A 51,583-nucleotide genomic window follows, 5' to 3' on the forward strand; every position below is an offset into this window, starting at 1 on the left:
ACCAGTCCGTGATGCGGCCACGCTGCTTCGAGTGCAGCACCTTCGTGGTGAACGAGTGCGCCGAAACGCAAATTATCCAGACCGCGTCTTTACGGAGTCCATAGGAGATATGCAAATAATTGTCAGGACTACCTGCGACGCATAAAAACATTCATCCCCTGCGCTAACGTCACGAATATCGACAAATATTCGTGTCCATTGCGAAGAGTGCGGTCTCTATCACGCTCTTACTACCTTGGAAATACCTATGAATGGCGGCGAGCCAACACCAACGCCAACGCCATCACAGCGCACGCGCAACCCCCGCGCACGCGCAACCCCATGCACACACGACCCGCACGCGCTCTCACCCCGCAGCCCGTCGCGGCCAAAAAATATTGATCAGATTCCCTTCCGGATCGCGCAGCATCGTCGAACTGCACCGCCGCGTTCAGCGGCAGATCGGCTCACAGCAATTCGACTTCGTGTGTCGTTTCAGCGCGTCAAGGGCGGCCGCCAGACCGCCGGTTTGGAACACCAGCGGCTTGTAGCCGAACACCTCCAGATGACCAACTCCCCTTTGCCGTACCATCCTTACGTCGAACTCGTTCGAAGGAATGGAACATGTTGTCGGAAGACGAACTGGCTTTGCTCGACGCGATTCGCGAGACTGGCAGCCTGTCGCGAGCGGCGGCGCGTCTGGGCAAGGCGCCGTCCACTGTTTCGCATGCGGCGCGCCAACTCGAAACGCGCTTCGACGCGCTGCTGTTCGACCGGCGCCGCTACCGTCTGCAACTGACGCCCGCCGGCCAGCTTCTCGCCGACGAGGCCGCGCGTCTGATGCTCGACATGGCGCGCATGACGCAGCGCGTGCGGCAGATCGCGAGCGGCTGGGAAGACCGGCTGTGGGTGGTCACGGACTAGATCCTCGAATTCGAATTGCTGATGCCCGTGGTGCGCGCATTCGATGCGCTGAACTCCGGCGTCAAGCTGCGCTTCACGCACGAAGTGTTGAGCGGCACGTGGGAGGCGCTGCGCGACGGCCGCGCGGATCTGATCGTCGGCGCGACCAATGAGCCGCCCGCGATTCCCGGCCTGCGCTGGTTCGAACTCGGCGTGATGGACTGGGTGTTCGCGGTGTCGCCGCGTCATCCGTTGGCGGCCGCCGAGGGGCCGCTCGGCCGCGAGCGGATACTCGAGCATCGCGCGGTGGTGGTGGCCGATTCGTCGCGTGCGACGGCGGGGCGCGCGTACGGATTGATAGGCGGACAGGCGTCGCTGGCGGTGCCGAGTATGCGGGCGAAGATTCTCGCGCAGCGCGACGGCCTGGGTGTCGGATGGCTGCCGCGCCAGCGGGTGGCGTCGCTGCTGAAGAAGGGCGAACTGGTCGAGAAAGCGAGCGCCGACCCGCGCGAACCGAACGTGTTGTATGTCGCGTGGCGCGGCGATCATGAGGGACGCGCGCTGCAATGGTGGCTCGAACAGTTGCGGCAGCCGCGCCTTGCGAAACGCCTCGTGCGCGGCGTGGATCTGGTAGCCGGCGGTTGATCGGCGCGTAACTGACGGATCACCAGCCCTCGGCTCACAACGGGCAATTGGCAAGCCAGCGCCGTTCGCCAATCCAGCGCGCGACAGCTTGTTTTCCCAGACAGCGTGCCTTCTCATGGGGTCATACGCACCGTGCCGGGCGACAGCGCTTTTTGCACAGCACGCCCGATGGACATCTCCATGGGCACGCAATCACAGGAGCAACACGATGATCGAAGGACTGGTGGGCGGACGTTTATATGGCGAGGCGCAGATCCGCACGGGACAGAACGGCAGGCGCTTCGTGACCTGCAAGGTGCGGGCGGCCACCAACGACGGCGACACGATCTTCGTCAACGTGATCGCGTTCGACGACGACGTGCAAACCGCGCTGCTCGCATTGAGCGACGCCGACAGCGTCGCGCTGAGCGGCACCCTGACGCCCAAGGTCTGGACGGACAAGAATGGCCTCGTCAAGCCGGCCGTGGACATGATCGCCCACAAGCTGCTAACGGCCTACGACGGCCGCCGCGACGAAGCTGAGCGAGGCGCATGAGCCGGCAGAGAAGTTTTCGCGGACTTGCCGCCAGCCTCGTTCAGATACTCGACGAAGCGGTCGGCGACCGGCTCCGCGTCGCCGCTCCTGCGCAACAGCAGCACTTGCGATAGCAGCGTCTCGCCGCGCAACGGCAGAAAGCAGACCCGCGGGTCCTGCACCTGCCGCAACGTATACGGCACCAGCGCGACCCCCATCCCGAAGCCGACCATCGTGACGACGGTCTGCCACAAGCGCGCCTCATGCCGGATCAACGGACTGAAGCCCGCGCTCACGCACTGCGCGATGATCAGATCGTGATAATGCGGCGACACGGTGCGCGGAAACAGAATGAACGGCTCCTGCGCGAGCGCGCGCAGATCGACGCGGCCCTTGCGCGCGAGCGGATGATCGGCCGGCAGACAGCATAGGAAAGGTTCGGAAAACACCGGCGTGGAGATCGCGCCGGACGGGAAATTGCCCCAATGCGCGCAGCCCATGTCGATCTGCATCCGCTGGATCGCATGCACCTGCTCGCTGGTGTTCATCTCCTTCAGCACGACTTCGACGCCCGGATAGTCGGCCTCGAAGCGGCTCACCGCCTGCGGCATGCCACGGTACAGCATCGAATTCACGAAGCCGATCCGTAAGCGGCCGGCGAGGCCATGCGCAGAGCGAACCGTGATGCGCTCGGCTTCGGCCGCCTGCAACAGCAAACGCCGCGCTTCGCCGAGCAGCACCTGGCCGGCGTTGGTCAGCGCGACCGACTTGTTGGTGCGTGCGAGTAGCTGCACGCCGAGCTGTTCCTCGAACTTGCGGATGTCGAAGCTCAAGGCCGGCTGCGAAATGAACAGCCGCTTGGCCGCGCGGCCGAAATGCAGCTCCTCGGCGACCGCCGTGAAATAGCGCAATTGCTTCAGGTCCACACCAGTCTCCGTTTTTGACGATAAGCCATGTCTATCGTACCGGATATAAGTTGTATTAGACGATTATCGAAGCCGCTTCTATGCTCTTCCCACAACGCAACCGGAGTAAGCGCTAAAGCGGCAACTCTGGTCGACCGCAATCAATTGCATGGGACCGGAGTAAGCGCTAAAGCGGCAACTCTGGTCGACCGCAATAAATTGCATGGGACCAGAGTAAGGCGCTAAAGCGCCAACTCTGGTCGACAGGAGACAAGCATGAGCGACATCACCGCGCAGGCGGCACACGGCTCGTCCAATATTCCCGATAGCCGGGGCATCAACTTCTACACCAGCGATCCGGACTTCGCGCGCCTCATCAGGCTGCATCTCGGCGAGGCGCTGTATCGCGGGCTGGAAAGCCAGCTCGTTGCGCTGGGCCAGCGCGCGTCCGACGCACTCGACATGTGGGCGCTGTCCGCCGACAAGAACCCGCCGCAGCTGCGCTATCGAACGCGGCGCGGCGAAGCGCTGCAAAGCATCGACAAGCATCCCGACTACGTCGCGCTGGAACGCGTCGCGTACGCCGAGCTGGGTCTCGCGTCGATGAGCCACGACACCCGCAACGGCAAGACACCGCCGCCGCCGCTCGTCAAATATGCGCTGACCTTCCTGTTCGTGCAGGCGGAATTCGGCCTGTGCTGCCCCGTCAGCATGACCGATTCGCTCACACGCACGCTGCGCAAGTTCGGCGCGCCGGAACTGGTCGCGCGTTTCCTGCCGATGCTCGCCTCGCGCGATTTCGACACGCTGTTCCAGGGCGCGATGTTCATGACCGAACAGGCGGCCGGCTCCGACGTCGCGCGCATCGCCACGCGCGCGGCGCTCGAAACCGACGCGAACGGCGACGCGGCGTGGCGTCTGTACGGCGACAAATGGTTCTGCTCGAACCCCGACGCCGATCTCGCGATGGTGCTCGCGCGTCCTGACGACGCGCCGCCCGGCATCAACGGCCTCGGCCTGTTCCTGCTGCCGAAGACGCTGCCCGACGGCTCGCGCAACCGCTACCGGATCGTGCGTCTGAAGGACAAGCTCGGCAGCCGTTCGATGGCGAGCGGCGAGATCGTGCTGGAAGGCGCGCAGGCCTATCTGATCGGCGAAGTGGGGCGCGGCTTTCACCAGATGGCCGACATGATCAACATGTCGCGGCTGTCGAACGGCGTGCGCGCGGCCGGCCTGATGCGCCGCGCGCTGACTGAGGCGCTCCACATCGCGCGCAATCGCGAGGCGTTCGGCCGCAAGCTGATCGACATGCCGCTGATGCAGCGGCAATTGCTGAAGATGATGCTGCCCGCCGAACAGGCGCGCTCGATGTTCATGCGGATCGCGCTGCTGCTCCCGCAGGCCGACGCCGGCGACCGCCAGGCGGCGAAGTGCGTGCGCATCCTCACGCCGTTGATCAAGTTCCGCGCGTGCCGCGACGCGCGCCGCGTGACCGGCGACGCCATGGAAGTGCGCGGCGGCACCGGCTACATCGAGGAATGGAGTGACGCGCGGCTCGTGCGCGACGCGCATCTCGGTTCGATCTGGGAAGGCACCAGCAACATCGTCGCGCTCGACATCGCGCGGGCAGCCAAACGCGACGGCGCGCTCGAACCGTTGCGCCACTATCTGCAGGATCTGCTCGGCGCGGCCGGCCTGCCCGCGGCCAGCCTCGCGTTGCTGCGCTCGACCTTGACGCGTGCTTGCGACGCGCTCGCGCACGTCGCCGATTCGGGTCGCGACGAATGGGTCCGGCAGGCCGGCTCGGCGCTCTATCACGCGAGCACGGCCGTGCTGATGGCCTGCGAAGGCGTGCAACTCGCCCCGGATTACCGGCGGCTCGCGCTGGCGCATCTGGTGGTGCGTCACAAGCTGCTGCCATCCGATCCGCTCGATTTGCATACGGCGACTGACGACATCGCGGTGATCGACGCGCTGATCGAGGGCCGCGAGATCACACTCGGCGAAGCGCTGCAACTGCTGCCGGCAGGGGGCGAACAATGATCCCATCCGTGAACCAGACCGCTGGCAACAGCCGGGGCGCGCTGCATGGCATCAAGGTGATCGACCTGAGCCGCGTGCTCGGCGGTCCGTACTGCACGCAGGCGCTCGCCGATCACGGCGCCCAGGTGATCAAGCTGGAACCGCCCGATGGCGACGAAACGCGCGGCTGGGGCCCGCCGTTTTACGGCGACACCGCGTGGTACTTCGCGGGCGTGAACCGCAACAAGCAGGGGATCGCGGTCGATCTGTCGCGCGACGAAGGCCGCGCGATCCTGTGGAAGCTGCTCGAAGACGCCGACGTGCTGGTCGAAAACTTCAAGCCCGGCACGCTGGCCCGCTGGGGCATGGACTACGAGCGCGACTTGCGCGAACGCTTTCCGAAGCTGATTCACTGCGCGGTGTGGGGCTTCGGCCCCGACGGTCCGCTCGGCGGCTTGCCAGGCTACGACGCCGCGATCCAGGCGATGACCGGCCTGATGAGCGTGAACGGCGAGCGCGACGGCCCCGCCACGCGCGTCGGCCTGCCGGTCGTCGACATGGTGACGGGGCTGAATGCGCTCGCCGGCATTCTGCTCGCGCTCGCCGAGCGCGCGCAAAGCGGGCGCGGCCAGTCGATCGACATCGCGCTCTACGACTGCGGCGTGTCGCTGCTGCATCCGCATCTGCCGAACTATTTCGGTTCGGGCCGCACGCCGCAGCGCAGCGGCAACGCGCATCCGAACATCACGCCTTACGACAGCTACCGCACCGCGACCGCGCCGATCTTTCTCGCGGTCGGCAACGACCGCCAGTTCGCGAAGCTATGCGCGCATCTCGGCGCGCCCGAACTCGCCGGCGATCCGCGCTACGCCGACAACCGCAGCCGCTGCGCGCATCGCGAGCCGCTGAAGGCGGCGCTCGAAAGCCTGCTCGCGCCGCACGAGTGCGAACCGCTCGCGCACGCGCTGATCAACGCGGGCGTGCCGTGCGGTCCGGTGCAAAGCGTCGATGTCGTCGCGCAGCATCCGCACACCTTGCATCGCGCGATGGTGATCGAGTTGGGCGAGTATCGCGGCACCGCGTCGCCGATCAAGCTGTCGCGCACGCCGGCCACCTATCGCAGCGCGCCGCCGGCGCTCGGCGCGAATACCCGCGAGGTGCTCGACGCATTGGGTATCGACGCAGCCACCCAGCAGCGTCTGTTCGAAGCGGGCGTGCTCAAGGCCGACATGATCGAGAGCTAGCGCCCGCGGTATTGCGGCGACGGCACGCAGAAGCCGCGCCTTCCGAAAAAAGGATCTTGGAGACACCGACATGAATCGCGAGCCTGACCAACACGCCGTCACCCGGCAACCCAAGCGCGCGGCGGCTGCCGCGTTTGTCGGCACCACCATCGAGTGGTACGACTTTTACATCTACGCCACGGCGTCCGCGCTAATCTTCGGCAAGCTGTTCTTCCCCGGCAGCGATCCGTTCTTCGCGACGCTCGCTTCGTTCGGCACCTTCGCGGTCGGCTTTTTCGCGCGGCCCTTCGGCGGCCTCGTGTTCGGCCACCTGGGCGACCGCATCGGCCGCAAGAAAGCGCTGGTCGCGACGCTCGCGATCATGGGCGCCGGCACGGTCGGCATCGGTTTCCTGCCGACCTACGCGAGCGCCGGCACCTGGGCGCCGGTGCTGCTGGTGCTGCTGCGCGTCGCGCAGGGCATCGCGATCGGCGGCGAGTGGGGCGGCGCGGTGCTGATGGCGAGCGAACATGCGCCCAAAGGCCAGCGCACGTTCTTCGCGTCGTTCGCGCAGCTCGGCAGTCCGGCGGGGTTGATCCTGTCGCTGCTGGCGTTTCGCGCGGTGGCGTCGATGGACAAGGAGGCGTTTCTCGCCTGGGGTTGGCGCCTGCCGTTTCTCGCCAGCGCGGTGCTGCTGGTGGTCGGCCTGCTGATCCGCTCGGGGGTCGACGAATCGCCGGAATTCAACGCGCTGAAGGCGCAACGCCGGGTGGCCGCGCTGCCGGTCGCCGAAGTGCTGCGCGACGCGTGGCGCACCGTGTTGCTGTGCCTCGGCGCGAACGTGATCGGCGTGGCGGGCGCGTGGTTCGTCAACACCTTCATGCTCAATTACACGACGCAGACGCTCGGGCTGGATCGTTCGCTGATTCTCGATTGCCTGTTCGTGGTCGCGTTCATCCAGTTGTTCACGCAGCTCGGCTCGGGCTGGTTCGCGCAGCGTATCGGCACGGGACGCTTCCTGAAGGGCGCGGCCGCGCTGGCGATGCTGTCGCCGTATCCGATGTTCGCGCTGGTCTCCACGGGGCGGCCGGTGGCGATCGTGACCGGCATAGCGCTGGCGGTGATGTGCATGTCGAGTTCGTATGCGGTGATGGCCGGCTTCATGTCGACCGCGTTCGCGGTGCGGGTCCGGTATTCAGCGATTTCGTTGTCCTACCAGGTGTGCGCCGCGCTGGCCGGCGGCTTGACGCCGCTGATCGGCACCGTGCTCGCCCATCGGTATCCGGGCGCGTGGTGGCCCCTCGCGGTGTTCTATAGCTGTCTGGCTGGCGTTTCGCTGGTGTGCATCGGTACGCTGGAGCGCCGCAAGCGGGGCGCGGCGCAGGGCGCCGTAGAGGCGGCTTAGTCCGCCGTTTTCCCGCGCGGCGAGCGGTGGCGCGGGAAAAAATGCGAAAGAACCGGGCAGGAGATCGTTTTTCGTGGTTAACCCCACGTCATGCGCAGCCGACATGATGTCATCCTCAAGCGCAAACGCCGCCGGGCCTTCAGGCGTGCGGACAAGACGACGGGGGAAGTCAACATGAATCGGTTTCGTTCGCTGGGTGTGGCGGCTGGCGCAGCGCAATTCGCCAGCGCCGACATCCTGAGCAGGATGAGCGCTGCGTCGCGTGGCGCAGGCGCGGCGCGGTCGTTCGACCCGGTGCTGGAGCCGCGCAGCTGGCAAGGCCTGGCTGCGCCGCACGCGGCGAATGCGCAGTTCAAGATCCACATGTTCGACACGATGCGCGCGTTCGAAAAACGCGGTGTCGATGCGATCGTGCTGCCGTGCTTTCTCAGTCATACCTTCATCGACGAACTCACCGCGAATCTTGCCGTGCCGGTCGCCAACATCATGACGGCGCTGCTCGCACATGTGCGGCGCACGTTTCCGTCGGCGCGGCGGATCGGTGTGCTGACTGCCGGGGCCATCCGCGAAGACGGCCTCTTTGAGCGTTATTTCGACGCCCCGCGCTTTAGCGTGCTGCATCCGCGTGACGGCAGCGGCGTGGACTGCGTGACGAGCGCCGTGTATGGCGACGAGGGCATCCGCAACGGGCGCGTGCACGGCCGGCCCGTCGAGCTGCTGCGCGCGGCTTGCGCGGATCTGGTCGCGCAGGGCGCCGAGATCATCGTGCCGGGACTGGCCGAAATCGGCCTCGTGTCGCGCGCGCTCGGCCCGTTCGAGGTGCCGCTCGTCGATACCAATCAGGTCTACGCGCGCTATGTCGCGGCGGGCCGCTACACGCAGCAGGAGCGGCGTTTCAAGCTGGGTGTGGTGGGTGGCGTCGGGCCGGCGGCGACGGTCGATTTCATGGCCAAGCTGGTCCGCAATACGCCGGCCACGCGCGACCAGGACCACATCAAGGTGATCGTCGAACAGAATCCGCAGATTCCCGACCGCACCGACGCGCTCGTCGGCGACGGCGACGACCCGACGCTCGCGCTGTATGCCGCGTGCAAGACCCTGGAAGAAGGCGGCGCGGATCTGATCGCGATTCCGTGCAATACCGCGCATGCATTCGTCGAGCGGATCCAGCCGGGGCTGGCCATTCCGATCGTCAACATGCTCACCTGTACCGCCGATTACCTGCGCGAGACGTTCCCCGGCTTGCGCGAAGTCGGCGTGCTGGCCACCTCCGGCACGCTGGCGAGCCGGGTCTACGAACAGGCGCTCGACGCGCGCGGCTTCGCGCAGATCGCGCCGGGCGCGCCTGCGCAGGCGCGGCTGATGAGCGCCGTCTACGGCCCGCGCGGCGCGAAGGCGGGCTACACCTCGGGCGAATGCGGCGACGACCTCGCGGCCGCCGTCGACGATCTGGTTGCTCAAGGCGTGCAGGTGATCGTGCTGGCCTGCACCGAGTTGCCGCTGTTGCTGCGTGATGCCGTGCTGGCCTGCCCGGGCGGGCGGGTGGTGCGGCTCGTCGATCCGACCGAGGTGCTGGCGCGGCGCTGCGTCGCGTATGCGCTGGGCGGCAGCGGTGCGCAACGCGCGGTGACCGGCTCGGCGGAGTTAGCCGGGGGCGGCGGGGGCGGCGTGGAAAGCGCATACGGCTGATGGCGAGTGGCCGTCGCTCGCTTGCCTGTGTGCCGGATGCGTGCGGTACGTGGCGGGTGGGAGGGGAGATGTTCCGCAATGCCTCGCCGTCTGGCACCCCGTGGCCCTTCTGGCTCCTCCGGGCACCCCCTGGCGGCCCCTGGCACCTCCAGGCACCCCTGGCACCCCTGGGCCCTTGCTCTCCTTGCGCCCGCCGCCGCTGCGCGCGGCTCAAACCGTCCCTTCCAGACCGGTACGACGCTTGCTGCCGCGTTGAACGGCGCGGGTTTCTATCGCCGCTCGCGGCCCACAGCGCTGCGCCAACACAGCCATTCCGCGTCATGGAAAACTGTATAGATATACAGTATAGTATCCCGTTTCAAGCCGGGGCTCCTGTGCGCGTCACGCGTTCACCGCGTGGGCGCGCCGCCGCCGGCTGCACCGAACTTGCGCGGTCGCGAGGCGTCCGTGAGAGGTGGCCCACTCATTTAGACGGTCGGAAAAATTGTCATCTAACGGCACTATCAAGATTCGCGGCGCCCGCCAGCACAACCTCAAGAACATCGATCTCGACGTGCGAACCGGCGAAATGACGGTCGTCACCGGGCCGTCCGGCTCGGGCAAATCGAGCCTCGTGTTCGACACACTGTACGCGGAAGGACAGCGGCGCTACGTCGAAACCTTCAGCGCCTACGCCCGGCAGTTTCTGGACCGCATGGACCGGCCGCAAGTCGACCGGGTGGACGGCGTGCCGCCCGCCATCGCGATCGACCAGACCAACCCGGTGCGCAGTTCGCGCTCAACCGTCGGCACCATGACGGAACTCAACGATCACCTGAAGCTGCTCTATGCGCGCGCGGCCGAACTGTTCGACCGCAAGACCGCGCAGCAGGTGCGCCACGACACGCCGGAAACCATCTACGCCGAATTGCTCGAACGCACCGCGCAAGACGAGCCGCGGCTGGTCGTCACGTTCCCCGTCGAGTTGCCGGAGTCCGCGTCCGAGCAGGAAGTCGAGCAGTGGCTGTCGGCGAGCGGCTACACGCGCGTGCAGGCGCAGCGCGAGGTCGATTCGCCCACCGGCAGGCGCAAGTTGCTCGACGTGGTGGCCGACCGCTTCCGCCTGCGTTCGGTCGACAAGCAGCGGGTGATCGAGGCGATCGAGGCGTCGCTCAAGCGCGGCGGCGGGCGCGTCAACATTTACGTGCTGCCGGCCACGCCGGACGGGCCGCAGAGTCAGGCCGCCGAGCCGCGAATCTGGCGTTTCTCCACCGGCCTGCACAGTCCGGAAAGCGATCTGCGCTATGCCGATCCACAACCGGCGCTGTTCTCGTTCAACTCGGCCTACGGCGCGTGCGACGTCTGCCGCGGGTTCGGCCGCGTGATCGGCGTCGATCTGGGCCTCGTGATTCCCGACGCACGCAAGACGCTGCGCGACGGCGCGATCAAGCCGATGCAAACGCCCGCCTGGAAAGAATGCCAGGACGACCTGATGCGCTACGCGGCGAAGGCCGATATCCGCCGCGGCACGCCGTGGGGCGAGCTGACGGACGCCGAGCGCGACTGGGTCATCAACGGTTCGCCGGATTGGAACGGCAAGTGGCAAAGCCATTGGTACGGGGTCAAGCGCTTCTTCGAATATCTCGAATCCAAAGCGTACAAGATGCATATTCGCGTGCTGCTGTCGAAGTACCGCAGCTACACGCCGTGCGAAACCTGCGGCGGCGCGCGTCTGAAAACGGAGTCGCTGCTGTGGCGCCTCGGCAGCAAAGCGAACGCGGACGACGTATTGCCGTCCGCCCAGCGCTTCATGCCGCGCGGCGTTCAGTGGTCGCGCGCGCAGCTCGAAGCGTTGCCGGGCCTGACCGTGCACGACCTGATGCTGATGCCGATCGAGCGCATCCGCCGCTTCTTCGACGGGATCAGCCTGCCGAGCGCGTTGCTCGACGATGCGCTGAAGCTGCTGCTCACCGAAGTGCGCACACGCCTCAAATACCTGTGCGACGTCGGCCTCGGTTATCTGACGCTCGACCGGCAAAGCCGCACGCTGTCGGGCGGCGAGGTGCAGCGGATCAACCTGACCACGGCGCTCGGCACGTCGCTCACCAAAACGCTGTTCGTGCTCGACGAACCGAGCATCGGCCTGCATCCGCGCGATCTGAACCGGATCGTCGAAGCAATGCACCGGCTGCGCGACGCGGGCAATACGCTGGTGGTGGTCGAGCACGATCCGTCGGTGATGCTCGCGGCGGACCGGCTGATCGACATGGGCCCGGGGCCGGGTGAGCGCGGCGGCTCGATCATTTTCGACGGCGCGCCGGAGGCGATCCGCGCGTCCGGCACGCTCACCGGCGAGTATCTGGGTGGCCGTCGGCATGTGGCGGACGCGGCGCACTGGTCGCAACGTCCGGTGGACACCAACACGCCGCGCATCGTGCTCGAAGGCGCGACGGAACACAATTTGCGCGATGTCACGGTCGAAATTCCGTTGCAGCGGCTCGTCTGCGTGACGGGCGTGTCGGGCTCCGGCAAATCGACCTTGCTGCAGGACGTGCTGCATCCGGCCATGGCCCGGCACTTCGGACTCGCCACCGAAGCGCCGGGGGCGTTCAGAAGCCTGACCGGCGCGGATCAGGTCACCGACGTGGTGTTCGTCGACCAGTCGCCGATCGGCAAGACCGCGCGCTCGAATCCGGCGAGCTATGTCGGCGCATTCGACGAAATCCGCAAGCTGTTCGCGAAGGCGCCGCTCGCGCAGCAACGCGGCTACGGCCCCGGCATGTTCAGCTTCAACTCGGGCGACGGCCGCTGTCCGACCTGCGGCGGCTCGGGTTTCGAACACATCGAAATGCAGTTCCTGAGCGACGTGTATCTGCGCTGTCCGGATTGCGACGGGCGCCGCTATCGCGCGGAACTGCTCGAAGTGAAGATCGAGCGCGGCGAGCCGGCGCGCGCGCTGAGTATCGCCGACGTGCTGGAATTGACCGTCAGCGAGGCCGCCGCCTACTTTGCAAAGGATGCCGAAGTATTGCGCGTGCTGCAGCCGATCATCGATGTCGGCCTCGAATACGTGAAACTGGGCCAGCCGGTGCCCACGCTCTCCGGCGGCGAGGCACAGCGGCTCAAGCTCGCGGGCTTCCTCGCCGAATCGGCGCAGGCGCGCAGTGCGCGCAGCGCGAAGCAGCCGGTCGCGAGGCGTCTGTTCATGTTCGACGAACCGACCACCGGCCTGCATTTCGACGACATCGCCAAGCTGATGCAGGCGTTCGGCAAACTGCTTGCCAGCGGTCATTCGCTGATCGTGATCGAGCACAATCTCGACGTGATTCGCGCGGCCGACTGGCTGATCGACCTCGGTCCCGAAGGCGGCGACGGTGGCGGCCGCGTGCTGTGCGCGGGCACGCCGGAAGAGGTCAAGCAGTGCCCGCAATCGCATACGGGCGAAGCGCTGCTGCAATACGACCGCGCAATGGACGCGGCGGCCGCGCCCGAGTCGCCGGGCATGCCGTTGCAAAAGGCGCTGAGCGCGGCGCGCGCGCGGCGGGCGATCGAAGGCGAGGACGTGGTGCGCATCGTCAATGCGCGTGAGCACAACCTGAAAGCGCTGGACGTGGACATCCCGCACGGCAAGTTCAACGTGATTACCGGCGTGTCCGGTTCGGGCAAGTCCACGCTCGCTTTCGACATCCTGTTCCACGAAGGGCAGCGCCGTTATCTCGAATCACTGAATGCGTATGCGCGTTCCATCGTGCAGCCGGCCGGGCGGCCCGAAGTCGACGCGGTGTACGGCATTCCGCCGACCGTCGCGATCGAACAGCGGCTCTCGCGCGGCGGCCGCAAGAGCACCGTGGCGACCACCTCCGAGGTATGGCACTTCCTGCGGCTGCTCTACGTGAAGCTCGGCTTGCAGCATTGCATTCACGACGGCGCGCCGGTCACGTCGCAAAGCGTGGAATCCATCGCGGCGCAGCTATTGCGCGATCACAAAGGCCAGCACGTCGGTTTTCTGGCGCCGCTCGTGGTGAACCGCAAGGGCGTCTATACCGATCTCGCGAAATGGGCCAAAGCGCGCGGCAATACGCACCTGCGCGTGGATGGCGAGTTCGTGCCGGTGGACCCGTGGCCGAAGCTCGACCGCTTCCGTGAACACACGATCGAATTGCCGGTGACCGACCTCGTCGTGTCGGCGGACCATGAGGCCGAATTGCGCGAGGCGCTCGACCGCACGCTGGAAGCGGGCAAGGGCGTGATGCACCTGCTCGCGCCGCTCGATGGTCTGCATGACGCGATCAACGGCGGCCGTCCCACGGCGCAACTCGGCGCGGTGAAGGTGCTGTCCACCAAACGCGCGTGTCCGGTGTGCGGCACGAGCTATCCCGAACTCGACCCGCGCATGTTCTCGTACAACAGCAAGCACGGCTGGTGCACGACCTGCGTCGGCACGGGGCTGTCGCTCACACGCGAACAACGCGCCGCCTATGACGACACGATCGTCGTCGACGACAATCGCGGCCGCGAGCAGAGCTTGCCGTCGGAGGAGCAGGAACCCGAAGGCCTCGTCGACGAACCATGTCCGGATTGCTCGGGCACGCGCCTGAACCCGACTGCCCGCGCGGTCACGTTCAACTCGCAGGCAATCGTCGACGTCGCGCAATGGACCGTGTCGGACACGCGCGCGTGGATCGACACCTTGGAAATGACCGGCCGTGACGCGGAAATCGCGCGCGACGTGATCAGCGAGATCGGTAGCCGCCTGCAGTTTCTCGAAGAGGTCGGGCTCGGCTACCTGAGTCTCGATCGCGCGGCGCCGAGCCTGTCGGGCGGCGAAGCACAGCGCATCCGGCTCGCGGCGCAACTCGGCAGCAACCTGCAAGGCGTGTGCTACGTGCTCGACGAGCCGACCATCGGCCTGCATCCGCGCGACAACCAGATTCTGCTGAACGCGCTGCGCAAGCTGGGCGAGAAGGGCAATACGCTGGTCGTCGTCGAGCATGACGAAGACACGATCCGCCGTGCCGATCATATCATCGACATCGGGCCGGGCGCGGGCAAACGCGGCGGCACGCTGATCGCGCAGGGCAGCGTGGCGGACCTGTCGGCGCAGCCCGATTCACTCACCGGGCAGTTTCTCGCGCAGCCCATCGTGCATCCGTTGCAGCCGCGCCGTGAAGTGGTCGCGCCGGGCAAACGCGCGGCCGCGGTGCCGGAGAACTGGCTGACCGTGCATGGCGGCAAGCTGCATAACTTGCGCAATGTGACGGTCGGCATTCCGCTGTCGCGGCTGGTGGCGGTGACCGGCGTCAGCGGGTCCGGCAAGTCGACGCTTGCGCGCGATGTGCTGATGACCAATCTGCTGGATGCGGTCGGGCGCTCGGTGCTGTCGTCGCCGGCCACGCGGCGTGCGCGCGCGGCGGCCGAAGACAAACCTGCCGCGAACCGGCGCTCCAGTGTGCTGGCGCGCTCGGCGCCGCGGGCGCCGCTGACCGTCACGCATGCATGGCAAGGCTGCGACTCGATCAGCGGCTGGGAGAGCATCGACCGTGTGCTCGAAGTCGATCAGACGCCGATCGGCAAAACGCCGCGCTCGTGTCCCGCCACGTATATCGGCGTGTGGGACGCGATCCGCAAGCTGTTCGCGGGCACGCTGGAAGCGCGCGCGCGCGGCTACACGGCCTCGCGGTTCTCGTTCAACACCGGCGAAGGGCGTTGTCCGGCTTGTGAGGGGCAGGGTGTGCGCACGATCGGCATGAGCTTCCTGCCCGATGTGAAAGTGCCGTGCGACGTTTGCCATGGGCAGCGCTTCAATCCCGAGACGCTCGCGGTCACGTGGCGCGGCAAGAATATCGGCGACGTGCTGACGATGGAAATCGACGAAGCCGTCGAGTTCTTCGCGCCCATTTCGAACATCGCCCATCCGTTGCGGTTGATGAAAGATGTCGGGCTCGGCTATCTGACGCTCGGCCAGCCGTCGCCCACCTTGTCGGGCGGCGAAGCGCAGCGGATCAAACTCGTCACCGAGTTGAGCAAAGTGCGTGACGACATCACGCGGCGCGGTCAGAAGCCGCCACACACGCTGTATGTGCTCGATGAGCCGACCGTCGGCTTGCATATGGCTGACGTCGCGAAACTGATTCGCGTGCTGCATCGTCTCGCGGATGGCGGCCATAGCGTGGTGGTCATCGAGCACGATCTCGATGTGATTGCCGAGGCGGACTGGATCATCGATCTCGGTCCGGAAGGCGGCGTGGGCGGCGGGGCGATCGTCGCTGCGACAGATCCGGAAGGACTGTCCCGGGTCGCGGCCAGTCACACCGGCGCGGCGTTGCGGCCTGTGCTTGCGCGAACGCAGAACGGCGCGGCTGTCGTCGCGGGCGAGGGCACGAACGGGTGATGCAGCGAAGCGGCATAAACGCCTTTGTGCCGCTTTGCGTGGCCGTGGCGCGCGTGGGTTTGCACGAGTCGATAGAGCCCCGCCTCGTGGCGCACGGAAAGTATTCCGGCAGGGGCGATTCACCCCTAGTCCGGCATCTCGACGATCGCGCCGCGACCGTCGCGCTGCGGGCTTTTGGTGGGCCACGTGAACTAAACCTAGTTCCTTACCCGGTCCGATTGCTGCGCCGCGCTAATCATCCGACTTATAGATTTGCTCTGTAAAAGGTCATTTAATTCATACATAAAAAAACCGGGATGTTTCAAAAGTGAATCAATTTTTAACGCCCCGGAAATTGTCGCGAAATCCAGTAAATGGGTACACGTCGGCATATCGAGGTTCATCACCGGAATGAGGCCGATAAATTCCCGATTTGCGAATAAAAGCCGATTGAATGGGCATTATCTGCGGATATTGTTTTTCAGATTTGAAACACTTTAGAACGGCCGCGAAAACTTGTCGGCGCCGTGAAGTCTTGCTTTGCGTGATCTGGGAGTTTCTGACTGTATCGTGTGAAAGCGAGACTGCACGCGGTTCTCCGGGCAACGGACCCGCGCTGGCCCCCCTGCGTTTGCAGCACGGTCCGCGAACGCGAGGCGCTATCATATCGAACACGCGAGAATTGTTTTCTTCATACATTCGTCTGCGTAACGACATTTTGTTTTTCAAATTTACTGTAGCGATCTATTCCGCTAATATCACGCATAATCCATTAAACGGCGCTGCCGGCGGTTTAAACCGTAATCATTCCATTCGCTCGTCGTAACTGGCTAGCGGGGCATCGGGGTCCACAACGTATGACCGTTTGGGGAAAGATCATGCCGCACATGCACCTTGATACTGCGAGAATTACCTGGCTGCATACGCCCACCGTGAACGTGCGTACTGCAGCGCGGCGAATCGGCATTTTGCTGTTCGACGGCTTCTGGCTGCTGGGGCCCGGGACCGTGGTCGAGATGTTCCAGAGCGCCAATGAACTCGCGGGCTCGCGCGCCGGCGAGGAGCCGCCTTACGAAGTGCAGTTTCTGTCGCTGGACGGCGGCAGCGTCGCCAGTTCGTCCTCGGCGCGAATCTGGACCGAACGGATCGACACACGCTATAGCAGCGGCTTCGACGTGCTGTTCATCGCGGGCGGCTACGGTGCGCGCGAGGCCGCACGCGACGAACGGCTGCTCAACTGGCTGCGCACGGTGCAGGCGCGCACCCGGGCGATCGAAACGATCGGCGACGGCCGGCTCGTGCTGGAAGCGGCGGGCCCCACCGACCATGACGGGCTGCAACTGAACCGCTACCCCGGCGGCGCGTCGAGCGAGTCCGCGCTCAACGCCATCAACGACCGGCACGATTGCGCGCGCAGTGCGTTGATGTTCATCAAGCGCGACCTCGGCGCCGAACTCGCGCGCAGCGTCGCCGACCGCGTGATGCCAGGCATGGCCGCGACATGGGTGCCGTTGCCGGCCGAAGGCGGCACGCTCAGCGTGGCCGAGAAAATCCGCGCCGCAGCGCGCTGGATGGAAGCGAACTGCGACCGTCCGGTGTCGGTGGCCGACGCCGCGCAGGTGGCGGCGATGAGCGAGCGCAATTTCCTGCGGCGCTTCAAGCACGAAATGCAGGTCACGCCTTCGGACTATCTGCTCCAGGTGCGGCTGCGCATCGCGTGCAACTTCCTCACCGAGACCGAATTGCCGGTCGACAAGATCGCGCGCCGCAGCGGCACCGGCAACGGCGATCGCCTCGCGAAAATCTTCCGCAAGCGCATGGCGCTCTCACCCACGGAATATCGGGCGCGCAGCAGGGTATCAAATGAGGCGTAGCATGTAAGCAAGGCGCCCGTGCCGACGGGTGCGCCTCATCGTCGTTCGATGCGGCCGCAGCGGCGGCCGTCATTTCGCCGGCCAGCCTTCTTACGAGCATAGCGGCAATGGGCAACAAGGTAATGGCGACGGCGTTGCCGGAGGTCCAGCTCATCGAGCCCGAGGTGTTCTGCGACGAATTCGGCTTTTGCTTCGAGAGCTTCAGTGCGGACGAGTTTGCCGACGACGTCTCGCAAGGTTTCAATTTTGTGCAGGACCGGCATTTGCGCGCGGTGCGCCGCGTGTTGCGCGGGCTGCACTATCAGGTGCAACGTCCGCAGGGACGCCTGATACGGGTGGTGGCGGGCGAAGTGTTCGACGTCGTCGTGGATGTGCGTCTCAATTCGCCGAACTTCGGCAAATGGTGCGGCGCGCATCTGAGCGCGGCCAATCAGCGGCAAATGTGGGTGCCACCGGGCTTTGCGCACGGATTCGTGGTGCTGTCCGATGTCGCCGAGTGCGTGTGGAAGACCACCGAGTACTGGTTCCCTGAACTGGAGCGCTGCATCTGGTGGTCCGATCCGGACATCGGCATCGAGTGGCCGATCGATTTCGAACCGATCCTGGGCGCAAAGGATGCCGCCGGCCGCCGTCTTTACGAAGCGGAAAACATCGCCTGAATTGCATGTGAGTTTTTACGACATTGCGAGGAGGGCGCTCGCATGCTCAAGCTCGAAAGCGACACTGCGCCGACGGCGATCCGCACAGATGATGACCCGCTGATAGCGTCACAGAAGCCGTGACAGCCTGGCACCGCTTCGAGTGAGCGCGCGCGATTCGCGTCTGACGTGGCATGTGCGGTGAGCAGAGATTGAAACCCCGATGCGGGCAGCAACTATTGCAATACCGTGCGGCAAGTATTGCATTGGAGCTTGCCGTTGCATCGGGGCGTCCATGACAACTGTTGGCGCGTTGATACCGGACGCGCTGGTCAGCGTCGCATCACGCCCATCAGCAGGGTGACGAGGAAGATCACCACGAAGATGAAGAACAGGACCTTGGCGATTTCCGTTGCGCCGGCAGCGATGCCGCCAAAGCCGAATACCGCGGCGATGATGGCGATGATGAAGAATATTGCAGCGTATCGAAGCATGGGGCCTCCCACCGATGGATTGCTGGATGAACGTCGAAACGGCGATTCGTCGTGTGCACCGCGTGCTTTGACGAGTTATTGCCGCTGAGCGGAATGCAGCAATAGGTGTGCCCAGCGGTCCAGCGGTGACGAGCATGCGTGCGTTCTTCGATCGTATTGACCTGTTGCGATGCACTCGCCGTCGCCATGCTCGCTTCGTTGCCATCCCCTACCGCGCAACGGTGATTTCGACCCGGCGGTTCTTCGCGCGGCCTTCAGCCGTGCCGTTATCGGCAACCGGGTCCGCGTCCGCGTGGCCGACCGCTTCAATGCGGCTCGCGGACACGCCCGCTGCCTTGAGTAGCCGCATGATCTGCTCCGCGCGCTGTTCGGACAATATCCGGTTCGACGCGAAGTCGCGGCCGCGGATCGGGACGTTGTCCGTATAGCCGCTTACCGTCACCTTGCCCGGCATCTTCGCGAGTTCCGCAGCGACTCTCGCGACAAGAGGCGCCAGCGACGGGTTCAAACTTGCGCCGCCCGGCGCAAACATACTGTCGTTGCGGAACGTGATCGACGTGCGAGAGGCGTCCTCCTTGAGGCTGACGACGCCAGATGCGATTTCGTCGTCAAGAAGACTGTGCAGATCGCGACTGGGCGCTGCGGCGGACGGCGTCCCGGCGCTCCTGTTCTGTCCATCGTGAGTGACGAAGGCGAGTGCCCCTGCCACCATCGCTGTCAGCACGATCAGAGATAACCAGAGCACGGACCACCGGCGCGGCGCTTTGCGCAGCGCCTGCCCTTCGAATTGTGCGCGCGACACCAATGCGTCCGCCTTGGGACTGCGCAATGCCACGATCGCATCCCGCAGTTGTCGGCGGACGGCTTCGAGTTTGCGCGTGCCGTCTGCTGCGATGCGGTAGCGTCCCTTGAAGCCGAGGTTGAGGATCACGTAAGCGACTTCGAGCACATCGAGATGTTCTCGCGGCGCGGACATCCACTGCTCGATCAAACGATAGACACGGTCGCCGCCCTGACGGTCATCCCCCATCGCGGCGGCGAGACTCGCGTCGCTCCATTCGACGCCGGTGTGGCCGCCTTTGCCCCAGGTGGTCCGCATGACGGCTTCGTCGAGCGCGGTGCACAGGCAATAGCGAGCGTCACGCACATGGTCGCGCCGGATGTCGGTCTGTTCGCAGAGCTTCTGGAACACGCGCAGATCGCGCAGCAAGCGGTTGCGAAACGGGTCGACTTCGCCGGTGTCGAGCCATGGCGGGACGTTGGCCAGCGAACGCAGCACGGGGCGCGCCGCGGCGAGTAACGGATTCGTGACCGGGCCGGTCATCGCGTGCGTCGTCCGTTCACCGCGAAAGCACCGATCGGGTCCGACGACGCCGTTTGCGGCGCATGAGCCGCGCGCGCAATAGTCTTCGGCGCTGCTGGCCTGGTCGTGCCGCGCGCATTCCGATTCCGTTTGCCGGCCGCGAGCCGTGCGCGCGCTGCCGTCGCGCGGAGTGGGTCCGGTTCGCGAGCGCCTGGCCATTCTTCCCTGTAGGCCGCGAGCGTAGCGGCGCCGGGTGCCAACGTGGCGATCGCCCAGCAAATGACCATAACGGTGTGTCGTATCTGCATGTTGCTTCGCCGATGATTGATCTGGATGAGTGTTGTTACGACGCGCCTTGGTCAGCGCTTCGCAGGCATGCCTGGAAGCGACAGCGAATGGGCCGCTGGCAAACCCGGCGGCGGTCCGCTGTCGGCGAGGCTGAACACCGCCATCGAAGTCGGGCATCTGAATGTGCGCAGCACGTCGCTTGTCAGCGGATTGGCGACGCTGCCGGTGCTGGCGATATCGAGCACCGCCTTGCGCCCGTCGAAGTCGAATGCGACGCGCGTGCGGCCAGGCGTGGCCGTTTCGACGACGCTTCCCTTTTGCAGCAGCCGCATCAGCGCCCACGGGCCATCCGCCGCGAGCGTCGACGTGTCGGGCCGGATGCGCGGATGCGCGGTGATGTCCGCGTGCACGCCGCCACGCGGCCCAGGCCAGCTCACCGTGAACGGCGCAACCGGTCCGTGCTGGTAGAGCAGGCTCTGGCCGTCGATGTCGATCGTCAGGCCGCTGATGCTCGGATCGAGTTCGGCCACGCGAATGTCCGCCTTCCATGACAACTGCTTCTGGCCCGTATCGGCGAAGAACATCGCGCGGATCGCCCGCGCGTGCTGGAACGGTTCCAGGTCGGGTCCCTGGACGGGCTCCGTCGCGCCCGCGAGGGTCCTGTAGCGCCATGGATTCGCCGACGTATCGACGAACGGAGCGAGCGTTTTCACGAAGAAGTCGTCGATCACGCCGCCTTGCGCGAACATGCGCGTGAAGTCGTCGACACCGATGTCGCGCTTGCTGTCGGCGGCGAACGGAAAGTTGCCTTCCGCGTTCAGGCGGCAGACGTCGCCGACCACCGCCTGCATCTGCCGCGACAGCAACTGACCGATTTCCTGATTGACTTCGCGCGAGCCTTGCGCCGCGAGATCGAGCAGCACCTCGCGCAGCGGTGCGGGCATCGTGTTCGCGGTCATCTTGAGCTTGGCCGTCGTGTCGCTCGCGGGCGGCATGCTGTTGTTGACGAGCGCGTTGTCGGCCACGGTGAGCGTCGTGTAGTAGTCGTTCAACAGACTCGTCACGCCGTCCAGGCCCGTTTGGCGCGCGGGCGTCGCCGCGCTTTGCGCGGGGCTCTGCACCTCGGCGTTGCCGGTCACCACTTCGCGCAACGCGGCAAAACGATTGTCGACCAGCTCTCGCTCGACGCGCTCCGCGGCGCGGATGACGAGCGCCTTGCCGGCTGCCTGGCCGAGCTGCGCCGAGGCTCTCTGCAGGAAAGAACCGTCGCCGGCCGCGACCGCTTGCGTCAGACTGGTCTCGTGAACGGCGGCGCGCGCGAGGCGCGCGAGCGGCGAATCGGGCGCCGCGAAACTGCGCAGCACCTGCAGATCGAACGCGAGACTCGTGCCGGTGACCGTGCGGATGTCGCCGAGAAACGCGTCCCACTGCTGCGCGTATTCGCTCAGATAGAGACGCCGGATCGCCTCGGTCAACGGATCGTCGGCGCCGGTCGCGGCACTCGCCAACTCAGCCGTTTTTTTTTTGAGCCTCGCCCAGATAGGCGCGGCCCATCACCCACGCATCGTCGCCTTGCGCGACCTGCACGAACTCTTGCAGACGCTTGTCGAACAGGTTGCGATAGCCGTCGAACGTGAAGAGGCCCGGCACGCCGCGCGACACCGGCGCGCCGCTCGCCCGGGTGAAAACCGTGCCGGCTTGCGGGCCGACCGCGCGCAGCAACGTGAACTCGTCCGGCGCTTCCTTCTGCAGGGCCGCTTTCGCGCGCTTGTAAAGCCGCCCGGTTGCGTTGCTGCTGTCGAGGAACGAACGGGCCTGCTGGATCAGCGCGTCGTTGCGGATCGACGGCGGCTGCACGGCGCGATCGCCTGAGAACAACTGCTGCACGTGTTCGATCATCGATGCGCGGCCGCCGAAGATGGCCGCGCTGTCGGTTTTCGCCCAGTCGTCGAGCACCCATGCCTTGACATCGTCGGCGTTGAACTTCGCCTTGTCGTAAAGCATCAGGTACACGCGCAGCGCGTCGTAGGCGGCCTTCGGGTCCCGCTTCGCAATGGACTCGGAAAGCACCGACTCGATGCGCTTGACGAGTTGCGGCAACAGCAGATTGTCTTCGAGCGCGTTGTAGGTTTGACGGCTTTCGGCGACGACGCCGGGCGCCGTGTACAGACCAAAGCGATACGCACCGTCCGGTTCAGCGAGGTCGAGGCCCGCATGCGTGGCGAGATAGCGCGCGTCGGTCAGCGTATCGGGCAGGGCTCCGAAGTTGGGCTCCGTGTAGAGGTGCTCGACCCTGGCCGCGAGTGCCGGGGCTTTCTTCGCCACGGCGTCGAGATAGGCGGTGTTGTTACCGAAGCTGACCCACACGCCGGCGGCGAGCCAGATGAACAGCAACAGCGCGAGCGCGTGACCGGTCAGGCGCAGCAGGCGGAAGCGAAACTCCCAGCGGAGGTTGGGACGCACGAGCTGCGCTTCCGGGAACACAACCTTCGTCAGCAGATCGCGCAGAAAGTAGCTGTCGTTGCCGGCTTGCCGCGACGCGGTCGAGCGCAACGGATGCCCGAGGATGACAGCCAGTCTCTGCACGACGGTTCGGCGTTGCGCGGCGAGTTCGGCCGTGCCCTGCGCAGCGCTGGTGAAATAGACGCCGCGCAGCGTCGCATAGCGCTGCGTGTCGTCGTAGCGCGAATCCAGAAACACCCGTTCGACCAGCTCGCCCACCGGCCCGATGAGCGCCGTGAACTCCTCGGCGAGCGCCGCGAGTTTGCGGCGCCGGTCCACGTCGTATTCATCCTGAAGGCGCGTGTTGACACCGTTCGCGAGGCGCGCGGCGAGCAGGTCGAGTTCTTCGTCGCAGCGCGCGCGGATGCCTTCCTTCGCAATCGTTTCATTGCCGTATGGCAGCGTAAAGCCCCAGGTCTGCGCGCGTCCTTCGTCAGTCAGTGATTCGAAGTATTCGGTGAAGCCGGTCAGCTGGTCCAGCTTCGTCACCAGCAGATAGACGGGGAAGCGGATTCCGAGTTCGCTGCGAAGGTCGGCAAGACGCGCGCGCAGCGCCGCCGCTTCTGCGATGCGTGTCGTTTCGTCCTGACTCGTCAGTTGCGCCAGATCGACGGTGAGCAACGCGCCGTTGATCGGCGCACGCGGGCGCTGCTGGCGCAGGATCGCGAGGAAGCCGAGCCATTCGGCCCGGTCGTGAGTCTGCCGGATCGTTTCGGACTCGGCGCGAAGAGTGGAGGTGTCAGACTGATTGGCCGGCGCTGATTGGGCACCGTTGCTCTTGTCCTGGTCCGCTTTCTTTGCTTCCCTTTTAGCGTTGTCGTCCGATGGCGCATTGACGGCGGGCAGCTTGGACGTGGACGTGCCATGACGCGTGTAGTGCCCGGCTGTATCGATCAGCACCGCGTGATCCGTCAGCCACCAGTCGACATGAGCGGTGCTCTCTCTCAGCGCGCGGGCTGAGCGATGCATTTGATCCGCGACCGGAAGCGACAAGCCGCCCTGCAGGATTGCGCTCGTCTTGCCTGACGCTTTCGATCCGAGCGTGATGTACCACGGCAGTTCGTACAAGTAACGCTTGCCCTGAAAGAGACGGCCCAGTCCACGCGCGCCGGTACGCATCGCCTTCAGACGCGCCATCGCGCCGGAGACGATCTGGCTGACTTCATCGAGCGCTTTCGCAGCCGGCGATGCTTCCTTCCTGGCGCCGAACGTCAGCACGCGGTCGACGAAGTGTCTATCGGCGCGCATCTTCTGCCACAAGCGGAACGCCCAGTACGCAGCGAAGACGCCTAGCACGACGGCGATGGCGATCACGCGGGCCGCTGGCGATACAAAGGGCGCCGCGTCGCCGAAGCTCAGCAGCGGCGCGGCGTACCAGATCAACAGGCACAGCAGCGCGACGAACGCCGGCGACGCGGAGCAGCCGGCGAGCCACAGCAGCGCGCCGCCGAGCAGCAGTGCGATCACCAGCATGCGCATGCCGATGCCGGCGAGCGGCTTCAGTCCGCCGAATGCCAGCAGCGGGCCGACGAACCAGATCAGCAGCGCGACGATCAGGAGGGCGACGAAGGCTGGCAACTGACGCGACGCCAGAAAGGAGAAGAACTTCTTCATGCTTGAGTCCCGAGATAGCTGGAAGTCGTGCTCATTCGGCCACGCTGATTTCCACGCGACGGTTTTGCGCGCGGCCCCGCGCGGTTCTGTTGTCGCCAAGCGGATCGGCTTCGCCCTTGCCGAGCGCTTCGAGACGGCTCGCCGGTACGCCGGATGCTTGCAGCATCTGCATGACCTGAGTGGCGCGCTCTTCGGAGAGCGCGTCATTAGAAGCGAACTGACGGCTTTTGACCGGCACGTTGTCGGCGTAGCCCAACACGGTGACCTTGCCCGGCACCTTGACGATTTCGGCGGCGATCTTCGCGATCAGCGGCCCCATGGAGTGGTCGACCGACACGCCACCGGGCGCGAACATCGCGTCGCCGCGGAACGTCACCGCGCTGTGATGCGCGTCTTGGTGGACGCTGACCGTGCCGGCTGCGATCTCGTCCTTGAGCAACTGCTTCAGATGCAACGACGGCCTGGCCGCGGGCGGCGTCAGGCGCGCGATATCGGCGATCTGTTTTTGTACTTCGGCGCCGTGATTGAGCAGCTCGTTATTTGTAGTAGCCGAATAGCCCGAGCAGGATCAGCGACAACACGGCGAAGGTGATCCACACGGGGAAGTCGTAGAACGATTGGCGTTTGCCTTTGACGTCCGTTTGCCAATGCGCAGACAGCGCGACGGGCACTGCGCCGCGCTGCGCCGAGAGTTCGTTGTAGAGACGCTGGCGGACGGTTTCGTGCTTGCGCCGGCCGTCGGTCTGATAGCGATAGCGTCCTTCGAAGCCAAGGCTCAGCACGCGGTAGATCACTTCCAGCAGGTCGAGGTGTTGCTGCGGTTCGGTCATCAGGCGGCCGATCAGCAGATAGACCTTGTCGCCGCCCTGACGGTCCTCGTGCATCGCGGATGCAAGGCCGGTCGTGATCCATTCGAGACCGCTGTTGCCGATTTTTCCCCAGGCGGTCTGCGTGGCCGCTTCGTCGAGCGCGGTGCATAGGCAATAGCTCGCGCCGAGCATGTGGTCGTGGCGGATGTTGGCCTGTTCGCAGAGTTTCTGGAACAGATGGACTTCCTGTTCGAGCAGGAAGCGCAGTTCGACGATGGCCTCGCTTTCGAGGTACATGGGCATGTCGGCCTGCGCGCGAAGCAGGGGGGCAGCGGCTTCGAGAAGGGGGTTTTTTGCGCGCTTCACGGCGCTCAGGCGCGAGGTGAAGTCCACAGTGGGCACGGGACCGGGCGCCGGCGCCGTCGTGGAGATTGCCTCGGTGTGGGCGCCGGCGCCGGCATCGCTGGTTAAATCGTTCATTGAGCGTTGAGCCTTGTGGTGATGCGGCGTTCGGGGTTGGGGTGTTGGTTTTTAAAGGCGCTTTTCCGTGGAGGTGTGCGTGCTCGGGTGATGGGGCGAGCGCTACCCGCTTCGCGTGAGGTTCGTGATAAATCGCTTCAGTCCATCGCCGCACCCCACGACCCGCACCTACCCTCGCACACCCCACAACTCGAGCTTCAACGCAGGAAACTCCCCCGCGACGTGCAGCGCCAGTCCGCCATGCCGCGCGACTTCTTCCCATAGCGGCCCCATCCTCGCCAGCTCGTAATAGATGTACCCGGCGTTGAACGGAATCTGCCGTGGCGGCACCGGCAGCGCCTGCAACGCGATGCCGGGCAGATGTCCGCGCACGAGGTCCGGCAACCGCTCGGAAGGGCCCGCCTTGGCTTGCGCGGCGAACTGCTGCTGCAGCACGTCCGGCGGCATCTGCGCGGACACCGCGAGCACCACGGCGGTGAAGCCCTGCATTTCGACCGGATCGACCACCGCGTTGCGCATGCCGTGGCCCTGGTCCTTGAGCGGAATACTCTGCGCGCTGCGCACCAGCACGGCGTTCAGGAGCCGATGCGTGTCGTCGACGACAGGCTTCAGGCACACATGCGGCGCCGTATGCTGATAAGCGGGATGCGTGTCGAGCGGCCTGCGCGTATCGGTGCGCACATAGGTCGACAGCTCGCCCGCCATGCCGAGCAGCAACGCGTAGAGATCGGCGGGCGGGGCCGTCGGCACGCGGCGCAGATGCTGAAGCAGCGGTTCGTAGCGGTTCAGCGTTTGCAGCAGCAGGTAGTCCGATACCTCCGCAGTCGTGCCGGCCTTGCCGTCGCCGCCCGTCAGCCGCGCCGCCAGCGCATTCGCGCGCAGGCGCGTGAGGTCGTGGATCTTCGCGAGCCAGCTCGTGAGCAGCGCGCTCGCGCCGTAGCCCGCGACCGGCGGCACCAGCGTGTCGTCGAGTTCGATGCTGCCGTCGGCGCGGATGGTCTTCACGCGCGTGAGCGCAAGCCCGATCCACGCATCGGTCAGTTCTTTTTCGGGGACGAGCCGCAGCCGCAGATGGGCCAACTGCACGGTCTTCGGACCCTGGGCGATCGAGTTCGTGTCGCGCAGTTCGGTGTCGAACGCGGCATGGCGCGCGAGCGAATCGGCGGCGGGCTCGAAGCTGATCTCCTCGCCGTTGGGCACGCGGATTGGCAACGCGACGCAGATCAACTGGTCGAGATGTTCCGGGCGGATCGTGAGCGGCGCGGGCGGCGGCGTGTTGCCCGGCGCGTCGAACGGCGTGCCGTCCGCGAAGATGCCGCTCGCGGAGCGCACGATCACCTTGCCGAGCGCGAGCGCCTCGGTGTCGATGCTGTAGTGGTCGAAGCCAAAGAAGAACGGCGAGAGCGATGCCGCGCGTTTGTGCGCGTAGTGCTCGAGGTAACGCTCCTGCTGCTGGAATAGCTGGGGGCGCAAGAACAGCCCTTCGCTCCAGACGACCTTGTTATGCCAGCTCATGCATTCGTTCCACGTGGTATAGCGCTATTTGCTTTCGGTGATCCGGATCGCGTTCGAATCGAGATCGACGGTCAGTTTCAGTTTCGGTGAACGGTAATACCAGGCCGCATTGGGCGTGGTGGGCAGCGTGTAGACCTCGCGCCACACCGAATTCGGCAGATCGCGATAGGCGGCGAGGATGCCGAGCCGCGTCGTCGCCGGGTCGGTGGTTCGCTGGAAGACTCTCCTGTCGCCCGGACGCAGCTGAAACTCGTCACGCCGCACGAGGTCGCTGGCGAGCACGGTCTTGTCCTGGTCCTGCAACGAGAAGTAGTCCGCGGTGGCGAACGCGGAGTCGGTTTTGAGTTCGTAGATCCGCACGACGATCGGCGCGGCCCGCTTCTGGTCGTCGGGATTGACACGGGCGGAGGCCACCACCGAGAGGTCGAGCCGGATCGGCACCTTCGACGGTGTCGGATCGCTGCTCGCGCACGCTGTCAGCATGAGCGCGGACGCGAGAACAATGACAGGGGAAATCAGGCGCATTCGGGGCCGCAATAAGAGCCGTCGCAACCAGCGTCACGACGGCAGGTCAACCTGGAAAATGGAAAACCCCGCGCACGACCTGTGCCGGGTCGAACGACACCGGCGCTTACGCTTCCTTGTTGCCCTTGATGTCGAAGCTCGCCGTCACGGCGCCGCCGCTGCCGCCCTGGGCGTTCTGCACGACGTATTCCTGCTTGACCTTCGAAAACGACAGCGACACGCTTTCAAGGCTGCGCTCGACGTCGTTGCGGCTGCCCGACGGCTTCACGCGCGTGACCAGCACGTCGCTCATCGTGACCTTCAGGTATTCGAGCGGATTGCCGCCGGCCTTGCGCATCACGAGCACGGCCTGATCGATGTGCTTGCCGGTCAGCGCGTACTTCATCAGATTTGGACTCGCACGGTCGATCCAGTGTTCGAACGTGAGGTCCTTGACGGTGGCCTTGCCGGCGCCGCCGCCGCTGCCGGCGTGCATCGTCGAGTCCTGCAGGATTTCCCAGTCCCACGTCAGGACCTCGATCTCGTCCTTGTGCCTGTCGTCCAGCGACTCGCCGTTGATGCCGTCGATCTTCAGAAAAATGTCTTGTGCCATCTTGCTCACTCCTTGGTTGAAAATGCATACGCATGTTCCGATTGCCCGGCCGGTGATGCCCCGAATGCCGTGCGCTCTTCAGGCGGCCTCAGGCGGCTTCCTTGACCGACGGCAGCCTGGCGACGAGCCGCAGCGACACCGTCAGACCTTCGAGCTGAAAGTGCGGCCGCAGGAAGAACTTCGCCTGGTAGTAGCCTGGATTGCCTTCCACGTCTTCGACGACCACTTCGGCCGCGGCGAGCGGCCGGCTCGCCTTGGTTTCCTGCGAGGAGTTCGCCGGGTCGGCATCGACGTAGTTCATGATCCATTCGTTCAACCAGCGCTGCATGTCCTCGCGCTCCTTGAACGCGCCGATCTTGTCGCGCACGATGCACTTCAGGTAGTGCGCGAAGCGCGAGCACGCGAACAGATACGGCAGACGCGACGACAGGTTCGCGTTCGCGGTCGCGTCGGCGTCGTGATACTCGGCCGGTTTCTGCAGCGATTGCGCGCCGATGAAGGTTGCGTGGCCGGTGTTCTTGCGGTGGATCAGCGCAATGAAGCCGTTCTTCGACAGCTCCGCTTCGCGGCGGTCCGAAATTGCGATTTCGGTCGGGCACTTCATGTCGACGCCGCCGTCGTCGGTGGGGAACGTGTGGCAGGGCAGGTTCTCGACCGTGCCGCCCGATTCGACGCCGCGGATCAGCGAGCACCAGCCATACAGCTTGAACGAACGGTTGATGTTCACGCCCATCGCGTAGGCGGCGTTCGCCCACGCGTAGCGGCGGTGATCGGAACCGTTGGTGTCTTCCTCGAAGTCGAATTCGTCGACCGGATTGGTTTGCGCGCCATAGGGCAGACGCGACAGGAAGCGCGGCATCGCGAGGCCGACGTAGCGCGCGTCGTCGGTGCTGCGCAGCGAATTCCACGGCGCGTATTCGAGGTTCTGCGCGAAAATCCTCGTCAGGTCGCGCGGATTCGCCAGTTCCTGCCAGGATTCCATTTGCAGTACTGACGGCGACGCGCCCTATAAACGGCGTGTGCGCAGCGGCCGACACCTTCGCGAGCGAGCCAAGCAGGTCGACGTCGGGCGGCGTGTGGTCGAAATAGTAGTCGGCCACGAGGCAGCCATACGGCTCGCCGCCGAGCTGGCCGTATTCCTCTTCGTAGATCTGCCTGAAGAGCGGGCTCTGGTCCCATGCGAGACCCTTGTAGCGTTTCATCGAGCGGCGCAGTTCGTCTTTCGACACATCCATGAAGCGGATCTTCAGGCGCTCGTCGGTCTCGGTGTTCGACACCAGATGATGCAGGCCGCGCCACGCCGATTCCAGCTTCTGGAATTCGTCGTGGTGCAGGATCAGGTTGATCTGCTCGGAGAGCTTGTGGTCGATCTGCGCGATGATCGCTTCGATGCTCTTGTACGCGTCGTCGGTGATCGTGACCGACTGCTGCAGCGCCTGTTCAGCGAGCGTCTGCACCGCGAATGCGACGGCTTCGCGAGCCTGTTCGGTCTTCGTTCTGAATTCGCGCGTGAGCAGTTGCGTGAAGTCGGAGTGTGTGTGCGCTTCGGTGGCGCTCACCTGGGTTGGCTGCTTTGTCATGGTCTGTCGTTCCAATGTCCTCGAAGGGGCCGTTCAGCGTTCAGTCCGGGCTGCTTTCCAATGTCGGTTCGTCCGTTGCGGCGGGGGCCTGCGGCTTCGGCGCCGCAGCGAGCGACCTGAGCAGCGGCGGGTTCTGCAGCAGCGAATTGACGAGCGACTCCGCGCCCGACTTGCCGTCCATATACGTTTGCAGATTGGCGAGCTGCGTGCGTGCCGCGAGCAACTGGCGCAGCGAATCCACCTTGCGGGCGACGGCCGCGGGCGAGAAGTCCTCGATGCTCTCGAAGCTGATGTCGACCATCAGCTGACCTTGGCCCGTCAGCGTATTCGGCACCGCGAACGCGACGCGCGGCCTGACGGCTTTCATGCGTTCGTCGAGATTGTCGATGTCGATGTCGAGGAAGCGCCGCTCCGACACCGCGGGCAACGGCTCGGCGGGCTTGCCGGACAGATCGGCCAGCACGCCCATCACGAACGGCAACTCCACCTTCTTCTCCGAGCCGTAGACTTCGACGTCGTATTCGATCTGCACACGCGGCGCACGATTGCGCGCGATGAGTTTCTGCGAACTGTTGGAAACGGACATGCGTGACTCCGTAGGTGCGGGTGAATGACCGGCAGGACTAGACCGCCTGCTCGGCCGGAACTCGTTCGGCGGTGACGGCGACATCTCCGGCGTGGCCGGCGTGCGCCGCATGCACGGGGCTGAAGACGAGCGCCGAAGCCGGCGCGGCGGTGTCGTCGCCGATGTCGAGGCCGATCCGTGCGAGCGGCCGCTGCGAAGCAAACGCGTCGAGCCATAGCGCGGAAAGGCGGGGCAGCACTTGCTGCTCGATGAAGCCGATCAGCACGCGCGCACCGGTCTCCCGCACGAGACAGCGTCCGACGATGTAGTCGACGACGCGCGGCGCGTAGGTGAGGGCGATGCCGTGGCGGCCGTCCATGCGCCGCACGACCTGGTCCAGATGCAGGCGCACGATGCTCGCGAGCGATTCATGCGCGAGCGGCCGGTACGGCACCACCGTCACGCGTCCGAGGAACGCGGCGGGAAACGCCTGCAGCAGCCCGGCAGTGAGCGCGTCGCGCAGCGCTTCGTGGTCCGGTGCGGGCGATGGCCCGGCGCACAGGCCGGCAAGCAGCTCCGAGCCCACGTTGCTGGTCAGCAGGATGGTAGTGTTGCGGAAATCGATGTAGCGGCCGTCGCCGTCTTCCATGTAGCCCTTGTCGAACACCTGGAAGAACATCTCGTGCACGTCGCGATGGGCTTTCTCGATCTCGTCGAGCAGCACCACCGAATACGGGCGGCGGCGCACGGCTTCGGTCAGCGCGCCGCCCTCGCCATAGCCGACATAGCCGGGCGGCGCGCCCTTTAGGCCGGACACCGTGTGGGCCTCCTGATACTCGCTCATGTTGAGCGTGATCAGATTCTGCTCGCCGCCATACAGCGCCTCGGCGAGCGCGAGCGCGGTCTGCGTCTTGCCCACGCCCGACGGGCCCGCCAGCAGGAACACGCCGAGCGGCTTGTTGGGATCGGTCAGCCCGGCGCGCGCTGTCTGCATGCGCTCGCCGATCTGCTCCAGCGCGCCGGACTGGCCGATCACGCGCTCTGCGAGCGTGGCCGGCAAGGTCTGCACGGCGGCCACTTCGTCGGTCACCATCTGGCCGACCGGGATGCCGGTCCAGTCGGCGACGACCTCGGCGACGAGCGCCTCGCTGACTTCGGGAAACACCATCGGCGTGTCGCCTTGCAAGCGCTTGAGTGTGTGTTCGAGTTCGCGCAGCGTGTGCTGCGTGGTGTCGTCAGGGTGGCCGGTGACGGCCGCCGCGCGCGCGGCGAGCAGTGCCTGCGCGGCTTCGAGTTGCGCCTTCCAGCGTGCGTGCGTCACGTGCTCCAGCGAGGCGAGCGCATCGATGCGCGCACTGACCGCGGCCAGCGCCTTGCCGGCGTCGAGCCCGATGCGCGCTTCCTGTTCGAGCAGGTCCCGTTCGACGCGCGCCGCCAGCAGCCGTTGCCGCACGTTCTGCAATTCGCGCGGATCGCTGTGCTGCGATAGCGCGACTCGCGCGCAGGCGGTGTCGAGCAGACTGATCGCCTTATCCGGCAACTGGCGCGAAGGAATATAGCGATGCGAAAGCGTCACGGCTGCGCGAATCGCTTCGTCGCGAACCATCACGCCGTGATGCTTCGAGAAGGTCGGGGCAAGCCCGCGAACCATATCGATCGCGGCAAGCTCTTGCGGCTCCCCGACCTGCAGCACCTGAAAGCGCCGCGTGAGCGCCGGGTCTTTCTCGATGTGGCGCTTGTACTCCGCCCACGTCGTCGCGCCGATGGTACGCACGGTGCCGCGCGCAAGCGCCGGCTTTAGCAGATTGGCCGCGTCGCCGGTGCCCGCCTGGCCGCCGGCGCCGATCAGCGTGTGGATTTCGTCGACGAACAGGATCACGGGCCCCGGCGATTTGCTGGCGGCCTCCAGCACGCCTTTCAGACGCGCTTCAACTCACCCTTCATGCTCGCGCCGGCTAGCAGCGCGCCGACATCGAGACTCAGCAGGCGCACGCCAGTCAGCCTGGGTGGTACGGTGCCGGCGGCGATCGCGAGCGCGAGACCTTCGACGACCGCGGTCTTGCCCACCCCGGCCTCGCCGGTCAGCAGCGGATTGTTCTGGCTGCGCCGCAGCAGCACGTCGATCATCGTGCGAATTTCGAAGTCGCGGCCGACGACGGGGTCGATTGCGCCGTCGCGCGCGCGCGCCGTCAGGTCACTGCAGAACTTTTCCAGCGGCGACGCATTGACGGGCGCCGGCGAGCCGAGCGCGTTCGACGCTTCGCCGGGTGTGGCGGTGGAGAAGTCGCTGTTGTCGTACGGCTTGTCGGCCGTCTCAGGGGAGCCGTCGATCCACGCGGGCAATTGCTCGGCGAGGCCGTCGAGCGGAATCTTGTAGAACAACGCGGAGATGGAGAGCAGCACGCGCCGCAACTCAGGTGTCCTGACGAGTGCGGCGACGAGCCATGCGCCGCGCACGCGCGCCTCGTTGAAGTTCAGCGTGGCGAGCACCCATGCGCGCTCGATCGCCGCGTCCACGTGATGAGAAAAATCGCTGATCGAACTCGCGCCCGCCGGCAACGCGGCGAGCGCGTGCGCCATGTCGCGTTCGAGCAGGTCGCGCTCGATACCGCAATGCCTGACGATGCGGTGCAGGTCGCTATCGGGCAACCGCAACAGCTGATGCAGCCAGTGCACGAGTTCCACGTAGGGATTGCCGCGCAGCTTGCAAAAGGCTGTGGCCGACTCGACGCTGCGAAACAGCGTTGCCCCGAGTTTGCCGAATAGGGCCTGTCGTGAAGTCGTCAATGGGGCGCTCCGCAATGGTTGTTCGTTTGATAAGCCGCGCGTGCATGGTCCTGCACTGGTGAAATCGTTATTTCGTCGGTGCGCGAAATTAAACGACGAGTCGGCAGGTTTAGTCAATTGCATTTCAAATAAGAGATATCGAATAATTGTCAATTGAAATGTTTCGTATGGATGGTTGGGAAGTTTCAGGATGGCCACAAGTAGCGCGGGAGGCCGTAGGGGCGCGTGGTCGAGCTAAATGGGAGCATTTTTAGGGAAAATGCATTTTGCTTATCTTGTATTTAAGGGTGTGATTTCTGTCGACTTTCTGTGAACGGGTTAATCTATAAGTGTAAAAATTGGATCACAAAAATAAGATCGGTTATTTGATGTCTCGGCGGGAAAATCTGGCAAATAAACGTCAAATTGCATCTCCACTCGACTCGCCATGATTAATCGTGTTTAAAATCCGCCATTATTGCTGATTAAGCGCCCACCAGGCGCCTATCAAGCGCTTATCCAACCACCCAGGCAAATCGCATGTTGATCACCCCACGGCGCAATGACGGCCCCATGCTTTCGGACGCACCATATCGCCGGCCGGAAGAGAGCGCCGGCATCGAAGATGCTCAGGCTCGCGGCTTCTCCGCAGCGCACGACGTGCGTGGCGCCCGAGCCGTGTTCGGCCTGATCGGCGCGTCCACCGCCAGCGTCGCCAAGTCGGGCGACGCGGCGGCCCTCGACCTGATCGACCTGCTGCATGACCAGTACCGCCGCGCGCTCGACGACCCTCAGGCGTCGTTCGCTGACGGCTGGACCACGCCGGTGGTGGTCGCGAGCGACACATCGGGAGAACCGGTGGACGGTCAGTCATCCGAAGAAACGGTCGAGGCGCTGCTCGCCGGCGCCAGATCGCTCGAACAGGCGTTCGGGCCGCTCGCGAAAGCCGATGCGCCGGACCTCGCGGAAGCCGGGCCGGTGCCTGAGATCCTGCGGCTGTTCGCGACCGCCGAATATCACGCCGCGGCGGCGCGGCGTTCGCCCGCATTGCCGCCGATGCTCGTGCGCCGCGAGCATCAGGCGCTCGGTATCGACAGTCCGCTGATCGCGCCGCTTACGAGCAGCAGCCCGGAAGAGACCGTATGAACGGCTCGTCATCCAGTCGACTTGAATTCAACGCGAGCACGCCGCGCGGCATGTCGCTCGACCCACCGAGCGCGCCCGATGACCGGGCGTAACGGCGCTGCCGACCGCTTGCGCGGCCAGCCACGCGAAGTATCCGATGGGCGCGACGCACATGAACAGCGCGCAGTACGCGCTGCCCGCGACGGCCTCTCCAGCCCGCGCCGCCCCAACGCCCGCCTGCTGCCGACCCTGCTCGACCGTCTGCGCGACGACGCGCCGCCGCGGCAGGCCGAAGCCCCCGGCGAGTACACCGTCACGCGCGCGCAGATGCGCGCGACATCCTGCAACGCGATCTGGCGTTTCTGCTCAACACGACCAGCATCGATGACCTCATCGATCGCGAACGCTATCCCGAGGCGGCGTCCTCGACCCTCAACTTCGGCGTGCCGCCGCTCGCGGGTGCGTTTATCGCGTCGCGCAGGTGGGCCGAGATCGAGCAGGTGATCCGGCGCGCGATCCTCGACTTCGAGCCGCGCCTGATTCCGCAAACGCTCGCGCTCGCGCCGCTGAAGGCAGCGGATCCCGCCGGCCAGTACAACAGCCTGGCGTTCGAGGTGCGCGGCATGATCCAGATGGACCCGTATCCGCTCGAATTCATGGTGCAAAGCTCGCTCGATCTGGAAACGAGTCAGGTAAGCGTGACCGGCACGCGGAAGCGCTGAAGCAGCTTCCTGCAAGAAAAAAGCGAACGCGGAGAACACGATATGGACCCACGGCTGCTCGACTACTACAACCAGGAGCTGATCTACCTGCGCGAACTCGCCGGGGAGTTCGCGCAGAGCCATCCTAAGATCGCGCGACGCCTGGGCATGCAGGCGGGCGAGGTGGCCGATCCGTACGTCGAGCGCCTGATCGAATCGTTCTGCTTCATGTCCGCGCGCATGCAGCTGAAGCTCGACGCGGAGTTTCCGCGCTTCACCGGGCGCCTGCTCGAAGTGCTGTACCCGAATTATGTGGCGCCGACGCCGTCGATGGCGGTCGCGCGACTCTACCCGAGCAGCACGGAAGGCCATCTGGTCGAGGGGTTTCGCATCGCGCGCGATACGGCCTTCACCGCACGCGTGCCGCACGGCGAGGAAACCGCCTGCCAGTTTCGCAGCAGCCAGGATGTCATGCTCTATCCGCTGGAAATCGTCGCCGCGCGCCTGACCGGCATTCCGCCGGACATTCCCGCGCTCGAGCGCTACGTGCCCGCGCATACCCACGTGCGCGGCGCGCTGCGGCTGCGGCTGCGCATGACGGGCAACGCGCGCATCGCCGATCTCAAGGGACTCGACCGCCTGCCGATCTACCTCGCCGGCGACGAGCAGGTGGCCTCGCACCTGTTCGAGCTGCTGCATACGGCGGGCGTCGCGAGTCTGACCGGCGCGCCCGGCCAGTTCGGCGCGGCCGGCCAACTGCATGCGGTCACCGCCAACGCGGTCGCTCATGAGGGGCTCGGGCTCGATCAGGGTTTGCTGCCGCTCACGTGGTCGAAGTTTCATGGACACAACCTGCTGCACGAATACTTCGCGTGCCCGAGCCGCTTCTACTTCTTCGCGTTGAACGGCCTCGAGGGCGGCTTGCGGCGCATCGGCGGACGCGAAGCGGAGATCGTCGTGCTGCTCGACCAGTCGCCCGAGCGGCTCGCGAACCTGGTCGACGCGACACGCTTCGCGCTGTTCTGCACGCCGGTGATCAACCTGTTTCCGAAGCGCACGGACCGGGTCGAATTGTCGGCCGCGGCGACGGAGTTCCGGCTGGTGCCCGCGCGCCTTGCGCCGCTCGACTACGAGGTGTTCTCCGTCGACGCGATGTACGGCCAGGTCGCGGCCACGTCGGCTGAACTGGAGTTCCGTCCGCTCTATCAGACGCTGAACAACGACGAGGGCAATCACGGACGGTATTTCTCCGCGCGCCGCGAACGGCGGCTCGCGTCGGATTCGGCGCGGCGCTATGGCACGCGCACGCCGTACGCAAGCACCGAGGTGTTCGTGTCGCTGGTGGACCAGAACGAGGCTCCGTACGCGGAGGACATCCGCTATCTGAGCGTCGATGCGCACTTGACCAATCGCGATCTGCCGAGCCTCGTGCCGCGCGACGGCGTGCACGATCTGACGGCGGCGGAATCCGCGCCGCTCGAAAGCGTCGGACTGATCCGCGCGCCGAGCGCACCGCGCCCGCCGTATGCCGAGCGCGAGATGGCGTGGCGTCTGATTCGCCAGTTGAACTTCAACTACCTGCCGCTGGAGGATCTCGATCATCGCGCGGGCGGTCAGGGTCTGCGCGATCTGTTGCGCCTCTTTCTGAGCGTCGACGATGACGCGCAGCGGCGCCAGGTCGAAAGTCTGATCGGCGTGAAGACGACGCCGGTCACGCGCAAACTGCCGGGTAGCGGCCCGCTGGTTTTCGGGCGCGGCATCGACTGTTCGCTGACGGTCGACGAGGCCGGTTTCTCCGGGGTGAGCCCGTATCTGTTCGGCCTGATTCTCGAACACTATCTGGCGCGGCACGTGTCGACCAACGTGTTCACGCAGACCGAACTGCATTCGATGCAACGCGGGCGCGTCGCGCGCTGGCCGGTGCGCATGGGCGCGCGCGGAGTCGCGTGATGGAGCGCGCCACGCTCAAGGCGGTCGTGCGCGACACCGCGCTGTCCCCCGAACTGCTCGAACACCTGCAGGCCGAGCCCTGGCGTCATGGGTTCTTCCCGTTGCTGCGACGCATCGGTGCCGATGCGCGCATCGATCCGGTGGGTACCGCGCAGCGTCCGCAGGCCGAGCCGTTTCGCCTCGGGCAGCAACCGAGCCTCGCATTCGCGCCGCGCGAGATCGCGAGCATCGGCGCAGCGAACGGGCGGCTCAAAGTGCGCGTGTTCGGCCTCGGCATGCTCGGCCCCAATGGACCGCTGCCGATTCACGTCACGGAGATCGCGCGCGAGCGGCAGGAGAGCCGGCATGACGCGACGCTCGTCAATTTTCTCGATATCTTTCACCATCGCTATCTGACGCTGCTGTATCGCGCGTGGGCTTGCGGGCAGGCCGCCGCGGGTCTCGACCGGCCGCACGACGAGCGCTTCTCGTTCTATGTCGCGAGCCTGACCGGGCTCGACGTGAAAGAAATGGACGGGCGTCTGTTGCCCGCGCATGCGCGGCTCTCGGCGTCGGCGCACCTGGTGCGCGAAGCCCGCAATCCGGATGGCTTGCGCGCGACGCTCGAACGCTATTTCGGCGTGCCTGCCGCGATCGAGGAATACGTGTTCCACTGGATCGGTCTGGACCCCGCCGATCACAGCTACCTGGGGCGGCCGGGCGCGCCGTCGACACTCGCCGAAGGCGCGATGCTCGGCGAGCAGGTGCCCGACCGGCAGCATCGCTTTCGGATCGTCATCGGGCCGCTCGACATCGACGCATACCTGCGCTTCACGCCGCAGGGTGCGGACCTGCCGCAACTGGTCGAATGGGTGAGGGCGTTCGTCGGCTACGAATTCGTGTGGGAGCTTGAGCTGCGGATTCGCGCGAGCAGTGCGCCGCCCGCGGTGGTCGGCGGCGCGCAGCGGCTCGGCTGGTCGGGGTGGCTGGGCCATACGCCGTCCGGCGAGCCCATTACGGGGATGCGGTTCGAGCCCGAGCAGTACGTCCATCAATTTGCGCGCAAACGGCTTGACCCGCACGATCAGGCATGCGAGCCGCGCGACACGGAATTCAGAGCATGAACAGCAAGATACAGAAGCCGCACCAGCCGGCGACCGTCAGGAACCCCGCGCAGCACGACTGGATGGCGCTGATCGACACCGATGCGCCATGCGGTCCCGACCTCGAATACGACCCCGAGTTCGTCGTGCTCGGCGCGAAGGTGGTGCTCCAGCCCGAAGCGCAGTACGGCGACTTCGTCGGCTCGCCGGAGCCGGTGAACTGGAGCGATGTCGAGCGCGATTGCCGAGGTCTGATGATGCGCAGCAAGGACATGCGGCTCGCGGTGCTGTTCAGCCGCTGCCGCGCGCGAGTGGCGGGCGCGGCAGGACTTGCCGAGGGCCTCGGTTTGCTCGCCGCGTGGCTCGCCGCGTTTCCCGAGGCTATCCACCCGCAGCTTGCCGTCGACAACGACCGCGACGCCGCGCAGGAAATCCGCATGAACGCGCTGCAGGCGTTGACCGATGCGGATGGACTGCTCGCCGACGTGCGCGAGATCGCGCTAACCCGTTCGACGGCCACGCGCTTGCAGGTGCGCGATGTCGAGCGGGCCTTCGCGCATCCGCGGCCGAGCGATGCCCTTGCGCCCGAGTCGGTCACGCGTCAACTGGAGGAGCTGCGTGCGCAGCAGCCGGCGGCGTTGGGCGGTTTCGACGACGCGCTCGCGAGTCTCGTCGCGATCGAGGCGTGGGCTCGCGAGCATCTGTCCGTGTATGCGCCGGATTTGTCGGTGTTGTCGCGCTTGGTGGGGCGGCTGGCGTGTGGGGACGCGCGAGCGGTGCGGCCGGCGAGGGTGACGAACGCGGCTAATGCGGCTAATGCGGCCAACGACGACGCGCCGCGCAAAGCTCAAACCGATGCCGATGCGATCGGCCAACGAGATACTGAGTCGAACGGACGCGAGCCGGAGCTGGCCTGTCGCGGCACATCGAGCGCCCGCTCGACCCCGGCAGACCGCCACGCGGCGCTCGAACTGATCCGCGACGCGCGTCACTGGTTCGATCTTCACGAGCCGAGCAGTCCGGTGCCGGTGCTGCTCAGGCGCGCCGAGCAAATGGTCGGCAAGCGCTATGCCGAGGTGGTGCAGGCCATTCCGGCCGAGTTGCTGGTGCAGTGGGATAGCGCCGAAGTCGAATAACGGCTGCGCGACGAAGGCAGCGAAGGCAGCGGAACGCAACCGCGCCTTCCCCGGCGACGCGTCGCGATCACCGCAACTGCGTGACCGCGAGCAGCAACACCATGCTGCCGGTCGCGCCATCTAGCACACGCCACGCGCTCGCGCGGCGAAACAGCGGCGCCAGCATGCGCGCCCCGTAACCCAGCCCGACAAACCAGATCCCGCTCACCGCCATCGCGCCGAGCGCGAACGCGACCCGTGCGCCTTGCGGCTCGCGCGCGCCGGCCGTGCCGATCAGCAGGAACGTGTCGAGATACACGTGCGGGTTGAGCCACGTGAAGCCGAGCGTCATCAGGATGATCGGCAGCGCGCGCTGGGAGGGCGCCGCGCCGCTTGCGGTGGCGTCCAGCACCGCATGTCCCGGTCGCACCGCGCGGCGCAACGCATTGATGCCGAACCATGCGAGATAGGCGAGCCCGACGTACAGCATGGCATGGACGAACACTGGGTAGCGTTCCACGAGCACCGACGCGCCGCCGACGCCCGCGCCGATCAGAATGAAGTCCGACAGCGCGCAGAGCGCGACGATCTTGCCGACATGCGAGCGCATGATGCCCTGGCGCAGCACGAAGGCGTTTTGCGCGCCGATGGTCACGATCAGCGAGGCGCACAGGGCAGCGCCGTGGGAAAAAGACAGCCAGTTCATAAACGGTCCAGTAGACGGAGGAAGCGATCAGGGCTAGTCTGCGGTTTCGTGATTCATAAGAAAAGCTAATTTAGTTAATGCCGATTAAGGAGCGCTAATGCTCGACTACGCCTTGCTCGACGCGCTGGCCGCCGTGGTGCGCCACGGCTCGTTCGACCGCGCGGCCAGCGAACTGAATGTCACGCCGTCGGCGGTGTCGCAACGGGTCAAACTGCTGGAGGAGCGGGTCGGCAGCGTGCTCGTGAAACGCGGCCAGCCGTGTGTCGCGACGACTTCGGGCGCGCTGCTGTGCCGCCACACCGAGCGCGTGCAACTGCTCGAAGCGGAGCTGAACGGCCGCTTGCCGGCGCTGCCGGGTGCACTCGTCGAGCCGTGGCCGGCGCTGCGCGTGGCGGTCAACGACGACAGCGTCGGCACCTGGTTCATCGACGCGGTGGCGCCGTTTTGCGTCGAGCGCGAAATGCTGCTCGATCTGGTGATCGACGATCAGGACCATACCGCGGAGCGGATTCGCGACGGCAGCGTGCAAGGCGCGCTCACCACCCAGGCCGAACCGGTGCAGGGTTGCCGCTCCACGCGGCTCGGCAGGATGCGCTATCTGGCGGTGTGCTCGCCGGCGTTTCGCGAGCGTTACTTCGCCGACGGCGTCACGCGCGAAAATTTGCGGCACGCGCCATGCGTCGATTTCAATCCGAAGGACCAGTTGCAAAAGCGCTTCATGCGCCGCATCACGCGAGCCGAGGTCGATCCGCCGCTGCACTGGATTCCGCATGTCGCCGGTTTCTTGCGGGCCTGCGTGACGGGGCTCGGCTGGGGCATGTGTCCGGAACGGATGATCGCCGCGCATCTGGGCAGCGGTGAACTGGTGGAGATGGCGCCGGGCAAGCCTATCGATGTCGATCTGTATTGGCAGAGCTGGCGTCTGTCGATTGGCTGGCTCGACGACTTCGGCGCGGTGCTGCGCAAGCGGGCGGCGGAGTTTCTCGACTGAGGCCGCGCGGGCGCTCGCGATCGCTTTGCCGGTCCGCGCGCGCCGCAATCAAAGCAGCAACTCGATTGAATGAAACAGCCGGCGCTGCTCCGGCTCCTGCGAGCGCGCCCCTTCGTCGATCACTTCCCGCAGACAGTCGAGAAAGCACGCGGCCGCCGGACTGGTCGGCGCGCCACGCCGGGACGTGATGCTGACGATGGTTTCATCGACCGTCTCGCGCAGCGGCAGCGCCCACAGGTTCTCCTTCGCGAGCGTCACTTCGACGAGCGGCCAGGGAAAGATGCTCAGCATGTCCGTATGCGCGAGCAGCCCGAGCACGACCGCCAGCGAATGCGCGAGATGAATCGTGTGCGGCACGCGCATGCCGCGCCGGCGGAACAGGTTGTCAGAGATCGTCTCGCGGCTCGCCGGGTCCCAGTTCAGCACCCATTCCGCGTCTTCCAGTTCGAGCAGCGTGCGGCAACCGGCCTTCGGATGATCGCGCCGCGCGACCACCGCCGAATGCGTCGAAAAGAGCGGCACGTTGTGAAACTCCGATTGCGGCGACGCGGGCGGCGGCCGGCCGATCGAAAAATCGAGGCTGCCGTCGCGCAGGCGCGGCTGCACGACGCCCAGCAGACCTTCGAAGAATTCCAGTTGCACTTCCGGCATCTGCTGCCGGAACCGCTGCACGGTGGGCGGCAGAAAGGTCAGCGCGACCCACGGCGTGACGCCGATCGACAGCTTGCCGGCGGCGGCGCCGCGCAGCGCTTCGATCTCGGCTTGCGCGCGCTGCAGTTGCCCCAGCACCAGCCGCGCATGCACGACCAGCGCGCGGCCGAACTCGGTGAACGCGACGCCGCTCGCGCTGCGCACCACCAGCGGCGCGCGCAGATCGGCTTCCAGTTCGCGCATCGCCTTGGTCACGGCGGCCGGCGAGAGTCCTAGCGTGCGGGCCGCGGCCCGGATACTTCCGGTATCCGCGATGGCCGCCAAGGTGCTGAGTTGATGTAGTTTCATCGGGCGAGGCGGGAGTGGGGTGGCAACCAGGAGTTGCTGCCGCAACGATTCTACGCCTGCCGCTGGAAAATCGGCGTCGCTATGCTGGGTTCACGCTTTCACAAAGACGGAGACGATACGTGAACACCATGGCCATTCCGGCGGGCATCGCCGAACTCGAAGACGAAATGATCGCGCTGCGACATCGCATCCACGCGCAGCCGGAGCTGGCTTACGAGGAATTCGCCACCGGCGAGCTGGTCGCCGAACGCCTGCAGGAGTGGGGCTACACGGTGCATCGCGGGCTCGGGCGAACCGGCGTGGTGGGCCAGTTGAAGGTCGGCAACGGTGCGCGCAGGCTCGGTCTGCGCGCCGACATGGACGCGCTGCCGATTCACGAAACCACCGGCTTGCCTTACGCGAGCAAGGTGCCCGGCAAGATGCACGCATGCGGCCACGACGGCCATACGGCAATGCTGCTGGCCGCCGCCAAGCTTCTCGCGCAGGAAAAGGGTTTTGACGGCACGCTGAATCTGATTTTTCAGCCCGCCGAAGAAGGCCAGGCCGGCGCGAAACAAATGCTCGAAGATGGTCTGTTCGACCAGTTCCCCTGCGACGCCGTGTTCGCGATGCACAACATGCCAGGCTTCCCGACGGGCCAGTTCGGCTTCCTGCCGGGCTCGTTCATGGCCTCGTCGGATACGGTGATCATCACGGTGACGGGGCGTGGCGGCCACGGCGCGGTGCCGCACAAGGCGGTCGATCCGGTGGTGGTGTGCGCGCAGATCGTGCTGGCCTTGCAGTCGATCGTGTCGCGCAACATCGCGCCGCTCGACATGGCGATCATCACTGTCGGCGCAATTCATGCCGGCGAAGCGCCCAACGTGATTCCGGAGACCGCCGAGATGCGGCTGTCGGTGCGGGCGCTCAAAGCTGGGGTGCGCGACTACCTGCAGGAGCGCATTACGGCGGTGGCAACCGGCCAGGCGGCGGTGTACGGCGCGCGGGCCGAGGTGGATTATCAGCGCCGCTACCCGGTACTCGTCAACGATGCGCAGATGACCGGCTTGGCGCGCCAGGTCGCGCTCGACTGGCTCGGCGAAGAGGGGCTGATCGCCGACATGCAGCCGCTCACCGGCAGCGAGGACTTCGCGTTCCTGCTCGAACGTTGCCCCGGCAGCTATCTGATCATCGGCAATGGCGACGGCGAGGGCGGCTGCATGGTCCACAACCCCGGCTACGACTTCAACGACGCTTGCCTCGCCACCGGCGCGGCCTATTGGGTGAGACTCGCGCAGACGTTTCTGGTCTGACGCGCGGCAGAGCAGGCGATAGCGAGCGGCACCGCGCGAGCGCGGCGCGCCGCGTCAGCAGGAAGCACATCACGGAGCGAGACGAATGGACTATTCCGCGACACCGCAAGCCCCAGGCGCCGATGCGCTCGGCAGGCAGAGCGTAGCGACCGCACACCCGGCCGCCCGGCCCGTCGAGCGCATGCATCAAGCGAAAGCGATTGCCGCCATCACGCTCGGCAACGGGCTGGAGTTTTTCGACTTCACGATCTACAGCTTCTTCGCGACGATCATCGGCAAGCTGTATTTCCCGGTGGAAGGTCAGCTCGCGCAATTGATGCTGGCGGTCGGCACGTTCGGCGTCGGTTTCATCATGCGTCCGGTGGGCGGCGTGGTGCTCGGCGGTTATGCCGATCGCGCGGGCCGCAAGGCCGCGATGAGTCTGACGCTGTGGCTGATGACGCTCGGCTCGGCGCTGATCGCGTTCGCGCCGACCTATGCGGCGATCGGCCTCGCCGCGCCGCTGCTGGTGATTCTGGCGCGGCTGATCCAGGGGTTCGCGCTGGGCGGCGAGATCGGCGCGTCGACCTCGCTGCTGATGGAGTACGGCAGCGACAAAACGCGCGGGTTCTATGGCAGCTGGCAGTTCGTGAGCCAGGGCATGAATACGGTGTGCGGGTCGTTGCTCGGCGTCGTGCTGGCGGCGTCGCTGTCGAGCGCGGCGCTGGAAAGCTGGGGCTGGCGCGTGCCGTTCGTGATCGGCATGGCGATGGGGCCGATCGGGATTTATATCCGGCGTCATCTGGACGAGACGCTGCCGGGCATCGAGGACGGCGGGACGTCCGAAGCTCTGCCCGTTTCGCAGCCGGTGCGCCGGCTGTTTCGCGACCACGCCCGCGTCATCACGATGGGTGTGCTGACGACGATCGGCGGCACGGCGGCGAACTACATCGTGCTGTTTTATCTGTCCACCTACGCGATCCGTATCCTGCATCTGCCGATGGCGTCGGCGTTGTGGGCGGCCTGGACCGCGGCGGTGGTGACGGTCATCTGCTCGCCGTTCGCCGGGACGCTGTCCGACCGCGTCGGACGCAAACGCGTGTTGTGGGTGTCGCGCGTGTTGCTGATCCTCGCGGTGTATCCGGCTTTCATGATCATCAACGCCGTGCCGAGCGTGCCGGTGTTGTTGTCCGTGGTGGCGGTGCTCGGGGTGCTGGTCGCGTTTACCGCGGTGCCGAATATCGTGATGCTGCCGGAGATGTTTCCGCGTGCGATTCGCGCGACCGGCATGTCGATCGTCTATTGCCTCGGGGTGTCGATTTTCGGCGGCTTCGCGCAATTCTTCGCGACGTGGTTGATCCAGATTTCGGGCAATACTCTCGCGCCGGCCTGGTATCTGATCGGCTGCGGGCTGGTGTCGTTGCTGCCCTTGCCGTGGATGCGCGAGACGGCGGGGCGGCCGATTGATTGAGATGTCGGCAGGCCGCGGCGCAAGATTCGCGCTGCGGCTTGCACCGTTCGTACTGACGAACCGGCCACAATGAAAAAGAGGCGCGATAATTTTTTATCGCGCCTCTTTGCATGGTCGGCGAGCAGCGTTTGCGGTTACTGACCCGCGCTCACCTCGCCGCCGATTTCCCGCCATCGGCCACCGGCGCATCGCCGCCGGCCGCCGCCGCATCGCGCGTCTCGGGCATCGCCGCCCACACCAGCAGCACAGCCAGCGCACCTGCCGCAGCCAGGCCGAAGAAGCTGACCGCATTGCCGAAATGATCCGCGACGAAGCCCGCAGCCGTCGTGCTCAACGTGGCCCCGATCCCCGCCGCCAGGCCGAACAGTCCGATACACAGGTTGTAGCGGCCCTTGTCGCCGGCGACGTCGGCGGCGATCAGCGGCAGCATCACGCCGAACACCGCGGCGCTCAAACCGTCCAGCATCTGCACCGGCACCAGCAGATAAGGGCTGCTGATTCCGGCGAACAGCAACGCGCGGATCGGCAGCGCCGAAAACCCGAGCAGCAGGATGGGCCGTCGTCCCCAGCGTTCGGCCGAGCGTCCGACCCACGGCGACATCATCGCGACGATCGCCTGCGGCACGATGATGCACGCCGCGATCACGAGCTGAACGTTGTCGCCCATGCCGGCTGTCACTTCGCCCGCCGCCAGGTTCAGCATCGCCGCGTTCGACAAGTGGAACAGCACGATGCACGCCGCGAACAGCAGCATCCGCTTGTCGCGCAGCAACTCGCGCAGGCTTTCGCGCCGTTCGAGCTGCTGCGGCGTCGGCCCGGCTTTCGGCAGTTCGACGGTGTCGGTGCGCTGGATCATCGTCAGCGCGATCAGCGCGGGCACCGCGAGCCCGGCGGTCAGCCAGAACACGGCGCGCGGCGAATAGTACTCACCGAACACACCCATCAGGCCGGCCGCCACCGCGCTGCCGATCGACGCCCAGCGCGCGTTGCGTCCCAGCCGGTCGCCGAGATTCGCGCGCCCCACCAGCGCGAACGAGATCGCGGCGAGCGCCGGCGTCAGCATGCAACTGGCGAAGCCGTGGAAGACCTCGGCGGCGATCACCGGCAGCACGGTCGGACTGACGGCCAGCAGCACCGCGCTCAGGATGATCGCGATGATGGCCCACGCGGCCGCGGCCTTCTTGTTGCGCAACGCGTCGACGGCGGCGCCGCCGGGCACCTGGCTGACCATCGCGCTGATGGTCCCGACCGACAGCGCCAAGCCGATCTCGCCCTGGGTCCACTTATGCGACGCGAGATAGGACGCGATGAACGGCCCGAAGCCTGTCTGCACGTTGGCGACGAAGAAATTCAGCCAATCGAGCGCGCGCAGACTACGCGCCGTGACGAGAGTGCGGCCGATCATCGGGCCGCCCGTGCGCTGGAGACCGCGATGGCCGTCGACGCGCTGCCAGGCGCCGAAGCGGCGGCTGGCGCGGACGCGGGAGCGGGCGGCGGCGCCGGCGACACCGCGCGGATCGGTTTGTCGCTGGCGTAGGGCGGCGTCGCGTTGATCTGCGCGTCGCTCAGTTCGAGCAGCGGATGCAGCTCCTTGTCGCGCGTGACGAAGTGCAGCGCCGACCAGTTCGCGGCGATGGTGCGCCGCTCGGTGCTGACCATGCCGCTGACGTCGAGCACGACCGCCTGCGGCTGCGCATTGCCGTCGATCAGCACGTCGATCACGCGGCCGACCTTGGCGCCGTTCGAACGCTCGACGGTGGCATCGATCAGCGGCAACTGCACGACATTGGATTTGGCCGGCTTGGCCGGCACGGCCCCGGTGTTGAGCGTGATCGGCGCGGCCTTGGCGGTCGGGGTGAAGCGGAACGCGCTCCACGGGAAGTTCACCTTGCGGTCGCCCACGCCGAGGAAGCCTTGCAGATTGACGACCATCTCGCGCGGCTTGCCGAGCGCGTCGGCGATCACGTCGACCGCGCGTCCGACCACTTTGCCGTCGGGCTTCTGCACTTCGCTATCGAGCAGCGCGCGCGCCTCGTTGCGCTCGATCGTGCGCAGCACGATCAGCGGCGGCGGCGGGGGCGGGGGCGGCGGCGGCGCGGGCGTGGCGACGGGCGGCGGAGGCTCGACCTTGTGCGGCTTGACGACCGGCTTCGTCGGTTTCTTCGGCTGCTCGGGTTCGTTCGCTTCGGTCTCGACCGGCTCGGGCGCGGAAGCCGCCACCGGCGCGCTGGCGGGTTCGACGGGCATGACCGTCGCGTCGACGATCGGCGCCTGCTGCGGGCCCCATAACAGGCTGCAGCCGGACAGCGCGAAGAGCGCGAACACAGCCAGAATCAGCACGCGCCAGGCAGGACGCGAAAAGCCGCCAGTCATCAGGAAAAACTCCATGGGCCGGTGCGGACGGGCGCACTGGGCCGCCGCGGTTATCGATCGAGGTACGGGCCAGAGTTTAACCCGCGGCGTCGGCCGGCCCCGGTTTTGCAGGCGATCCGGCTGCGCCTTGCAAGCACGCCTTGTGCCGCGCGGGGGGCAGCGCCACGCGTTTGCCGCGCTTTGCGTCCTGTTTGCCTGCCGTCGCAGATTGTGCGCCGGCCGCGAAACCGTCAGAACCCCTTTCACGTCGTCATGACGAACCGTAGGTGTAAACGCGCGGCGCGCCGATGTGCTTTGCCGTCCCCTGAACGATATAAGCGCCGCGACATGTACGGCATGCCATCCATGCGATTGGAGACATATCTGTGTTGCCCTACATTCGAGGCAACAAAAAGAGATGCACCACACATTAAACCAACCCAACGAGACGAACCCTGACGACGGCCATATCGACGGCCGTTTCAGCATGCTGATAAAGGAGGCACTCATCATGATGGAACCCAACGCCCAGGCGATTTCCGACGTCGCGACCGAATCGTTCGACGCAAAGGGCCTACTCGACCGCTATTTCGACATCTCGGCACGCGGCAGCTCACAGCGTCAGGAAATCGTCGCGGGCATCACCACCTTCCTCGCGATGGTCTACTCCGTGTTCGTCGTGCCGGGCATGTTCGGCAAAGCGGGCTTCGACACCAGCGCGGTATTCGTCGCGGTGTGCCTGACCACCGCGTTTGGCTCGCTGCTGATGGGCGTGTGGGCACGCCTGCCGATCGCCATCGGCTGCGCGATTTCGCTGACCGCCTTCACGGCGTTCGGCCTCGTGCTCGGCAAGGGTCTGCATCCGAACGTCGCGCTCGGCGCGGTGTTCCTGATGGGCGTGGTGTTCACCGCGATCTCGGTGACGGGCGTGCGCTCCTGGATTCTGCGCAATCTGCCGACCGGCATCGCGCACGGCACGGGGATCGGCATCGGGCTGTTTCTGCTGCTGATCGCCGCCAACGACGTGGGGCTGGTCGTGAAGAATCCGGGCGCCGGTCTGCCGGTGTCGCTCGGTCATATCACGGCATTGCCGGCGCTGATGTCGGTGGCGAGTCTCGCGGCGATCCTCGGGCTGGTGCGCCGCCGCGTGCCGGGTTCGATCCTGATCGTGATCGTCGCGATTTCGGCGATCGCGCTCGTGATCGATCCAGCTGTGTCGTTCCACGGCGTGTTCGCGGTGCCGTCGCTCAGCGCGCCGGGCCATGCGTCGCTGATCGGCGCAATGGACATCAAGGGCGCGTTGTCGATGGCGGTGCTGCCCAGCGTGCTCGCACTCGTGATGACCGCCGTGTTCGACGCCACCGGCACGATTCGCGCGGTCGCCGGTCAAGCGGGCCAGCTCGATGAACACGGCCGCATCATCAACGGCGGCCGCGCGCTAACGGCCGATTCGCTCAGCTCGATCTTCTCGGGACTGCTCGGCGGCGCGCCGGCGGCGGCGTATATCGAGTCGACGGTCGGCGTCGCGGCTGGCGCGAAGACCGGGCTGGCGGCGGCGGTGGTCGGGCTGCTGTTTCTCGTGGTGATGTTCCTCTCGCCGCTGGCCGGGCTCGTGCCTTCATATGCGACGGCGCCGGCGCTGATGTACGTGGGGCTGCTGATGCTGTCGAACGTCAGCAAGCTGCATATGGACGACATGGTCGACGCGATGTCGGGACTGATGTGCGCGGTGTTCATCGTGCTGACCGCGAACATCGTGACGGGCATCATGCTCGGCTTCGCGACGCTCGTGATCGGCCGCGTGGTGAGCGGCGAATATCGCAAGCTCAACGTGGGCACGGTCGTGATCGCTGTCGTGCTGGTGGCTTTCTATCTCGGCGGCTGGGCGATCTGATGCGCTGGCGAGGTTGCCCGGGCTGTGTCCGGGGCGGCTGACACTTTGAAGGAATGCGAGAGCGGGGCGACGCGATGGTGGCCGCTTCGCTCGTGCAGGTAGTGCGTGTAGCCGGTTGTTCTCCACCGTTGACGCGGTGCGCCACAGGGCGGGATCTGCGGCGCACCGCGTTTCTTTTTGTGCTTGCCAGCGGGTGTTGCTCGAATCGGTATGCGGCCGGTTGATATCGGTCGTTCAATCCGGCCGAAGCCGCCCGCAGTTCCACTACGTCAGTGTGTTCGCCGTTTTCAAACCAGTGTCCTTGACATCCGTCCGGGTGTTTCTATACTCAACCTCATGGTTAAGTATAACGATGCGGTACTCGATCGCACCTTCGCCGCATTGTCGGACCCGACGCGGCGCGCGTTGCTCGCGCGGCTGTCGGAGCGCGAGCTGTCGGTCAGCGAACTCGCCGAGCCGTTTGCGATGTCGCTGCCCGCCGTGATGAAGCACCTCGACGTGCTATCCGGGGCCGGTCTCATCGCGCGCACCAAAACCGGCCGCACGGTCGCGTGCCGGTTGTGCGCCGGACCGATGGAGGAAGCCATGGAGTGGCTCGGCCGCTATCAGCGCTTCTGGTCCGAATCGTTCGATCGTCTTGCCGCGTTCGTCGAACAGGAGCCCGAACCAGGTCTGCCGAGCCCGGACCCGCCCGCCGGTGACATCCACGCGCCGCGTCCGTCGGAGTCTTCAGAGCGCGGACGGCGCCGCCGCAATGGATGACGCGGATGCATCCGCACGGCGTCGAACTGCTCCGCGGGCAACGGGATGTGCGACGGCGATCGCCGCGGCTTGACCGACAAATTCATCCGCTGGAAGTGGGAGGTAGTCCGGGATCGTTCGAACTGCTTCGGATTCTTTCGAGTGCGCCTGAGCGAGGCTGCACGATTGATCTAGACGTCGCAGAAAAGGAGACGCATATGGACCCGCAACACCGCGTTGGCACGAGACAGGGATGGCTGGACGCGAGCCGCGCGTTACTGGTCGAAGAGAAGGCGCACATGCGCGCAGGCGATGAACTCGCCCGCAAACGCCGCGCGCTGCCATGGGTGAAGGTCGACAAGACCTACTGGTTCGATACGCCGCAGGGCCGCAAGACGCTTGCCGATCTGTTCGACGGCCGCAGCCAGCTGATCGTCTATCACTTCATGATGGGTCCGGATTGGGAAGAGGGCTGTGTCGGCTGCTCGTTCCTGTCGGATCACATGAGCGGGATCGTCACGCATCTGGAGCATCACGACGTGTCGTACGTGACGGTGTCGCACGCGCCGCTCGCGAAGATCGAGGCCTTCAGAAAGCGCATGGGGTGGAGCTTTCCGTGGGTGTCGTCGAGCGGCAGCGATTTCAATTTCGACTACCACGTGTCGTTCACGCCCGAGCAGCTGGCCAGCAAGAATGCCTTCTACAACTTCACCGGACAGGATGTCGGCATCGACGAGCAACACGGCCACAGCGTGTTCTACAAGGACGGCAACGGGGACGTGTTCCACACGTATTCGTGCTATGGACGCGGCGACGAACGGTTCATCAACACCTACGCGCATCTGGACGTCACGCCGAAAGGCCGCAACGAGGCCAGCAATCTGACCGACTGGGTCAGGCATCACGACCGGTATGAGGAGCAGAAGGGCGGTGCTTGCGCCGCGTGCGATTCCTGAGCGAGGCGGGGCGGCTTGACGTTGCCGCAATCCTAAGGGTTGGCGCCGCGTTGCGCGGCGCTTCGTGCGCTGCGCTTCAGAGCGCCATATCGAACGCGGGCTTGAGGAAAAATTCCATCGCCATCACGGCGAGGCCCATCGCGGCCGCGGCCAGCGTCAACACGCCGTACTCGTCGTAGCGTGAGTCGTACAGGCACGCCACGACGAACAGAATCGCCAGCAGGTTGGTCAGCCAATCAAAGTTCAGCGCGAAATCCATCGGTAAATCCGGGCTCATGTGCGATCCGGAAGGTCGGATCGCACGGTCAGGTGAGCGGGATTTTATCGAGATGAGCTTACGGATTCGCAACGGCGGGGCTTACAGCGATTACGGTCCGAAGGGGTCCTGGTTGGGGCATTTGCGTGCATTGCGTGGCTTGGTCTTGTTCGGAACCGGACAAGAACGGAGGCGAAGACCGGACCACACGCCCCGGCTACTGTCAGGCGCAAACGCACGTCGCTGCGCGGCCTGTTCAGGCACGCGTTCAGGATGCAAGACGACAGCGCCAACGCGGTCGCGCAGGTTTTGAACGATGACAGGTCGCTGTTTGATTGAGGCGAAGGCCGCGACCAGGGCTACGGTCGGGGTTGGCGCGCGTCGCGCAATCTGTCGCGTAAGCAGATAGCACGAGCTTTCTTCGAATTGCTTCACACACCATGGGGCGTCAGGGGGAAATAATCTCCTCGTTGGGTCCATGCACGTCACATTCCTAACGGCCGCTATGCGTGTAGATGATCCACTATGAAGATCTACATTACTTCGTTATGCGAATCGAATATCTGTCGATTATTGATGGATATTCGTCTATTTCTGATAGACGGCATGAGATGCGTACTTTGATAATCGGCCGATTGCGCTCATAAAAGGGGTGGCGAGAATGAAAGACGGGAACGGCCAGTCGACGCAGTGGCGCTCCGTGCCGGCGCACGACGTGGCGCGCCATGTCTCGATGCATTCGTTCACCGCGAGCGTATTGCACTCGAAGCAGCGTGGCCGCATCACGGACTGGC

At 65.6% G+C, this 51,583-nt stretch carries 32 protein-coding genes and 5 pseudogenes; 20 read left to right on the forward strand and 17 right to left on the reverse strand.

The window, feature by feature from the left end:
- Positions 1 to 603: 603 nt before the first annotated feature.
- Positions 604 to 1,527, forward strand: a pseudogene (locus PQR02_RS27595) (LysR family transcriptional regulator).
- 208 nt (positions 1,528 to 1,735) lie between these two features.
- The gene (locus PQR02_RS27600; protein WP_408238843.1) at positions 1,736 to 2,062 is read left to right on the forward strand and encodes a single-stranded DNA-binding protein; all 327 of its coding nucleotides are present in this window, start codon (positions 1,736 to 1,738) and stop codon (positions 2,060 to 2,062) included.
- On the opposite strand, the gene PQR02_RS27605 is transcribed toward PQR02_RS27600, so the two are convergent.
- The gene (locus PQR02_RS27605; RefSeq protein WP_408238846.1) at positions 2,023 to 2,967 is read right to left on the reverse strand and encodes a LysR family transcriptional regulator; all 945 of its coding nucleotides are present in this window, start codon (positions 2,965 to 2,967) and stop codon (positions 2,023 to 2,025) included. The two genes, PQR02_RS27600 and PQR02_RS27605, sit on opposite strands and share 40 nt — an antisense overlap.
- Positions 2,968 to 3,222: 255 nt before the next feature.
- Between PQR02_RS27605 and PQR02_RS27610 the strand changes: the two genes are divergently transcribed.
- The 7 genes from PQR02_RS27610 (at position 3,223) to rfbC (ending at position 18,167) form a co-directional block, all read left to right on the forward strand.
- Complete coding sequence (locus PQR02_RS27610; RefSeq protein ID WP_408238849.1) at positions 3,223 to 4,989, forward strand: acyl-CoA dehydrogenase family protein; 1,767 nt, start codon at positions 3,223 to 3,225, stop codon at positions 4,987 to 4,989.
- Positions 4,986 to 6,212, forward strand: a complete 1,227-nt coding sequence (locus PQR02_RS27615; protein WP_408238852.1) for a CaiB/BaiF CoA transferase family protein — start codon at positions 4,986 to 4,988, stop codon at positions 6,210 to 6,212. Before PQR02_RS27610 ends, PQR02_RS27615 begins: the two co-directional genes overlap by 4 nt.
- A gap of 70 nt (positions 6,213 to 6,282) precedes the next feature.
- Positions 6,283 to 7,596 carry an MFS transporter gene (locus PQR02_RS27620; protein WP_408238855.1) on the forward strand — a complete coding sequence of 438 codons (1,314 nt, stop codon included), beginning with the start codon at positions 6,283 to 6,285 and terminating at the stop codon, positions 7,594 to 7,596.
- A gap of 174 nt (positions 7,597 to 7,770) precedes the next feature.
- Positions 7,771 to 9,285, forward strand: coding sequence for a cysteate racemase (cuyB, locus tag PQR02_RS27625; RefSeq protein WP_408238858.1), 1,515 nt, complete (start codon positions 7,771 to 7,773; stop codon positions 9,283 to 9,285).
- Between the two features lie 484 nt (positions 9,286 to 9,769).
- Positions 9,770 to 15,655 carry an excinuclease ABC subunit UvrA gene (gene uvrA / locus PQR02_RS27630; RefSeq protein WP_408238861.1) on the forward strand — a complete coding sequence of 1,962 codons (5,886 nt, stop codon included), beginning with the start codon at positions 9,770 to 9,772 and terminating at the stop codon, positions 15,653 to 15,655.
- 857 nt (positions 15,656 to 16,512) lie between these two features.
- Entirely contained in the window at positions 16,513 to 17,508 is a 996-nt protein-coding gene (locus PQR02_RS27635) for a GlxA family transcriptional regulator (protein WP_408238864.1), read from the forward strand.
- 107 nt (positions 17,509 to 17,615) lie between these two features.
- Entirely contained in the window at positions 17,616 to 18,167 is a 552-nt protein-coding gene (gene rfbC / locus PQR02_RS27640) for a dTDP-4-dehydrorhamnose 3,5-epimerase (protein WP_408238867.1), read from the forward strand.
- 311 nt (positions 18,168 to 18,478) lie between these two features.
- Here rfbC and PQR02_RS27645 read toward each other — a convergent pair whose 3' ends face one another.
- The 11 genes and pseudogenes from PQR02_RS27645 to tssH all read right to left on the reverse strand — a co-directional run bounded on the left by PQR02_RS27645 (position 18,479) and on the right by tssH (position 33,200).
- Positions 18,479 to 18,640 (reverse strand): DUF1328 domain-containing protein, encoded by a 162-nt coding sequence (locus tag PQR02_RS27645; protein ID WP_007182451.1) that lies wholly within the window; start codon positions 18,638 to 18,640, stop codon positions 18,479 to 18,481.
- A 208-nt stretch (positions 18,641 to 18,848) separates the two neighbouring features.
- Positions 18,849 to 19,964, reverse strand: coding sequence for a type VI secretion system protein TssL, long form (gene tssL, locus PQR02_RS27650; protein WP_408238870.1), 1,116 nt, complete (start codon positions 19,962 to 19,964; stop codon positions 18,849 to 18,851).
- A gap of 338 nt (positions 19,965 to 20,302) precedes the next feature.
- Entirely contained in the window at positions 20,303 to 21,739 is a 1,437-nt protein-coding gene (locus PQR02_RS27655; RefSeq protein WP_408238873.1) for a type VI secretion IcmF C-terminal domain-containing protein, read from the reverse strand.
- Position 21,740: 1 nt separating this feature from the next.
- Positions 21,741 to 24,347: a type VI secretion system membrane subunit TssM gene (gene tssM / locus PQR02_RS27660; protein ID WP_408238876.1), complete on the reverse strand. Its 2,607-nt coding sequence runs from the start codon at positions 24,345 to 24,347 to the stop codon at positions 21,741 to 21,743.
- 31 nt (positions 24,348 to 24,378) lie between these two features.
- Positions 24,379 to 25,617, reverse strand: a pseudogene (gene tssL, locus PQR02_RS27665) (type VI secretion system protein TssL, long form).
- A gap of 187 nt (positions 25,618 to 25,804) precedes the next feature.
- Positions 25,805 to 27,151 (reverse strand): type VI secretion system baseplate subunit TssK, encoded by a 1,347-nt coding sequence (gene tssK / locus PQR02_RS27670; protein ID WP_408238879.1) that lies wholly within the window; start codon positions 27,149 to 27,151, stop codon positions 25,805 to 25,807.
- Between the two features lie 24 nt (positions 27,152 to 27,175).
- Positions 27,176 to 27,676 (reverse strand): type VI secretion system lipoprotein TssJ, encoded by a 501-nt coding sequence (tssJ, locus tag PQR02_RS27675; protein WP_408238882.1) that lies wholly within the window; start codon positions 27,674 to 27,676, stop codon positions 27,176 to 27,178.
- Between the two features lie 106 nt (positions 27,677 to 27,782).
- On the reverse strand, positions 27,783 to 28,268 hold the full coding sequence (locus PQR02_RS27680) for an Hcp family type VI secretion system effector (protein ID WP_408238885.1): 486 nt from the start codon (positions 28,266 to 28,268) through the stop codon (positions 27,783 to 27,785).
- 88 nt (positions 28,269 to 28,356) lie between these two features.
- A pseudogene (tssC, locus tag PQR02_RS27685) lies at positions 28,357 to 29,848 on the reverse strand (type VI secretion system contractile sheath large subunit).
- Between the two features lie 40 nt (positions 29,849 to 29,888).
- Positions 29,889 to 30,434, reverse strand: coding sequence for a type VI secretion system contractile sheath small subunit (gene tssB, locus PQR02_RS27690; protein WP_408238888.1), 546 nt, complete (start codon positions 30,432 to 30,434; stop codon positions 29,889 to 29,891).
- Positions 30,435 to 30,471: 37 nt separating this feature from the next.
- Positions 30,472 to 33,200, reverse strand: a pseudogene (gene tssH / locus PQR02_RS27695) (type VI secretion system ATPase TssH).
- Between the two features lie 552 nt (positions 33,201 to 33,752).
- On the opposite strand from tssH, the gene PQR02_RS27700 reads away from it, so the two are divergent.
- From PQR02_RS27700 to PQR02_RS27720, 5 genes and pseudogenes are all read left to right on the forward strand, one after another.
- Positions 33,753 to 34,325, forward strand: coding sequence for a TagK domain-containing protein (locus PQR02_RS27700; RefSeq protein WP_408238891.1), 573 nt, complete (start codon positions 33,753 to 33,755; stop codon positions 34,323 to 34,325).
- A 108-nt stretch (positions 34,326 to 34,433) separates the two neighbouring features.
- Positions 34,434 to 35,026, forward strand: a pseudogene (gene tssE, locus PQR02_RS27705) (type VI secretion system baseplate subunit TssE).
- A 42-nt stretch (positions 35,027 to 35,068) separates the two neighbouring features.
- Complete coding sequence (gene tssF / locus PQR02_RS27710) at positions 35,069 to 36,955, forward strand: type VI secretion system baseplate subunit TssF (protein WP_408238894.1); 1,887 nt, start codon at positions 35,069 to 35,071, stop codon at positions 36,953 to 36,955.
- Complete coding sequence (gene tssG / locus PQR02_RS27715; protein ID WP_408238897.1) at positions 36,955 to 38,058, forward strand: type VI secretion system baseplate subunit TssG; 1,104 nt, start codon at positions 36,955 to 36,957, stop codon at positions 38,056 to 38,058. Before tssF ends, tssG begins: the two co-directional genes overlap by 1 nt.
- On the forward strand, positions 38,055 to 39,173 hold the full coding sequence (locus PQR02_RS27720; protein WP_408238900.1) for a type VI secretion system protein TssA: 1,119 nt from the start codon (positions 38,055 to 38,057) through the stop codon (positions 39,171 to 39,173). Before tssG ends, PQR02_RS27720 begins: the two co-directional genes overlap by 4 nt.
- A 67-nt stretch (positions 39,174 to 39,240) precedes the next feature.
- Here PQR02_RS27720 and PQR02_RS27725 read toward each other — a convergent pair whose 3' ends face one another.
- Positions 39,241 to 39,858, reverse strand: a complete 618-nt coding sequence (locus PQR02_RS27725; protein ID WP_408238903.1) for a LysE/ArgO family amino acid transporter — start codon at positions 39,856 to 39,858, stop codon at positions 39,241 to 39,243.
- Positions 39,859 to 39,955: 97 nt separating this feature from the next.
- Here PQR02_RS27725 and PQR02_RS27730 point away from each other — a divergent pair, with 97 nt between their 5' ends.
- Positions 39,956 to 40,849, forward strand: a complete 894-nt coding sequence (locus tag PQR02_RS27730; protein ID WP_408238906.1) for a LysR family transcriptional regulator ArgP — start codon at positions 39,956 to 39,958, stop codon at positions 40,847 to 40,849.
- Positions 40,850 to 40,897: 48 nt separating this feature from the next.
- Here the strand turns inward: PQR02_RS27730 and PQR02_RS27735 are convergent, their stop codons facing one another.
- Positions 40,898 to 41,848 (reverse strand): LysR substrate-binding domain-containing protein, encoded by a 951-nt coding sequence (locus PQR02_RS27735; RefSeq protein ID WP_408238909.1) that lies wholly within the window; start codon positions 41,846 to 41,848, stop codon positions 40,898 to 40,900.
- Between the two features lie 119 nt (positions 41,849 to 41,967).
- Here PQR02_RS27735 and PQR02_RS27740 point away from each other — a divergent pair, with 119 nt between their 5' ends.
- Entirely contained in the window at positions 41,968 to 43,140 is a 1,173-nt protein-coding gene (locus PQR02_RS27740) for a M20 aminoacylase family protein (protein ID WP_408238912.1), read from the forward strand.
- A gap of 85 nt (positions 43,141 to 43,225) precedes the next feature.
- A complete protein-coding gene (locus tag PQR02_RS27745) occupies positions 43,226 to 44,590 on the forward strand; it encodes an MFS transporter (protein ID WP_408238915.1) in 1,365 nt (454 codons plus the stop codon).
- Positions 44,591 to 44,738: 148 nt separating this feature from the next.
- Here the strand turns inward: PQR02_RS27745 and PQR02_RS27750 are convergent, their stop codons facing one another.
- Both PQR02_RS27750 and PQR02_RS27755 read right to left on the reverse strand, forming a co-directional pair.
- The gene (locus PQR02_RS27750) at positions 44,739 to 45,995 is read right to left on the reverse strand and encodes an MFS transporter (RefSeq protein ID WP_408238918.1); all 1,257 of its coding nucleotides are present in this window, start codon (positions 45,993 to 45,995) and stop codon (positions 44,739 to 44,741) included.
- A complete protein-coding gene (locus PQR02_RS27755) occupies positions 45,992 to 46,963 on the reverse strand; it encodes a PRC-barrel domain containing protein (RefSeq protein WP_408238921.1) in 972 nt (323 codons plus the stop codon). The genes PQR02_RS27750 and PQR02_RS27755 overlap by 4 nt, the downstream gene beginning before the upstream one ends.
- Before the next feature lie 490 nt (positions 46,964 to 47,453).
- On the opposite strand from PQR02_RS27755, the gene PQR02_RS27760 reads away from it, so the two are divergent.
- From PQR02_RS27760 to PQR02_RS27770, 3 genes are all read left to right on the forward strand, one after another.
- Positions 47,454 to 48,836 (forward strand): NCS2 family permease, encoded by a 1,383-nt coding sequence (locus PQR02_RS27760; protein ID WP_408238924.1) that lies wholly within the window; start codon positions 47,454 to 47,456, stop codon positions 48,834 to 48,836.
- 336 nt (positions 48,837 to 49,172) lie between these two features.
- Complete coding sequence (locus PQR02_RS27765) at positions 49,173 to 49,598, forward strand: ArsR/SmtB family transcription factor (RefSeq protein WP_408238927.1); 426 nt, start codon at positions 49,173 to 49,175, stop codon at positions 49,596 to 49,598.
- Between the two features lie 197 nt (positions 49,599 to 49,795).
- On the forward strand, positions 49,796 to 50,533 hold the full coding sequence (locus tag PQR02_RS27770; protein ID WP_408238930.1) for a DUF899 domain-containing protein: 738 nt from the start codon (positions 49,796 to 49,798) through the stop codon (positions 50,531 to 50,533).
- Positions 50,534 to 50,609: 76 nt separating this feature from the next.
- On the opposite strand, the gene PQR02_RS27775 is transcribed toward PQR02_RS27770, so the two are convergent.
- Positions 50,610 to 50,792 (reverse strand): hypothetical protein, encoded by a 183-nt coding sequence (locus PQR02_RS27775; protein ID WP_149672812.1) that lies wholly within the window; start codon positions 50,790 to 50,792, stop codon positions 50,610 to 50,612.
- Between the last annotated feature and the right edge of the window lie 791 nt (positions 50,793 to 51,583).

Source organism: Paraburkholderia sediminicola (assembly GCF_046026895.1).
In the GTDB taxonomy this organism is placed as follows: Bacteria; Pseudomonadota; Gammaproteobacteria; order Burkholderiales; family Burkholderiaceae; genus Paraburkholderia; species Paraburkholderia sediminicola_C.

Excerpts from the sequence above, each read along its gene's own strand:
- tssK (WP_408238879.1), bottom strand. The coding sequence starts at position 27,151 with ATGAGCTGGCATAACAAGGTCGTCTGGAGCGAAGGGCTGTTCTTGCGC.
- PQR02_RS27610 (WP_408238849.1), top strand. The coding sequence starts at position 3,223 with ATGAGCGACATCACCGCGCAGGCGGCACACGGCTCGTCCAATATTCCC.
- PQR02_RS27620 (WP_408238855.1), top strand. The coding sequence starts at position 6,283 with ATGAATCGCGAGCCTGACCAACACGCCGTCACCCGGCAACCCAAGCGC.
- tssF (WP_408238894.1), top strand. The coding sequence starts at position 35,069 with ATGGACCCACGGCTGCTCGACTACTACAACCAGGAGCTGATCTACCTG.
- tssB (WP_408238888.1), bottom strand. The coding sequence starts at position 30,434 with ATGTCCGTTTCCAACAGTTCGCAGAAACTCATCGCGCGCAATCGTGCG.
- PQR02_RS27615 (WP_408238852.1), top strand. The coding sequence starts at position 4,986 with ATGATCCCATCCGTGAACCAGACCGCTGGCAACAGCCGGGGCGCGCTG.
- PQR02_RS27760 (WP_408238924.1), top strand. The coding sequence starts at position 47,454 with ATGATGGAACCCAACGCCCAGGCGATTTCCGACGTCGCGACCGAATCG.
- tssL (WP_408238870.1), bottom strand. The coding sequence starts at position 19,964 with ATGACCGGCCCGGTCACGAATCCGTTACTCGCCGCGGCGCGCCCCGTG.
- PQR02_RS27725 (WP_408238903.1), bottom strand. The coding sequence starts at position 39,858 with ATGAACTGGCTGTCTTTTTCCCACGGCGCTGCCCTGTGCGCCTCGCTG.
- cuyB (WP_408238858.1), top strand. The coding sequence starts at position 7,771 with ATGAATCGGTTTCGTTCGCTGGGTGTGGCGGCTGGCGCAGCGCAATTC.
- rfbC (WP_408238867.1), top strand. The coding sequence starts at position 17,616 with ATGGGCAACAAGGTAATGGCGACGGCGTTGCCGGAGGTCCAGCTCATC.
- tssJ (WP_408238882.1), bottom strand. The coding sequence starts at position 27,676 with ATGCGCCTGATTTCCCCTGTCATTGTTCTCGCGTCCGCGCTCATGCTG.
- PQR02_RS27770 (WP_408238930.1), top strand. The coding sequence starts at position 49,796 with ATGGACCCGCAACACCGCGTTGGCACGAGACAGGGATGGCTGGACGCG.
- PQR02_RS27680 (WP_408238885.1), bottom strand. The coding sequence starts at position 28,268 with ATGGCACAAGACATTTTTCTGAAGATCGACGGCATCAACGGCGAGTCG.
- PQR02_RS27745 (WP_408238915.1), top strand. The coding sequence starts at position 43,226 with ATGGACTATTCCGCGACACCGCAAGCCCCAGGCGCCGATGCGCTCGGC.
- PQR02_RS27755 (WP_408238921.1), bottom strand. The coding sequence starts at position 46,963 with ATGACTGGCGGCTTTTCGCGTCCTGCCTGGCGCGTGCTGATTCTGGCT.
- PQR02_RS27750 (WP_408238918.1), bottom strand. The coding sequence starts at position 45,995 with ATGATCGGCCGCACTCTCGTCACGGCGCGTAGTCTGCGCGCGCTCGAT.
- tssG (WP_408238897.1), top strand. The coding sequence starts at position 36,955 with ATGGAGCGCGCCACGCTCAAGGCGGTCGTGCGCGACACCGCGCTGTCC.
- PQR02_RS27635 (WP_408238864.1), top strand. The coding sequence starts at position 16,513 with ATGCCGCACATGCACCTTGATACTGCGAGAATTACCTGGCTGCATACG.
- PQR02_RS27730 (WP_408238906.1), top strand. The coding sequence starts at position 39,956 with ATGCTCGACTACGCCTTGCTCGACGCGCTGGCCGCCGTGGTGCGCCAC.
- PQR02_RS27645 (WP_007182451.1), bottom strand. The coding sequence starts at position 18,640 with ATGCTTCGATACGCTGCAATATTCTTCATCATCGCCATCATCGCCGCG.
- PQR02_RS27600 (WP_408238843.1), top strand. The coding sequence starts at position 1,736 with ATGATCGAAGGACTGGTGGGCGGACGTTTATATGGCGAGGCGCAGATC.
- PQR02_RS27720 (WP_408238900.1), top strand. The coding sequence starts at position 38,055 with ATGAACAGCAAGATACAGAAGCCGCACCAGCCGGCGACCGTCAGGAAC.
- tssM (WP_408238876.1), bottom strand. The coding sequence starts at position 24,347 with ATGAAGAAGTTCTTCTCCTTTCTGGCGTCGCGTCAGTTGCCAGCCTTC.
- PQR02_RS27735 (WP_408238909.1), bottom strand. The coding sequence starts at position 41,848 with ATGAAACTACATCAACTCAGCACCTTGGCGGCCATCGCGGATACCGGA.
- PQR02_RS27775 (WP_149672812.1), bottom strand. The coding sequence starts at position 50,792 with ATGGATTTCGCGCTGAACTTTGATTGGCTGACCAACCTGCTGGCGATT.
- PQR02_RS27700 (WP_408238891.1), top strand. The coding sequence starts at position 33,753 with ATGCTTTCGGACGCACCATATCGCCGGCCGGAAGAGAGCGCCGGCATC.
- PQR02_RS27765 (WP_408238927.1), top strand. The coding sequence starts at position 49,173 with ATGGTTAAGTATAACGATGCGGTACTCGATCGCACCTTCGCCGCATTG.